Source organism: Flavobacterium sp. H4147, from assembly GCF_029360735.1.
Taxonomy (GTDB): domain Bacteria; phylum Bacteroidota; class Bacteroidia; order Flavobacteriales; family Flavobacteriaceae; genus Flavobacterium; species Flavobacterium endoglycinae.
The window spans coordinates 692056-749726 of sequence record NZ_JARKNB010000002.1 but is presented as its reverse complement, the minus strand read 5'-3'; the positions used below and the strand labels follow the sequence as shown (position 1 = coordinate 749726).

At 34.1% G+C, this 57671-nt stretch carries 48 protein-coding genes (2 of these 48 only partly in view); 29 read left to right on the top strand and 19 right to left on the bottom strand.

The window, feature by feature from the left end; translation table 11 throughout:
* The 4 genes from P2W75_RS11015 to prmA form a co-directional block, all read right to left on the bottom strand.
* Positions 1 to 190: the beginning of a lysoplasmalogenase gene (locus P2W75_RS11015; protein WP_276380522.1), read on the bottom strand. Its footprint begins 488 nt before the window's first position; only the first 190 of its 678 coding nucleotides appear in the window; the start codon lies at positions 188 to 190; its stop codon lies off the left edge, out of view.
* Entirely contained in the window at positions 168 to 1454 is a 1287-nt protein-coding gene (locus P2W75_RS11010) for a sterol desaturase family protein (RefSeq protein ID WP_276380521.1), read from the bottom strand. Before P2W75_RS11010 ends, P2W75_RS11015 begins: the two co-directional genes overlap by 23 nt.
* A gap of 67 nt (positions 1455 to 1521) precedes the next feature.
* On the bottom strand, positions 1522 to 1797 hold the full coding sequence (locus tag P2W75_RS11005) for an ATP-dependent Clp protease adaptor ClpS (protein ID WP_207296734.1): 276 nt from the start codon (positions 1795 to 1797) through the stop codon (positions 1522 to 1524).
* A 42-nt stretch (positions 1798 to 1839) separates the two neighbouring features.
* Positions 1840 to 2673, bottom strand: a complete 834-nt coding sequence (prmA, locus tag P2W75_RS11000; protein WP_276380520.1) for a 50S ribosomal protein L11 methyltransferase — start codon at positions 2671 to 2673, stop codon at positions 1840 to 1842.
* Positions 2674 to 2786: 113 nt separating this feature from the next.
* Here prmA and P2W75_RS10995 point away from each other — a divergent pair, with 113 nt between their 5' ends.
* A complete protein-coding gene (locus P2W75_RS10995; protein ID WP_276380519.1) occupies positions 2787 to 3923 on the top strand; it encodes a hypothetical protein in 1137 nt (378 codons plus the stop codon).
* Positions 3883 to 6210, top strand: a complete 2328-nt coding sequence (locus P2W75_RS10990; protein ID WP_276380518.1) for a hypothetical protein — start codon at positions 3883 to 3885, stop codon at positions 6208 to 6210. The genes P2W75_RS10995 and P2W75_RS10990 overlap by 41 nt, the downstream gene beginning before the upstream one ends.
* Positions 6211 to 6407: 197 nt before the next feature.
* Here the strand turns inward: P2W75_RS10990 and tpiA are convergent, their stop codons facing one another.
* From tpiA to P2W75_RS10965, 5 genes are all read right to left on the bottom strand, one after another.
* Complete coding sequence (tpiA, locus tag P2W75_RS10985; protein ID WP_276380517.1) at positions 6408 to 7160, bottom strand: triose-phosphate isomerase; 753 nt, start codon at positions 7158 to 7160, stop codon at positions 6408 to 6410.
* A gap of 89 nt (positions 7161 to 7249) precedes the next feature.
* The gene (locus tag P2W75_RS10980; RefSeq protein ID WP_207296729.1) at positions 7250 to 7747 is read right to left on the bottom strand and encodes a TlpA disulfide reductase family protein; all 498 of its coding nucleotides are present in this window, start codon (positions 7745 to 7747) and stop codon (positions 7250 to 7252) included.
* 363 nt (positions 7748 to 8110) lie between these two features.
* Positions 8111 to 8770 carry a YqiA/YcfP family alpha/beta fold hydrolase gene (locus tag P2W75_RS10975; RefSeq protein WP_276380516.1) on the bottom strand — a complete coding sequence of 220 codons (660 nt, stop codon included), beginning with the start codon at positions 8768 to 8770 and terminating at the stop codon, positions 8111 to 8113.
* A 260-nt stretch (positions 8771 to 9030) separates the two neighbouring features.
* The gene (locus P2W75_RS10970; RefSeq protein WP_276380515.1) at positions 9031 to 10152 is read right to left on the bottom strand and encodes a BT_3928 family protein; all 1122 of its coding nucleotides are present in this window, start codon (positions 10150 to 10152) and stop codon (positions 9031 to 9033) included.
* Between the two features lie 87 nt (positions 10153 to 10239).
* Positions 10240 to 10782 carry a DUF1599 domain-containing protein gene (locus P2W75_RS10965; RefSeq protein ID WP_207296726.1) on the bottom strand — a complete coding sequence of 181 codons (543 nt, stop codon included), beginning with the start codon at positions 10780 to 10782 and terminating at the stop codon, positions 10240 to 10242.
* A 146-nt stretch (positions 10783 to 10928) separates the two neighbouring features.
* Here P2W75_RS10965 and folP point away from each other — a divergent pair, with 146 nt between their 5' ends.
* Positions 10929 to 11759, top strand: a complete 831-nt coding sequence (gene folP, locus P2W75_RS10960) for a dihydropteroate synthase (protein ID WP_276380514.1) — start codon at positions 10929 to 10931, stop codon at positions 11757 to 11759.
* Between the two features lie 161 nt (positions 11760 to 11920).
* Positions 11921 to 12553, top strand: coding sequence for a hypothetical protein (locus P2W75_RS10955; RefSeq protein WP_276380513.1), 633 nt, complete (start codon positions 11921 to 11923; stop codon positions 12551 to 12553).
* Positions 12554 to 12590: 37 nt separating this feature from the next.
* On the opposite strand, the gene rlmH is transcribed toward P2W75_RS10955, so the two are convergent.
* From rlmH to P2W75_RS10920, 7 genes are all read right to left on the bottom strand, one after another.
* Positions 12591 to 13064 carry a 23S rRNA (pseudouridine(1915)-N(3))-methyltransferase RlmH gene (gene rlmH, locus P2W75_RS10950; RefSeq protein ID WP_207296723.1) on the bottom strand — a complete coding sequence of 158 codons (474 nt, stop codon included), beginning with the start codon at positions 13062 to 13064 and terminating at the stop codon, positions 12591 to 12593.
* 193 nt (positions 13065 to 13257) lie between these two features.
* Positions 13258 to 13563 (bottom strand): antibiotic biosynthesis monooxygenase, encoded by a 306-nt coding sequence (locus P2W75_RS10945; RefSeq protein ID WP_207296722.1) that lies wholly within the window; start codon positions 13561 to 13563, stop codon positions 13258 to 13260.
* 134 nt (positions 13564 to 13697) lie between these two features.
* Complete coding sequence (locus P2W75_RS10940) at positions 13698 to 15116, bottom strand: adenosine deaminase (protein WP_276380512.1); 1419 nt, start codon at positions 15114 to 15116, stop codon at positions 13698 to 13700.
* Between the two features lie 644 nt (positions 15117 to 15760).
* Positions 15761 to 16045, bottom strand: coding sequence for a GNAT family N-acetyltransferase (locus tag P2W75_RS10935; RefSeq protein ID WP_207296720.1), 285 nt, complete (start codon positions 16043 to 16045; stop codon positions 15761 to 15763).
* 5 nt (positions 16046 to 16050) lie between these two features.
* On the bottom strand, positions 16051 to 16446 hold the full coding sequence (locus P2W75_RS10930; protein ID WP_276380511.1) for an OsmC family protein: 396 nt from the start codon (positions 16444 to 16446) through the stop codon (positions 16051 to 16053).
* A gap of 2 nt (positions 16447 to 16448) precedes the next feature.
* Positions 16449 to 17330, bottom strand: a complete 882-nt coding sequence (locus P2W75_RS10925) for a pirin family protein (RefSeq protein ID WP_276380510.1) — start codon at positions 17328 to 17330, stop codon at positions 16449 to 16451.
* A 260-nt stretch (positions 17331 to 17590) separates the two neighbouring features.
* A complete protein-coding gene (locus P2W75_RS10920) occupies positions 17591 to 18691 on the bottom strand; it encodes a DNA alkylation repair protein (protein ID WP_276380509.1) in 1101 nt (366 codons plus the stop codon).
* Positions 18692 to 18985: 294 nt separating this feature from the next.
* Between P2W75_RS10920 and nadC the strand changes: the two genes are divergently transcribed.
* The 5 genes from nadC (at position 18986) to priA (ending at position 24525) form a co-directional block, all read left to right on the top strand.
* A complete protein-coding gene (gene nadC / locus P2W75_RS10915) occupies positions 18986 to 19843 on the top strand; it encodes a carboxylating nicotinate-nucleotide diphosphorylase (protein WP_276380508.1) in 858 nt (285 codons plus the stop codon).
* Between the two features lie 77 nt (positions 19844 to 19920).
* On the top strand, positions 19921 to 20844 hold the full coding sequence (locus P2W75_RS10910) for a YihY/virulence factor BrkB family protein (RefSeq protein ID WP_276380507.1): 924 nt from the start codon (positions 19921 to 19923) through the stop codon (positions 20842 to 20844).
* A gap of 1 nt (position 20845) precedes the next feature.
* Positions 20846 to 21274, top strand: a complete 429-nt coding sequence (locus tag P2W75_RS10905) for a DUF2147 domain-containing protein (protein ID WP_207296714.1) — start codon at positions 20846 to 20848, stop codon at positions 21272 to 21274.
* 14 nt (positions 21275 to 21288) lie between these two features.
* On the top strand, positions 21289 to 22044 hold the full coding sequence (gene bla-B1-FLAV, locus P2W75_RS10900; RefSeq protein ID WP_276380506.1) for a subclass B1 metallo-beta-lactamase: 756 nt from the start codon (positions 21289 to 21291) through the stop codon (positions 22042 to 22044).
* A gap of 30 nt (positions 22045 to 22074) precedes the next feature.
* Positions 22075 to 24525: a primosomal protein N' gene (gene priA / locus P2W75_RS10895; protein WP_276380505.1), complete on the top strand. Its 2451-nt coding sequence runs from the start codon at positions 22075 to 22077 to the stop codon at positions 24523 to 24525.
* Here the strand turns inward: priA and P2W75_RS10890 are convergent, their stop codons facing one another.
* Positions 24526 to 25224, bottom strand: a complete 699-nt coding sequence (locus tag P2W75_RS10890; protein ID WP_026729423.1) for a LytTR family DNA-binding domain-containing protein — start codon at positions 25222 to 25224, stop codon at positions 24526 to 24528.
* 176 nt (positions 25225 to 25400) lie between these two features.
* Here P2W75_RS10890 and rpsF point away from each other — a divergent pair, with 176 nt between their 5' ends.
* The 9 genes from rpsF to P2W75_RS10845 all read left to right on the top strand — a co-directional run bounded on the left by rpsF (position 25401) and on the right by P2W75_RS10845 (position 46054).
* A complete protein-coding gene (rpsF, locus tag P2W75_RS10885; protein ID WP_026729424.1) occupies positions 25401 to 25742 on the top strand; it encodes a 30S ribosomal protein S6 in 342 nt (113 codons plus the stop codon).
* A 5-nt stretch (positions 25743 to 25747) separates the two neighbouring features.
* On the top strand, positions 25748 to 26044 hold the full coding sequence (rpsR, locus tag P2W75_RS10880; protein WP_002987043.1) for a 30S ribosomal protein S18: 297 nt from the start codon (positions 25748 to 25750) through the stop codon (positions 26042 to 26044).
* A 65-nt stretch (positions 26045 to 26109) separates the two neighbouring features.
* Positions 26110 to 26550, top strand: a complete 441-nt coding sequence (gene rplI, locus P2W75_RS10875; protein WP_135220367.1) for a 50S ribosomal protein L9 — start codon at positions 26110 to 26112, stop codon at positions 26548 to 26550.
* A gap of 127 nt (positions 26551 to 26677) precedes the next feature.
* Positions 26678 to 27151 carry a DUF6495 family protein gene (locus P2W75_RS10870; RefSeq protein WP_207296711.1) on the top strand — a complete coding sequence of 158 codons (474 nt, stop codon included), beginning with the start codon at positions 26678 to 26680 and terminating at the stop codon, positions 27149 to 27151.
* Positions 27152 to 28313: 1162 nt separating this feature from the next.
* A complete protein-coding gene (locus P2W75_RS10865) occupies positions 28314 to 40193 on the top strand; it encodes a gliding motility-associated C-terminal domain-containing protein (protein ID WP_276380471.1) in 11880 nt (3959 codons plus the stop codon).
* Positions 40194 to 40238: 45 nt separating this feature from the next.
* The gene (locus P2W75_RS10860; protein WP_207296709.1) at positions 40239 to 41171 is read left to right on the top strand and encodes a type IX secretion system membrane protein PorP/SprF; all 933 of its coding nucleotides are present in this window, start codon (positions 40239 to 40241) and stop codon (positions 41169 to 41171) included.
* An 11-nt stretch (positions 41172 to 41182) separates the two neighbouring features.
* On the top strand, positions 41183 to 43120 hold the full coding sequence (locus tag P2W75_RS10855) for an OmpA family protein (RefSeq protein ID WP_276380470.1): 1938 nt from the start codon (positions 41183 to 41185) through the stop codon (positions 43118 to 43120).
* A 245-nt stretch (positions 43121 to 43365) separates the two neighbouring features.
* Positions 43366 to 45372 (top strand): NAD-dependent DNA ligase LigA, encoded by a 2007-nt coding sequence (gene ligA / locus P2W75_RS10850; RefSeq protein WP_207296707.1) that lies wholly within the window; start codon positions 43366 to 43368, stop codon positions 45370 to 45372.
* The gene (locus P2W75_RS10845; protein WP_207296706.1) at positions 45359 to 46054 is read left to right on the top strand and encodes a lysoplasmalogenase family protein; all 696 of its coding nucleotides are present in this window, start codon (positions 45359 to 45361) and stop codon (positions 46052 to 46054) included. Before ligA ends, P2W75_RS10845 begins: the two co-directional genes overlap by 14 nt.
* Here the strand turns inward: P2W75_RS10845 and P2W75_RS10840 are convergent.
* Both P2W75_RS10840 and P2W75_RS10835 read right to left on the bottom strand, forming a co-directional pair.
* The gene (locus P2W75_RS10840; protein ID WP_207296705.1) at positions 46044 to 46961 is read right to left on the bottom strand and encodes a bifunctional UDP-sugar hydrolase/5'-nucleotidase; all 918 of its coding nucleotides are present in this window, start codon (positions 46959 to 46961) and stop codon (positions 46044 to 46046) included. The two genes, P2W75_RS10845 and P2W75_RS10840, sit on opposite strands and share 11 nt — an antisense overlap.
* 44 nt (positions 46962 to 47005) lie before the next feature.
* Positions 47006 to 47785 (bottom strand): 5'-nucleotidase C-terminal domain-containing protein, encoded by a 780-nt coding sequence (locus P2W75_RS10835; RefSeq protein WP_276380469.1) that lies wholly within the window; start codon positions 47783 to 47785, stop codon positions 47006 to 47008.
* A gap of 46 nt (positions 47786 to 47831) precedes the next feature.
* On the opposite strand from P2W75_RS10835, the gene P2W75_RS10830 reads away from it, so the two are divergent.
* The 11 genes from P2W75_RS10830 to coaE all read left to right on the top strand — a co-directional run.
* Positions 47832 to 48344, top strand: coding sequence for a hypothetical protein (locus P2W75_RS10830; RefSeq protein WP_207296703.1), 513 nt, complete (start codon positions 47832 to 47834; stop codon positions 48342 to 48344).
* Between the two features lie 15 nt (positions 48345 to 48359).
* Entirely contained in the window at positions 48360 to 49241 is an 882-nt protein-coding gene (dapA, locus tag P2W75_RS10825) for a 4-hydroxy-tetrahydrodipicolinate synthase (RefSeq protein ID WP_276380467.1), read from the top strand.
* Between the two features lie 133 nt (positions 49242 to 49374).
* Positions 49375 to 50169, top strand: a complete 795-nt coding sequence (locus P2W75_RS10820; RefSeq protein WP_207296701.1) for an outer membrane protein assembly factor BamD — start codon at positions 49375 to 49377, stop codon at positions 50167 to 50169.
* Between the two features lie 9 nt (positions 50170 to 50178).
* A complete protein-coding gene (locus tag P2W75_RS10815; protein WP_012025451.1) occupies positions 50179 to 50496 on the top strand; it encodes a DNA-directed RNA polymerase subunit omega in 318 nt (105 codons plus the stop codon).
* Positions 50497 to 50508: 12 nt separating this feature from the next.
* Positions 50509 to 51720: a bifunctional phosphopantothenoylcysteine decarboxylase/phosphopantothenate--cysteine ligase CoaBC gene (gene coaBC / locus P2W75_RS10810; RefSeq protein WP_276380460.1), complete on the top strand. Its 1212-nt coding sequence runs from the start codon at positions 50509 to 50511 to the stop codon at positions 51718 to 51720.
* Positions 51721 to 51774: 54 nt separating this feature from the next.
* Entirely contained in the window at positions 51775 to 52659 is an 885-nt protein-coding gene (locus P2W75_RS10805) for a DUF4835 family protein (RefSeq protein ID WP_276380458.1), read from the top strand.
* A 50-nt stretch (positions 52660 to 52709) separates the two neighbouring features.
* Entirely contained in the window at positions 52710 to 54362 is a 1653-nt protein-coding gene (recN, locus tag P2W75_RS10800) for a DNA repair protein RecN (RefSeq protein WP_276380457.1), read from the top strand.
* A gap of 8 nt (positions 54363 to 54370) precedes the next feature.
* A complete protein-coding gene (locus P2W75_RS10795; RefSeq protein WP_276380456.1) occupies positions 54371 to 54892 on the top strand; it encodes a hypothetical protein in 522 nt (173 codons plus the stop codon).
* A 16-nt stretch (positions 54893 to 54908) separates the two neighbouring features.
* Positions 54909 to 56099, top strand: coding sequence for an enoyl-ACP reductase FabV (fabV, locus tag P2W75_RS10790; RefSeq protein WP_207296696.1), 1191 nt, complete (start codon positions 54909 to 54911; stop codon positions 56097 to 56099).
* A gap of 123 nt (positions 56100 to 56222) precedes the next feature.
* Positions 56223 to 57221, top strand: a complete 999-nt coding sequence (locus P2W75_RS10785; protein WP_276380454.1) for a glycosyltransferase family 2 protein — start codon at positions 56223 to 56225, stop codon at positions 57219 to 57221.
* A 1-nt stretch (position 57222) separates the two neighbouring features.
* Positions 57223 to 57671, top strand: the 5' portion of a protein-coding gene (gene coaE, locus P2W75_RS10780) for a dephospho-CoA kinase (protein ID WP_207296694.1). It continues 148 nt past the right edge of the window; the window shows 449 of its 597 coding nt (coding positions 1-449); it begins with the start codon at positions 57223 to 57225; its stop codon lies off the right edge, out of view.

The window sequence follows — 57671 nt, the reverse complement described above, 5'->3', positions numbered from 1 at the left end:
AAGAGAAAAATAGGGCGGCTAAAAGAATTTTTCGAGTTGCAAATTTTTTATTAAAATAAACACCAATTGTCAGTAAAGGAATTAATATGGGTTTTAAATAATAATCAAAATTTTCGTGTCCTAAGAATAAAAGAAGCAGATAGAGAAAACTAAAGACTGTAAAGATTTTAAAGAAAAGATTTTTTTTCATTGTGGGTTTGGTTTTGATTGGTTTTGAAATCAATTGTTACAAAGTAAATGCTTATCAAAAACGACAAGACTAAATAGCTTAAAACGATATAATTACTTAAATGAAAAATTGAGTTTAAACCAAACCAGTCACCATAATAGGTGATAATACCAATTGCAGATACTAATCGAAAACCTTCCCAAAATATGGCATATCGGCTTTTATCCATAAGTTCAGAATTGCTGTAGATGGTTACCAAAATAAAAAATCCATAGATGAATATATTTGGGAGACCAATTTTGGCAATATTATCAAACAGATAACTCACAAATAAAAGCGTTATCAAAATCTGAATAACCGACCAGTAAATAAGTTTTTTAGAATTATTGGTACCATATTTTTCAAAATCAAATACGTTTTCGATTTTGTATACTGGATATTTTTCATCGAAATCTGCTGGACGCCATCCTGTTGGTTTAAACCAGATTGTCAGTTTGTCTTTCAAGTTTTCGGCGCGCCAGGCATCTTTAATCAATAAAGTCAAATGCTGAAAATTAATTTTTACAGGATTCCATGTATGAGCAGGTCTGGTGATTCCAAACACAGGAGGAACATCATCTAATTCTTCTTGAAAAGTACCAAACCATTTATCCCAAAAAATAAATATTTGTGAATGGTTCTTATCTAAATATTCGGGATTTATAGCATGATGAACCCTATGATGAGAAGGCGTAACAATAATGTGTTCTAGAAATCCCAATTTTTTGATATGTTTTGTATGATACCAAAATTGTAAAAACAAATGCAGTGGAAGAGTGATAGCAATAACAGAAGCAGGAACGCCTAGAAGAGCAGCCGGAATCAGTAAAAAAGTAAATAAATTGGCTAAACTAGCAATAGGCTGGCGGAGTGCGCAGGCCAGATTAAATTCTTCGCTGCTATGATGTATCGCGTGTTTGTTCCAGAAAAAGTTAATTTGATGAGCAAATCTATGGCTCCAGTAACCGTAAAAATCAATTACAAAAAAAGCAATGATGTAAGATATAACGCTAGGCTCTTGATGAAAAATGGCAATTTTGGAAACCATCCATTCATAGGAAAGAAAAGTAACGCTTAAACCTAAAACGTCTTTAACAGAATTGGTTATTCCAGAACTAATGCTCGATACACTGTCGATTAAAGGAGCAGTGTCGTTTTTTTTATAAATGCCGTATATTTTTTCAATAATAATGAGGGCTAAAAAAACCGGCATTGCGATAATTAATATCTTTCCGTATTCTTCCATAAAAAAAGCATTCTATTTATGTCAAATATAGAATAAAATAGAATGCTTTTTACAATATTTTCAAAAACTAAACAATCTCGGCACTAAGCCCAGCTTCTAAAAGAAGTGTACATTGGGGTTTTAATTTGTCGATAGGACCTGTTTTTACAGTGCATTTTCCGTTGTAATGTACAATTAAGGAACATTGTTCTGCTTGTTCAGGAGTGTGGTCACAAACACGCATAAGTGTGTCAATAACGTGATCAAAAGTATTTACATCGTCGTTGTAAAGAACAATTTCGTTATTGAAGACTGTAGCCTGCTTTTCGCGAACTCTTTCTTTTACTTTTTCTTTAGTACTCATTTTTTATAAGTTTTTGTACTTGTTTGTTGTAATTCCTTTATACTAATTTACGTATTTTAATGAAACCCAGTTGTTTCGCTGAAGCTTTTTAACATACGTTAAGCCTTTTTCAGTACATGAAGCATCGATAAAAGGAATGTCTTCTTCATAAAAACCGCTGAATAAAATAATTCCTTTTGGGTTTAAACTATCTACATATGCCTGCATATCGTTTAACAAAATGTTTCTGTTGATGTTGGCAATAATCAAATCGTATTTTTTTCCTGCCAATAATGCTGCATCGCCTTCATAAACGCTGATATGTTTACAATTATTGCGTTCTGCATTTTCGATAGAGTTGAGGTAACACCAATTGTCAATATCGATAGCATCAATAGGTTCTGCGCCTTTCATTTCGGCTAAAATGGCTAAAATGGCAGTTCCGCATCCCATATCAAGAGTTTTTAAACCTTTAACGTCTATCTCCAATAAATGCTGGATCATCATATGAGTGGTTTCGTGATGACCAGTTCCAAAACTCATTTTAGGTTCGATTACAATATCAAATTCAGCATCTGTTTTTTCGTGAAAAGGAGCGCGAACATGGCATTTTCCATCTACATCAATAGGTTCAAAGTTTTTTTCCCATTCTTCATTCCAGTTCACCTGATCGATTTCTTCAATTGTATATTCAATTTTAAACTCTTCAGACTGCAAAATATAAATATCATCCAGAATATTTTCGTCCCATAAATCCTTCTTCACAAAAGCCGAAATTCCGTTTTCAGTCTCTGTAAAACTTTCAAACGCTTTTTCGCCCAATTCAGCAACTAAAATTTCTGATCCAAGTTCTTTTGGCTCTATCGTAAAGTGATATCCTAAATATATATTTGACATAAAAAAAATTTTTGCAAAGGTATGAATCAAATGCAAAAGTTGTTCATAAATAAATCAGAAACTGGAAATTATTAATGCTAACTTTGATCTTCTTTTATAGGAATTTTCACGTTATGAAGAATATGCTTATTATTTTACTCTTTCTTATCTTAAACGGAATGGGTTGTGTAAAAGAACATGATATTGTTCGGTCTTTTTGTTACTGGAAAACAGATTTGTACTTTCAGCAGGAAGATGATTCTTTGATTCATAAAATGGGTGTAAAACATTTATATCTCCGTTTTTTTGATGTAAACTGGAATCCATATTCCAAAGAAGCACTTCCAGTGGCCACAATCAGAAATATAGAACTAAACGAAAGCAATCCGGAAGTTACACCTAGTATTTTTATCGCAAATGATGTTGTTTTGAATACCAATAAAAAACAACTGGATAGTCTTGCTATTAGAATTGCGAAACGCGTGCAGGATATTGGTAAAAAAATGCTCGAGAGTAAGGCTCAAAGAAAAGCATCAAATATTGTTTATACAAGAAGTGATTATAATCAGGAAAACTATAAATCATTAAATTATGATTCAGTACGATCTGCTGAACTGGCTAAATTAAAAGTAGATTTTAAAGAAATTCTGATTGACTGCGACTGGACAGAAAAATCAAAGAAGAACTATTTTTATTTATTGGATAAAGTCAAAAATCAGTTTCCTAATGCTAAAATTGCGTCAACGATTCGTTTATGGCAGTATAAATATGCCACAAAAGCTGGAATTCCGCCAGTTGATAAAGGATTGCTGATGTGCTATAATATCACAAAACCAGATGATTTTCAGACTAAAAATTCAATAGGAACGAGTACAGAATTAGAACAATATTTAACCCATAGTGATTATAAACTAAAGCTTGATGTTGCTTTGCCATTATACAGCTGGGCAGTTGTTTTTAGGGGGAATGAGTTTAAAGGAATTTTGTCTGATTATGAAGATGTAATCAACAATAGGAATAAGTTTAAGAAGATTGAAAATGATAAATACCTTTTACAAGATGATATTTTGGTTGGCGGAACCTATTTGCGAAACGGAGACGAAATCAGAATAGAGAAAATATCTGACACAGAACTCGAAAAAATGATTTCGATTATAAAAAATAAAATTTCAATTGACGATCAGACTAAAATAACGTTTTTCTCTTTTGATAAAAAATACATTAAAGATTATGGAACCGAAAATATATCTAAATACTATGAAAGTTTTTAGCAGTTTGTTTTTGTTATTGGTTTTTCAGCTTTCGTCTGCATGCGGATGGAGTGTAGAACCCGAAACTTCTCGTCTAGCATTGTTTAAAGCAGAAAGAGAAGGTTTTTTTAAACTCACGCCCTTTTATTATTCGGCAGACTTGTATTATTCTACCAATACTATTTCTACAGTCGATTGGGATGTAAATTGTAAAGAATGGCAGAAAAAATTAGGAGAAACCGTTAAACCTGAAGATGTTTATACCATTTTATACGAAACAAATTCTGAGCTGATTGAAAGTGCTTTTGAAAATAAAACATTACAAACAGCATTTCCTAAAAATACTTTTATACAGGCATTATTAAAGTCAAAAAACAAAGCTTATCTCAATTATATTGTATTTGCCAAGAAAATAGAATACAGCAGCAGCCAAGAAGTACAATGGGAATCATGGGGAAATATTGGATATGGAAATCAAAACCATGCATTAGCTGATTTAGGAAGTTTTGATAAAAAAATAAATTCTGCCAAAGATGATTTTTTGAAACAGCGATATGCGTTTTTATATTTAAGATATAGTTTTTATGCCGGAGATAAAAACCAGGTAATCAAATTGTATGATACTTATTTTACTAAAGAATCAAACACCATTTTGAAACCTTGGGCATTGTATTACAAAGCTTTATGTATTACTGATTTTCCAATGCAGAACTATCTTTTAAGCAAAGTATTCGTTTCATGCGAAGAAAAATCATTTGCTGTTTTACAGCATTATAACTGGAAACTAAAAAATGAAACTTTAACGTTGGCTCAAAACGATGCAGAACGAAGCGCTATTCTAACGATCGAAAGTCTTAGAAATCCAGCACCAGATTTAGAAACACTAAAAAAAATACACGAACTCAATCCAAATAGTTTGTATTTGAGTTTTTTGATTGGTAGAGAAATTAATAAGTTAGAAGACTGGCTTTTAACACCGCAATATACAAATAATGGAACGCCTTCTGTTGTATTTGATAGTATGAGTTGGTATGATAATTATGCCAAAGCTAAAGCTGAAAATTACACCAAAGACATTTTTTATTTAAGACAAGTAAGGGATTTTCTAATTAGTATTCATGATAAAACTTCTGGCGAGCAGAGAGATTATTTGAGTGCAGGAATCGCACAAATTTTATTTTTGAATGATGAAATAGATTTAGGAAAGAAATATACTGCTATGATTTCTTCAAATGCTAATCAATCAATACAAATGCAGAAGAACATGTTATTGGCTTTAGTTTCTTTAAAACAAGATGATTTGAAGAATGAAAAAGTACAAAATCAGCTTTATGCGTATTTCAATTCAATTGAAAATTTGGCAGAAAAAGATAATGGATTGTTTAAAAACTTATACAGTTTATATCGAATTGCAAGTGACGAATTCTACAAAAAAGGGGATACTGTTTTAGCAGGTCTCTTAAACATGAAATCTGATATTAAAAATGAAGGTGGATATTCTGTTTACGACAGTCCTTATTTTTATAGTTATATTGGTTATTTTGATCGTCATGCTACTACAGAAGATATAGATCGTTTAATTGCTTTGCAGAAGAAAGATGATAAAACGCCTTTTGAAAAATATCTTTGTACGGGAACCATTGCTTCTGATATCAATTATTATAAAGATTTAAAAGGAACCATTGCTTTCAGAAATAATAATCTGGAATTGGCTTACGAAACATTTGCCAGCATGCCGAAGGATTTTTGGGATAAGAATTATGAGTATAAAAATTATTTGAATGAAAATCCTTTTATACCAAAGATTCTTCAAAAGCAGGAAGAGCGAAAATTCGATTATCACTTCAATAAAACAGATTTTATTGCCAAATTGATTCAGCTGAAAAAACAAAATACAGCATCTAGTAACCTGCAATTAGCGCATGCTTACTTTAATGTTTCGTATTTAGGAAACTCTTGGATGATGAGCGCATACGACTGGACTTCCGGAAATTCTTATGTAGATTACATTTACGGTGACAACTCTGCCAATGAAAAGAAATACCAAAACGGTAATTATTACCATTTGAAAATGGCGAAATTGTATTATGAAAAAGCCTTAAAAATATCCAAAAACAACAACGAAAAGGCAATGGCAAGTTTAATGATTTTCGAATGTAATTATTATGGATATTACGCCGATTTTATCGATGACAACAGACCTGCATTTAAAGCCGGAAAAGAACTTCGTGATTTTTATTCAGTTTATAGTAAAACGTCAATTTTCAAAAAATACGATTGTCCGTTATTGTCGTCGTTTATTAATTAATTTTTTTAATTAAAAATTAAAAATTAAAAATTAAAAATTAAAACTGAGTTGTAGTATCAATAAAAAAAGCGTTCGCTGTGCGAACGCTTTTTTTATATAGCGATTTCAAAATCTAAAATCTAAAATCTAAAATCTAAAATCTAAAATCTAAAATCTAAAATCTAAAATCTAAAATCTAAAATCTAAAATCTAAAATCTTAGATAGCGGTAACAATAGCCAAGAAATCATCTGCTTTTAAAGCAGCACCTCCAATTAAACCACCATCTACGTCTGGTTTAGAGAAGATTTCTTTAGCATTTTCTGGTTTTACAGAACCACCGTATAAAATAGAAACTTCATCAGCGATTTCAGCTCCAAAAGCTTTACGGATAGTTTCTCTAATGAATTCGTGCATTTCTTGAGCTTGTTCTGGTGAAGCAGTTTCTCCTGTTCCAATAGCCCAAACTGGCTCGTATGCTAAAACAATTTTAGACCAAGATTCTTTTGCAATGTGGAATACACCGTCACGTAATTGGTTTTCAACAATGTTGAAGTGATTTCCAGATTGACGATCTTTTAATTCTTCTCCAAAACAGAAAATAACTGTCATGTCGTGTTTCAAAGCAGTATCTACTTTACTTGCGATTAAAGCATCTGTTTCGTGGAAAATAGCTCTACGCTCAGAGTGACCTAAAATTACGGTGTTAACACCAATGCTTGTTAACATATCTGCAGAGATTTCTCCTGTAAAAGCGCCACCTTCAGCTTGGTGAACATTTTGAGCAGAAACTCCAATAGTTGTGTTTTTTAATTTTGCAGCTGCCACTTGTAAGTTTACAAAAGTTGGCGCTACAATTACTTGTGCATTAGTTTTTGCTGGAACTTTAGCAATTAACTCGTTTAATAATTCTTCAGTTTGAGCTGCATTTTTATGCATTTTCCAGTTTCCTGCAACAATCGATTTTCTCATTTTGGTAGTTTTTGTTATTCTTTTAATTTTTTTGTTTGAATGAAGTAAATCAAAATAACGGCATTTTAAGAACTGCCATTAAATTGATTTTATTTTAAGCTTTTAAGCGTTTCATTTATTTTATCGAAATCAGTTTCGATAGCGCGGTATAAAACAATTTTTCCAGTTTTGTCGATAACAATGTATCTTGGAATCCAGTCTAAGTCAATTGCTTTTCCAAAAAGACCTTTCATCCCGTCGTTCATCATATAATGATCGCCTTTGTTTAATTCGTGTTTTTCAATTCCTGCTTTCCATTTATCAGCCGTTTTATCAGCCGAAATAAACAGGTAAGAAACATCAGGATTATTAGCTTGTAATTCTTTTAATTTCGGCATTGCTTTTACACAGTCGCCGCACCAAGAAGCCCAAACTTCGATTACTAATGTTTTTCCTTTGTATTTTTTTAAAATGTTTTTAAAAGTAGTCTGACTATCATCAGTTCCTAATAATTTTTCAGATAAAGCTTCTTTTGAAAAACTGGTTTTCTGAGCTTGAGAGCATGAAAAAGTAATAAATGCTATTACAGCTAAAGCAATTTGTTTCATAGTTATGTCAAAAATTATTTATAGCGGAATTTGAAATTCCACGTTTTGAATTGTGTTTTGCGAGCATTAAAAAATGGCTGCGAACAAAGTTAAACAAACAAATTGAAAGCCAAATGTAGATTAACAAAATTTGAAGAGACGTTTATTTTATAACAAAACAATCGGTTTTGGTTGAAAAAAGAGGAATGAAATCGTAATAGTTGGTTTTAAATTCGGCTTATTTTTGAAATGATTTTTTTGAAAGACGAAAATAAGGTTAAAAAAATAGCATTTTAAATAATTTTAAAGAGAAAAAAACGTCAGATTTGGAATAAAAAAGCCTTCAATAAAAATAATTATTGAAGACTTTTTTTGAGATTTTGATTAATTCAAATCATAATTTCCCGATGCCCATTTTTTGCATGGCACAATCCAGCCGTCTAATGCTTTGAACAAAAATCCATGTTTTAAACCAGTGTTTAGTTCAACTTCTTTAAAATGATTGATTTTCAGTTTTGAAGTTTCTTTTCTTCTTATTGCCGAAACACCATAAATATCTGATTTTTCATAAATTGTCAAAATATTTCCGCAGAAATTAATATCTGGAATTTCCTCAATATCAACATCTCTAAAGCAGCCAATAAAAACAAAATTTACATTTGGATTGGCTAAATACGTTGAAACATATTGTGCAATATAACCGCCTTTAGATGTTCCAATAACCGTTATTTTGTTAGGTGCAACACCTTTTTTTAATAATTCCTGAATCTGCTTTACAATCTTTTGGGCATAGTTTGGAACATTAGTATTTTTGCTTCGAATTTCACTTAAAACAATAAAATTATCTTTTCTAAAAGAATTTAAAATTTCATTGTATTCGGCTTTTCCATATTCTGGGTGAGATTCGTTCAAATTATGTTCTTCAACAAATTTATTATGAAGAAAAAATATATAAGATTGGTCGTTATTTTTTTTCTGCCCAAAACTTATAATACTAAATAGAATTGTAAATGATAGAATAATTAGATGGCAGTGTTTTTTCATTGTGAATATGTATTTAAATTTGAGTAATCAAGTTTAAAGATGGCATTTTAATTTCTAAGTTTTCTATTGTGTATACGAACATTTAGCAATGGCTCATTACAAATTTATTGTCTGAATAAAATTTATTCTGCCATTATTCAAATCTAGGAATATTATTTGCAAAATGAAATTTAGCTTTTTTGGCTGAAAAATAGTTTACAAAAGAAAAGCGCCGAAAAGCTAAATTGTTTTTCGGCGCCTATTTCATATCTATAATTCGATTAAAGACTATATGCTGTATCAGATAATTTTAAATCATCAATATCGTTGTAATGAAGTTTTTGAACTACAGTTCCTTTATGTAAAACCACAATGCTTGGATTGGCTCTTTCAACTGTTTTTAGAGTAGTTGCGTCGCAGAAGTAAAAATCTACATTTAAATTGTAATCTTTTTTAGCTTTTGCGATTTCATCAGCTCCAGATGCGGTCATGGCAATAACTTTATATCCTTTTGCTTTGGCATCTTCTGTAACTTTAGCTAGTTTTTTCATGCCTTCTGGTTTCGATTTGCTTAAATCATAGGTTACAAAAATCACTAATTTTGGTTCTTGCAGCAATTCATCTTTGTGATCAGCATCATCTTTTGTCATCGTAAAATCATGAATTGGCGGAACATAACCTTCTGTAATAACTTTATCTTTACGATCGACGAAAGTAGCGCCTTCTGGAATATTCATTAAATCTTTCTCAGTAAACTCTTTATCAACTCCGTTTACTTTGTAAATGAAAATCATTTCCACCACAGATTTTGGAGCGTCTTCTGGAATTTCCATTCCTTTCTGAATGTTGTTTCCAACTTTATACGGACGAAAATCTTTAATTGGATTATGATTTAAAACCCAATACGCCATAAAAGCCGATAGAACAACGCTTAAATAAACGACAAGATTAGTTTTTGAATTTGAAAATAAAGGTTTTATTAATTTTTGATTGATGAATAAAATCAAAATAAAGAATAATAAAATAACGTCTTTACCAAATGACTGCCAAGGCGTTAAGTGTAAAGCGTCTCCAAAACAACCGCAATCTTTTACTACATCAAAATAAGCAGAGTAGAAGGTAAGGAACGTGAAGAAAACGATTAAAAGTAATAATGCCCAAATAGTTTGTGTGGCTTTATAACCTACTAATAACATAACACCCAGAACGACTTCTAGAATTACTAAAAAAATCGCTAATCCTAAAGCCAGCGGCTCTAAAAAAGGCATATTGAAAACCGGCTCACTAAAATATTCGGCCAGTTTATATGAAAATCCAACAGGATCATTCAATTTTATTAATCCAGAAATAATAAATAATACACCGACAAATAATCGGGAAAATTGAGTAATGATGTTTTTCATGACAAATATTTAGGGTTTTAATTCCAAATTTTTTAAATCCCAAAACCAATTTTAAAGTTGGAATTTGGGATTTTATTTTTTGAAATTTTATTTCGTAATAGGATTAAGGATTAATGCAAAAACAGAATAATTAATCATATCCTGATAATTAGCATCAATTCCTTCAGAAACTAATGTTTTACCTTTGTTATCCTCGATTTGCTTAACGCGAAGGAGTTTCTGCAGAATTAAATCAGTTAAAGAACTTACTCGCATATCACGCCAGGCCTCACCGTAATCGTGGTTTTTGGCTTCCATTAAATCTTTAGTAAGCTGCACTTTAGCATCATACAATTCAGTTGCTTTTTCCACATCAAGATCAGGCTGGTCAACAACACCTAATTCTAACTGAATCAAAGCCATAATAGAATAATTGATGATTCCGATAAATTCTCCTTTCTCGTCTTCATCAACTTTACGGATTTCATTTTCCTGTAAACTTCTAATTCTTTGTGCTTTTATGAAAATCTGATCTGTCAATGATGGAAGTCTTAAAATTCTCCATGCACTGCCATAATCTTTCATTTTATTGATAAACAAAGTTCGGCAGACTGCGATTACATTATCAAACTCTTGGGAAGTATTCTTCATTTATATGCTGTATATTTGCTAAAATTTCTTCAAAAATAAGGAAAAATTAAAGAGTTTCAAGTTTCAGGTTTCAAGTTTTTCTAAACAAATTGTTAACGGGATAAACGTTAAACCTGAAACTTGAAACAAATAAAACAAACAAAACAATGACAATTAACTGTAAAGGAGAACTTATAGATTTGTCGATTCCTAAAGTTATGGGAATCCTTAATGTTACTCCAAATTCTTTCTTTGACGGCGGGAAATATAAAAATGAAAACGAAATTCTTTCGCAGGTTGATAAAATGCTTTCTGAAGGCGCAGCTTTCATCGATATTGGAGCATATTCGAGTAAACCCAGCGCAGAGTTTGTAACGGAACAAGAAGAAATAGACAGAATTGTTCCGGCAATCGAATTGATTTTAAAGCATTTTCCGGAAACTTTGTTGTCAATTGATACTTTTAGAGCAGAAGTTGCCAAAGCGAGTATAGAAAGCGGCGCGGCGATTATAAATGATATTGCGGCAGGAGAGTTAGACGAAAAAATGTTTGACGTAATTGCGCATTACAACGTTCCGTATATAATGATGCACATGCGTGGAAATCCGCAGACAATGCAGAGTTTGACGCAATATGATGATATTAGTAAAGAAATGCTTTTTTATTTTTCTGAAAAAGTAAAAAAAGCGAGAAGTTTAGGAATCAACGATCTCATTTTAGATCCAGGTTTCGGCTTTGCTAAAACAACCGATCAGAATTATGAAGTAATGCAAAAAATGGAACTTTTTAATGTTTTAGATTTACCAGTTTTAGCAGGAATTTCAAGAAAATCAATGATTTATAAAACACTTGATATTACGCCTCAAGAAGCTCTAAACGGAACCACTTTCTTAAATACGATTGCTTTGACAAAAGGCGCAAAAATTCTTCGCGTTCATGATGTGAAAGAAGCTGCGGAATGTGTTACTTTGTTTGGAAAGTTAACTACGGATTTTTAATGTCTATTATTTTAACACATAGAAACATAGATTTTATTGTGTTAAAAGGATTGAAAGAAACAAGTTTCCACACATAGCTCTGTTTGTTAATGTCAGTGAAACGCCTTCTGTAAGTTTCCAAAATCTATGATTCTATGTGTTTAAAATTAAATTGCTTTTTTATGAAATACCTTTCTCTACTTATAATTTGCCTTCTATTTTCCTGCGGAAAAAAAGAAGACGTATTGTTACCAAAATCAAACATTTCAATTGTAAAAGATGTACAAGATCATTCCCCAATTTACCTCTTTTTTAAAGTGGATGGAAAAGATACAATCGCAGATTTAAACCGGAAAAGCGCTATTATTTCAACGAACTGGATTTTCAACATAGACAAACGTTTGCCTTTGAAACTCGTAATTCCTGAAGTAATTAAAATGCAGGAAAAAAAGCGAAATGAAAAAATGCATCAAAATGAGGAATCTGAAAACTATTATTCATATGCAGATTCTGTTGGGAAGAATTTGGCATTTCTGCCTTTTACGAAAGTGTTTTATAAAATGGATAGACCCGAAAGAGGAAATTTTGTTGTGTACTTTAAAAAAGGGAAACAACAGGTTTTTATGGGGAATCAGGAAATAAAAATTTCAGAAATATTAAAACAATTTTATAGTATAAAGTTTGACAGAGTCCCAAATTTGGTCTTTTTATTCGATAAGAATATGAGTTATGAAGAATACATTCAATATAAAATTCTACTTCAAAAAGATGTGACTTATAATCTGGATAAACTTCCAGTAGAATTCATTTTTTAAAATACTGAATACTAAAAACTGAGACTGTATATTTATATTACTGATGATGATAAGGTTCGTTTCGTAAAATCGTAAATCCGCGGTACAATTGTTCGATGAAAAATAAACGTACCATTTGATGCGAAAAAGTCATTAGCGAAAGCGAAACTTTTCCCTGTGCTTTTTTATAAACAGTTTCAGAAAAGCCATAAGGGCCGCCAATTACAAAAACCAAAGTTTTGACACCAGAATTCATTTTCTTTTGTAATTCTTCAGAGAACCCAACGCTTGAAAAAGTCTTTCCATTTTCATCTAATAAAATCAATTGATCTGTGGCAGAAAGTTTTGAAAGAATGAGTTCGCCTTCTTTTTCTTTTTGCTGGCTTTCAGATAAGTTTTTTACGTTTTTGATGTCTGGAATAACTTCCAAATCAAATTTGATGTAAAATGACAAACGTTTAGTATAATCGTCAATCAAAGTTTGAAGCGATTTATTATCTGTTTTGCCTATTGCGAGAAGTTTGATGTTCATTATTTAAGTTTTTTTTGCCACGAATTTAATTTAAACACATAGAAATATAGTTTACTTTATCTGCAAAAGGCGCTTCACTAATTTAAATGCACATAGCTATGTGTTAAAGCTTGCTTTTTATGTAAACTTAAATAGAAACAATAAAAAATCTATGTTTCTATGTGTTTCAATTTTTATGAAAAGCTAATTTTAATTATTGTTTTTTATTTTCAAAAACAGATTCAAAGTGTTCTACAATTGGAAATGGCTCGTAATAATGATGCAAAATCTTTTTCCATTCCAAATACGCTTTAGAAGTTCGAAAACCAATTGTATGATCTTCTAATGTGTTCCAATCCACTAATAAAAGGTATTTGTTTTCAACTTCCAGACATTTTTCCAAACGATGTCCTAAATATCCATCAATTGAAGAAATATATTGACTTGCTTTCGCAAAATCAGCTTCAAATTGAGAGGCTAATTCTGGTTTTACATAAAGAAATGCTCCTTCTAAAATCATAATTTATATATTTTTTTTCACGCAGATTTTACAGATTTAGGCAGATTTTTTGATATTTTAATATAAAAGAAATCTGCGATCATCAGCTTAAATCTGTAAAATCTGCGTGCAATCTTCGCACAGATTAACAAATGTTAGTTTTTAGAAAACTTGGCTTCAAAAGCTTTAAAACGACTATCTAAATCTTTTAGTAATTGTTTTTTAACCGAAGCATCTTGAATAAAACTGTAATTGATGCTGTTATAAACGTATTTTTTTATCGTTTCGTAATTCACATCAGGGTATCTTTTTGCGAGTAAAACATATTGTTCAGTCATATTGCTTCTTAAAATACCCGCGTCGTCAGTGCTGATTACAATTGGCACATTAAATTCTTTGTAAAGTGTAAACGGATGTCTGTTTTCTTTTACTTTCAAAATGAATTCATTACTCACCAAATTAATTTCAATCGGAATATTCTTTTCAGACATATATTTCAGCAAATCATATGAATTGGCTTCGTAAGCAATATCAACTCCGTGACCAATTCGGTTTGCACCAGCAATATAAATTGCATCATTAATATGCCAAGTTAATTCTTCTGGCTGAACCAATCCTAATGTCAATTCGCCCGCATGAAGCGTATATTTTACATCTGGAAATTTTGAGTGGCAATATTTAAACATAACCATGTGAAGCCAGTAATCCTTCATGGAAGTTTTTCCATGTTCTGGAGAAACAATATTTACACCAGCGGTTAGTTTGCTTTCGCTTGACGAAATAAAAGCAATGACCAGATTTTTAAATAAATCTACAGGTTCCATAAAACGAAGCACAAAGTTTTGATAACGCATGGTGAATTTTTCATCATCGATTTTTAAATCTTTATGCAGTTTTGCTAAGAAATTGGTATTGAAATTATCAGCATATTTTTTAGCGTCTTTTTTCTGAAGCGATTTGTATAATTCATCTAAAAGCTTAAGAACAGCTTTTTCGTCTTTTTGATCTGCTGCCTGACGTAATTTCGAGTTGAAATCGGTCAAATCAGAAACATTCATATCACACGGAATTGTACTTAACTGCGTTTCTATATAAAGTACATTTTCAGCGATAGCACGTTTTTTTAATTCCAGCATTCCTTCTGCAAAATGACCGCTGATGGTAGGTTCGAATTTTTGAAAAGAATCAAAAAACAAATCATCAGAAGGTACAGAAACGCCGTTATAATCTTTAGCCGACCAAGTTTGTATGACTTGCTGCTCGTAATAATCTAATTTTCCTTTGGCAGCAAGAGATGAAAAATTTTCCCAGTTTCCTTTTTCGGGTTTGGTTTTAGAAACCGCCATAGTTTCAAGATTCAAATAAAAGTCTTCTGCAATTGCTCTTTCTAAAAGCGGTTCTGCATAAACAGATCCTGAAAAGTGATGGTGTAAATCGCCTCCTTTAGGCATTTGTTGAAAGAAAGCGGTTAAGAGAGCTTCATTATTTCTGATTTTTTCTAAATAACTCTCAGCTGATTGAGAAAAGCCAATTTGTGCTATAAAAATGCAGAAAAGTGTAATTATTCTTGTCATACTCTAAGATTAAATTACGCGCAAATATACGATTTTTATTTGAGGTTCAAAGTTGCAAAGTAACAAAGGGGCAAAGTTTAGAATAAATGAGTAATAGCAAATTAAATAAAAAAGGCGCACTGCAGTGCGTCTAACGTATGGTAGACATTAGTTGTGTAAACGCATTGCAGCGGTGATTTTTTAACGCAAAGTTCGCAAGGTTTTGTTACCAGGTAGACTTGGTATAAACGCAAAGTTCGCAGAGCTTTGTATAAAAAACTTTGCGAACTTTGCGTAATCCTTTTGCACTCTTTGCGGTTAAAAAAGAAAGACGCATTGTTGTGCGTATCTACAATAACCTATGTCCCTTTGTAACTTTGTCACTTTACGAAAAAAGTTTCAATATTGCGCAATGCAGTGTGTCTAACGTATTGTAGACATTCGTTGTGTAAACGTATTGTAGCGGTGATTTTTTAATGCAAAGAACGCAAGGTTTTGTTACAAGGTAGACTTGGTATAAACGCAAAGTTCGCAGAGCTTTGTATAAAAAACTTTGCGAACTTTGCGTAATCCCTTTGCGCTCTTTGCGGTTAAAAAAGAAAGACACGCAGCAGTGCGTCTCTACAATAAACCTTTGTCGCTTTGAACCTTTGTGACTTTGTCCCTTAAGAGAAAAGTACATCACGAATTTCTTCGACCTTATCAAAAACGCTTTTCGCGAAAGGACAAAGCGGAATAATTTTCACATTATTGGCTCTAGCATAATCTACTGCTGCTAAAACCAGTTTTTTACCCACACCTTTTCCATTAAATTCCGGACTCACTTCTGTATGGTCAATGATGAATTTTGAATCTCCTGCCCAAGTGTATGTCATTTTTCCAGCTTCTTTTCCGTCTTCAATAGCGTCAAAAGAACCTCTTCTTGTATCGTTTGTTTGTTGAATTTCCATGATAATTATATTAATGTGGTTTTAATTTCGATTGAATGTGTCAATGTTTTGTGAATTGGACAACTGTTTGCAATCGTCTCTAATCTACGTCTTTGCTCGTCGTCAACTTCGCCTATTACTTCAATTCTTCGGGTAAATGAGGTGCAATTTCGTTCTGAATCTCTTTCAAAATCAATCTTGACATTGATTTCTTCGACGTTCCATTGTTTGCGATTAATATACATTCGCAACGTAATCAAGGTACAAGAAGCCAATGAAGAAGCCAAAAGTTCGGTTGGATTTAAACCTAAATTTTTTCCGCCTAATTGCTGAGGTTCATCTGAAATTAAAACATTTCCACTTGCAGAAGTAATTTCTGTGCGATACAAACGTGTATCTATTTTTGCCGAAACAGTATCCATAATTATTTGATTCTTGGTTCTGGTAATGGTACAAATTCAGTTTCGCCTGGAACTTTTGGGAAAGTCTGAGCTGTCCAATCTTGTTTTGCTTTTTCGATGAGGTTTTTATCCGAAGAAACAAAGTTCCAAAAGATAAAATGTTCTTCAGGAAACGGCTGTCCTCCAAAAATATAAACTGTAGAATTTTCGGAAATTTCAAATTCACAAAGTGTGCTGTCGGTTGTAATTAATATCTGTTTTGGATCGTAAACATGTTCACCGCTTTTGATGCTTCCTTCTAAAATATACAATCCGCTTTCGCCGAATAAATCTTTTCCAATATTAATTTTTTGCGCTTCTTTGCTTTTAATTTCAATAAAATACAACGGACTATAAACTGGAACTGGTGATTTTTTCCCAAAAGCTTCACCAGCAATCAATTTGAAAGAAACTCCGTTTTCTTCCCAAGCTGGAATATCTTGTGCTTCAACATGCGTGAAATTCGGATCCATTTGTTCCAATTCTTTTGGAAGTGCCACCCAAATCTGCAATCCGTGAAGCATTTTATCTGAATGTCTTAAATATTCAGGAGTTCTTTCAGAGTGAACGATTCCTTTTCCAGCCGTCATCCAGTTAACTGCGCCTGGTTTTATTTCTAACTCTGTTCCTAAACTATCGCGGTGCATTATACTTCCTTCAAATAAAAAAGTAAGTGTAGAAAGTCCAATATGCGGATGCGGAGGAACATCCATATTTTCATGGTCACTTAAATGAGCAGGTCCCATATGATCGATAAATACAAATGGTCCAACGGCTCTTTTTTCACGGAAAGGCAATAATCTACCAACCATAAAATTGCCAATATTGGCAGCACGTTCTTCGATAATTAAACTGATGTTTGACATGTGATATTATTTTGATTTGAAAACAAAATTACAATAGCAATACTTGTTTGTAACTTAATTTAGATTAAGAAAAGTTATTTTTGGTATTATCTATAAAAGTAAGGAAAATGTCTAATTTGTTCAAATTGTTGATTTTGAAATATTTGTGTTCTTTTGTCAGGCTGAGCGAAGTGAAGTCCCGCAAAGTGATTCAGCAAATGTGACTTCGACTTCGCTCAGTCTGACAACACTGATTAGATGTCTTTTTTAGAATTTAAATTTTAATCCGTCAATTCAAACTCCAAAACGTCACTTTCAGTCCCGTTAATAATAATTGATAATTGATGGATTCCGGTATGAAAAACACGTGTTGTAATTAATTTAAAAGATTGATTTCTTTCAATCTTTGTTAACTGATTGGGATGATAGATTTTTTCACTGATTTTGAAGACTTTCTTTGCCAAATGTCCTTTTGCTTTTTTATAATGAACGGCATATTCCAAGCGAACTGTTTTGGGTTCTGTGTTTTTATTGTTTAAGTGAAAATGAAACTGCAGATAATCTCCAATTTTTACTTTTGGTGTTTTGATTTCAAAAGACGAAAGTTCGATATTCGTGCTTTCTAAACCATAATGACCTAAAATTTCAGGATGTCCTTGTTTTAATAAAGTGCGGCAGCCATGCTTGATAATTCCATCGGTTTCTTTGCTATGACCTTTCCATCTTGAAGCGATTTCAAGTACGATTTGGGGATTATCTTTGGCAATATCATTTAAATTATTGGCAACGCTTCTGCGAACATATTCTGATGGATCATTTTTTAGATTTTCTAGAATAGGAAGGATAGATGTAGGATCTTTTTTAAGAAACGGAATCGCCATTGCCCAAGGCAATCTTGGTCGTGAACCTTCGCTTGCCAATCTTCGTACGTGATGATTTTCGTGCAAAGACCATTTTATCATCTCGTTGATCATTCTTTCTTTGTATTTTAAAATGAAAGGACGAACCGCAAACTCGCAGCTTATAAATTGTGTAATAGAAACAAATGCTTTTACCGAAGTTTCAAAATCGTCTAAACCGTACATTTCGATATAATCGGCAAAGAAAATGAAAGCAAGATTCCCATCAGTAAAGCTATTTCTCTTTAAGTTTTCGATAATTTTATTAAGTAAAGAAGCGGCTTCAGCAAAATTTTGAGGCATGAATTGATGAAGCACCACGGTTGTATGTTTCATTCGTTCTTTCCATTCTTTCTGCACAAAATCACCTTCGTAAATGGCTTCAATAAATTTCTGTTTATTGAATGAAGGATGCACTTCGGCAACAGCCTGACCAAATTTTTCGTAAAAAGAAACAGAATAAATATCTTTAATTAATCCCATAAATTTTGCATGATTGAGTCTCAAAGATATTTAATGTTTTTCTATTTTTTCACCATTAAGGCATTAAGTTTATTACGGTTTGAGCTTAATTTTTCTTAATCAATAGATTGCTTAAAAGAAATTTTTAAAGCTGATCGTTTAATTAAAGTAGCATTAAGAAGTTTGAACTTAATTTTCTTAATGTCTTAATGGTTAAAAAAGAAAATTTTAATGTTTTAAAATACTTTTCGCAGAAAGGAAACTTTTAAATCCATAAAATAAGTCCTAATTTAGCATATTATTAAAAATAGAAAAATGATAAGCGAAGCTCAATTTCAAGCAGAATTACAACTTTTGATAAGCAATGCCATAAGAGAAGATGTTGGTACAGGCGATTATAGTTCGCTGGCCTGTATTCCTGATACCGCTCACGGTCAGGCAAAATTATTAGTAAAAGACCAAGGAATAATTGCTGGTGTTGAACTTGCTAAAATGATATTTGAACATGTAGATCCAAAATTGAAAGTAAAAACTTTTATTGAAGATGGAACGAATGTAGAATATGGCGAAGTTGTTTTTGAAGTTTCTGGAAGTTCACAATCTATTTTAAAAGCTGAAAGAGTGGTTTTGAATACTATGCAGAGAATGTCTGCGATTGCGACTAAAACCAATCAATATGTAGCGCTTTTGGAAGGAACTGGAGCCAAAATATTGGATACTCGTAAAACCACTCCAAATTTCAGAGTTGCAGAAAAATGGGCTGTAAAAATTGGTGGAGGAGAGAATCACCGTTTTGCGCTTTACGATATGGTAATGTTAAAAGACAATCATATTGACTTTGCAGGTGGAATTACACGTGCCATTGCTAAAACAAAAGAATATCTAAAAGAAAACAATCTGGATTTAAAAATTATTGTTGAAGCTCGAAATTTAGACGAAATCAGAGAGATTTTGCAAAGCGAAGGCGTTCACAGAATCCTGATTGATAATTTTAATTATGAAGATACTAAAACTGCTGTAGAATTGATTGGCAATAAATGCCAGACGGAATCTTCAGGAAATATCAACGAAAAAACCATCCGCGAATATGCTTTATGCGGAGTAAATTATATTTCATCAGGAGCTTTAACGCATTCTGTTTACAACATGGATTTGAGTTTAAAGGCTTTTTAATGGAGCTATAAATTTTGAGTTATACATTTATGAGTTGATTTATATAATCCAAACTCAACAATCTAAAATCAAAAAATATGTCGCAAGAGATAGAAGATCGGATTGAGAAAATACCTGTGGTTCGTTCTATAGCCCGACTTTTTAAAAGAATAAAACTACCTTGGCTGGAAGGCTTTTCGCTGTATGATTTACTCGAAATGTATACTTTAGGAATTCTTGAAGGTGCATTTTCATATCATGCCAGCGCGGTTTCTTTTAGCTTTTTTATGGCTTTATTTCCTTTTGCGTTGTTTATTTTAAACTTAATTCCGTACATTCCGATAGAGAATTTTCAAGATGACTTCCTGCAATTTGTGCAGCAGAATGTACCGCCAAATACTTTTGATGCCATCAGTAAAATCATCAGCGATATTTTAAATAATAGTCATTCGGGCTTATTATCATCGGGATTTTTGCTTTCGATTTTTTTAATGGCGAACGGAATTAACGGAATCCTGAGCGGTTTCGAATCTTCTAAACACGTTTTTGATAAACGCGGTTTCTTTAGGCAATATCTAGTTGCACTGGCAATTTCCTTAATAATGACTTTTATATTGTTTGTAACAGTAGCAATAATTGTTGTTTTTGAAGTATTTATTCAAAAAACAATTATTCAGGATGTTCTAAGTGATCGCATTCCGCTGATTATTTTGGGACGATATTTGTTTGTGGTTTTAATGATTTTGATAACATCTTCAATATTATTGCGTTATGGTACAAAACAATATAATAAAGTGCCTTTTATAAGCATTGGATCTGTTTTTACCACAGTCTTATTTGTTATATCTTCGTTCTTTTTTGGGATTTGGGTTATAAAATTTTCAAAATATAATGAACTTTATGGTTCTATTGGGACATTATTAATTCTAATGTTTTATATTTGGATAAACTGTATGATTCTGCTTTTAGGGTTCGAATTGAACGCTTCTATCAGAAAATTAAAACAAAAAAAAGAAAAATAATATGAAAAATTTGATGCTAACTATCGGAGTGTTCTTCTTTGCCTTGACCATGCAAAGCCAAAGTGTAATTGGAAAATGGAAAACAATCGATGATGAAACAGGAGAAGCAAAGTCTGTAGTAGAGATCTATGAAAAGTCAGGAAAAATTTATGGTAAAGTGGTAGAAATTACACGTGAAAGCCATAAAAAAGACGTTTGTGTAAAATGCGAAGGAGCAGAAAAAAATAAGCCAATTTTAGGAATGGTTATCATTAACGGTCTTAAAAAAGACGGATCAGAATACAACGGAGGAACTATTTTGGATCCTACAAATGGCAAAAAATACAAATGCTATATTTCATTAGAGTCTGCTGATAAACTAAAACTTCGTGGATATATCGGAATTTCTTTAATGGGAAGAACCCAATACTGGACAAGAGTAAAAAATTAAATTCATAACAACTAATGCGAAAATTAGCATCGATAATTTTATTTCTGGTCATTGCTTCAAATAGCTTTGCACAGTCTAAGAATTCGCCATTACAAATAAGTCATCTTACGGGTGACTTTTATGTTTATAAAACCTTTAATGATTATAATGGAGTGAAAATTTCTGCCAATGCCCTGTATCTGGTTACAGATAAAGGGGTTGTGCTTTTTGATGCTCCATGGGATAAAACACAGTTTGAACCTTTAATCGACAGTATAAAAACAAAACACAATAAAGATATTGTTATGGTTTTTGCGACGCATTCGCATGACGATCGTGCTGGCGGATTGGATTTTTATAGAAAAAAAGGAATCAAAACCTATTCAGGAAATTTAACGGACAAAATCCTCAAAGAAAAAAAAGAACCAAGAGCTGAATTTGTATTTCCAAACGATACCACATTTACAGTTGGAAATCATAAATTTGAAGTGTATTATCCAGGAAAAGGACACGCGCCAGATAATATTGTGGTTTGGTTTAACAAAGAGAAAATATTGTACGGAGCTTGTTTTATAAAAAGTGCCGAAGCCGAAGATTTGGGGTATTTGGGTGATTCTGATGTGAAAGAATGGGAAAAATCAATTAAAAAAGTTCAGTCTAAATTCAAGAATCCGAAATATGTTATTCCGGGACATGAAGGCGGAACAACCAGTAAGTCTATAAATCATACCTTAAAATTGGTTCAGGATTATAATCTTTCAAAAAAGGGTTCCCCAAAAACTGGAAAGTAATATTTTTGCCTGTTCATATACCACCATTTGATGCATTTTATTGAAGTCATTTTACCGCTTTCGTTAGCTAAAACATTTACATACCGTGTTTCTGAAGCTGAATTTCATTTCATAAAGAAAGGAATGCGCGTTGTAGTGCCTTTTGGTAAAAGTAAAATGTATACAGCATTGGTATTGGACATTCATCAAAATGCGCCTACATTATATGATGCTAAAGAAATTCATCAGATTATTGATGAAAAACCAATAGCAACTGCAGAGCAAATTAAACATTGGCTTTGGATCGCCAATTATTATATGTGCAGTATTGGTGATGTCTATCGTGGTGCTTTTCCAACAGGTTTATTGCTGGAAAGCGAAACTATTGTCACAACAAAACCCGATACTCTTGTAAATGATTCTGAACTTTCCGATGATGAATTTTTAATTTATGAAGCCCTGCAGCATCAGAGTTCTTTGAGAGTTCAGGATATTGTTTCGATTCTGAATAAAAAGAATATCTTTCCAATTCTTCAAAAAATGATATCTAAAGATATTATTGTTTTGGAAGAAGAAATAAAAGAGACATACAAGCCTAAATTAGTGCGTTACGTGAAATTGCATGCTAAGTATGAATCTGATACTGGTTTACAGGAACTGCTTGAGGTTTTAAAAAGTGCTAATAAGCAAAAGGAAATTGTTCTAACGTATTTTCAGCTTAGCGCTTCTGAAAAGAAACCAATTACTGTAAAGAATCTAACTGAAGCTTCAAATGCGACTCCGGCAACTATAAAAGCTTTAATTGAAAAAGAAATTTTCGAAGAGTATTTTTTACAGCACGACAGGGTTACTTTTAATGGAGAAAAATCAGAAAAAGAACTCCAATTAAGCGATGCTCAAGAAAATGCGTTTAAGGCGATAAAAAACAGTTTTACCGAAAAAGAAGTTTGCCTGCTTCATGGTGTAACTTCGAGTGGAAAAACCGAAATCTATATAAAATTAATTGAAGAATATCTGCAGACAGGAAGACAGGTTTTGTATCTGCTTCCTGAAATTGCACTTACTACACAATTGGTTTCACGTCTGCGTCTTCATTTTGGTGATAAAGTAGCCGTTTTTCATTCGAAATACAGTAATAACGAAAGAGTTGAGGTTTGGAAACAGACACTCGAAAATTCTGAAAAAGCTCAAATTGTAATAGGAGCGAGGTCGGCTTTATTTCTGCCGTTTAAAGATCTGGGATTGTTAATTGTAGATGAAGAACATGAGCAGACTTTTAAACAAACCGATCCAGCGCCAAGATACCATGCAAGAGATGCAGCGATAGTTTTGGCAAATTACCATAATGCCAAAGTTTTATTAGGTTCTGCAACACCAAGTATCGAAACTTATTTTAATACCCAGACTGATAAATACGGTTTGGTAACACTTTCAGAACGTTATAAAAATGTTCGTATGCCTGAAATTGTTTTGGTTGATTTAAAAGATAAACACTTCAGAAAAAGAATGACAGGGCATTTTAGTGATCTATTAATAGAAGAAATTGCCGAAGCATTGTCATTAGGTGAGCAGGTGATACTGTTTCAAAACAGGAGAGGATATTCTCCTATTATAGAATGTCTTACTTGCGGGCACGTCCCTCATTGCCAGCAATGTGATGTGAGTTTGACATATCATAAATTTAAAAACCAGCTTCGTTGTCATTATTGTGGATATTCTATTGCAAAACCAACAAATTGTCATAGTTGTTCCAGTATCGATTTAACGACAAAAGGTTTTGGTACAGAGCAGATAGAGCAGGAGCTTGCTGTGCTTTTTCCTAAGGCGAAAACTGCTCGTATGGATCAAGATACAACGCGAGGTAAATTTGGTTTTGAAAAGATTATCGATACTTTTAAAAACAGAGAAATTGATATTTTGGTCGGCACACAAATGCTGGCAAAAGGTCTTGATTTTGATAATGTAAGTCTGGTCGGAATTATGAATGCAGATAATATGCTGCATCACCCTGATTTTAGAGCTTTTGAACGCAGTTTTCAGATGATGACACAAGTGGCGGGAAGAGCTGGAAGATCAGAAAAACAAGGGAAAGTAGTTATTCAAACCTACAATCCAAACCACAACACAATCCAGCAGGTTACAAACCATAATTATATAGGTATGTACAAGGAACAGTTGTATGATAGACAGATTTATAGATATCCACCTTATTTTAGGATTATAAAACTGACCTTAAAACATCGTGATTATGAGAAATTAAAAGAAGGATCGATGTGGCTGTATCAGGTTTTAAGCCAGAACTTAGGAATGCCGGTTTTAGGACCTGAAGAACCTGCAATAAGCAGAATACGAAATGAATATATAAGGACTATCTTAATTAAGATTCCGCAGAACCTGCATTTAGGTAATACTAAAAAAACTATTCAGAAAATGCTGAATAGTTTTGAGGCTGTAGCTCAATACAGAGCTGTAAAAGTGGTTGTAAACGTCGATTTTTATTAATTAAGACGACGTTGACAATGCTTTTACTAAATCTTCTTTTTTGTTTCGGCTAAGCGGAATTTTGGTAATTCCGATTTCGGCAAATTTGCTGTTAAAGCGTTCTACTTTATCGATATTAATAATATAGGATTTATGAACACGAATGAATTTGTCTTTCGATAAATCATTTTCAAATGATTTCATGGTCGAAAGCACCAAATTACTATCATCTTCTGTAACCACTCTTACGTAATCCCCAAAAGCTTCGATCCATTTGATTTTTGCTGTAAAGATTTTCAGTTTTTTAAGGTTACTTTTAATGAAAATATGTTCGCCTTCTTCTTCTTTTACTTCTTTTTTAAGAAGGTGCATATCAATAGCTCTTTTTACGGAAGCATTAAAACGATCGACCGCAATTGGTTTTTGCAGGTAATCAGTGGCATCATAGTCGAAAGCTTTTAAAGCATATTCGGCTTTAGAAGTAATGAATATAATTTGCGGTTTTGATTTTAAACCATCAAGGAAGTCAAAACCGTTAATAACAGGCATTTCTATATCAAGAAATATTAAATCGATATTATTTAATGAGATACAACTTTTTGCTTCTATTGCATTAGAAAAGTCCCCGATTAAGTGCAAACCTGGGTGATTATTAACTAATTTTGCAATAATTGTCCTCTGTATAGAACTATCATCTACAACAACACAGTTTAGTTTCATAACATTTAAAATTATATAAATTCAGGATAGCAGTAGTAAATGTATTGTTTTTTTATAGAAAAAACTAAAATCGACGGCGATTTTTTGTTTTTAAACGAATAAAAGGAGAAATGTGTTGGATATATAAATTAAATGATTACTTTTGCACCCAATTTTAACAAATAAATTTTTTATTTATGAATCATTATGAAACTGTTTTCATTTTAAATCCCGTTTTATCTGAGGTTCAGGTGAAGGAAACAGTAACGAAATTTGAAGAATTTCTTACTAGTAGAGGAGCTGAAATGGTATCGAAAGAGGATTGGGGTCTTAAAAAAATGGCTTACGAAATCCAAAACAAAAAAAGTGGTTTTTACCATTTATTCGAATTCAAAGTAGCTGGAGAAGTTCTTGTAGCTTTTGAAACTGAATTCAGACGTGATGAAAGAGTTATGCGTTTCTTAACTGTAAGTTTAGATAAACATGCTATTTCATGGGCTGAGAGAAGAAGAGCAAAATTAAAATCTACTAAAGCGTAATTATTATGTCTACAATCGAACAATCTGCAAAAGGGAAAAAAGACGGAGATATCAGATATTTAACGCCTTTAAACATTGAAACTAACAAAACTAAAAAGTATTGCCGTTTCAAAAAATCAGGAATCAAATACATCGATTATAAAGATGCTGATTTCTTATTGAAATTCGTTAATGAGCAAGGAAAAATTCTTCCTCGTCGTTTAACTGGAACTTCATTAAAATACCAAAGAAAAGTTTCTGTAGCTGTAAAAAGAGCTCGTCACTTAGCTTTAATGCCATACGTGGCCGATTTATTAAAATAATTAAAAACTCTAGTCGCTGGTTTCTGTTATGCAGAACCTAACTTCTAAAATTTAAGGACAACAACATGGAACTTATTTTAAAACAAGACGTACAAAACTTAGGATTTAAAGATGATGTAGTATCTGTAAAACCAGGTTACGGACGTAACTTTTTAATTCCTCAAGGATTCGCTACTTTAGCAACTCCTTCTGCTAAAAAAGTTTTAGCTGAAAACCTAAAACAAAGAGCACACAAAGAAGCTAAAATTGTTGCTGATGCTAAAGCATTAGCTGAAACTTTAAAAGCTCTTGAAATTAAACTTACTGCAAAAGCTGGTGGAGAGAAACTTTTTGGTTCTATCACTAACATCGATATCGCTGAAGCTTTAGAGAAATCTGGAAATGCTATCGATAGAAAATTCATCACTAGCGGTGTTGTAAAACGTATTGGAAAATACAATGCTACAGTTCGTTTACACAGAGATGTAATCGTTGAATTACCATACGAAATTGTTGCTGAAAAGTAATAGTTTTAAAATCTATATTAAAATCCCGATGCAAATCGGGATTTTTTTTTGATGTCATTGCACAAAGCAATCTAGTCTTTTAAATTTTAATAAATAGGAACAAGATAAATTCGGTCCTCACAATGATATGAAGTACGCAAGATTAACAAAAGAACAGTTTGATGAACTGCATAATGAATTTGCTAGTTTTTTAGCAACACAGGCAATTGATAAAGCAGAATGGGATTTGCTAAAAGTAAATAAACCGGAAGTTGCAGAGCAGGAATTAGATATTTTTTCTGATTTAATATGGGAAGGTGTTTTAGGAAGAGCTGAGTTTTTGGAGCATTTTTCAAAAAATCATATTTTTTTATTTCAATGTTTTGATACTTATGTCCAATCTATAGTGCTAAAGTCATTAGTTCCTGAAACCGACTTTTTAACGAAAGAAGGTTTGCAGTGGCTGAGCGATAATATGTTTACAGAAAATATCGAAATGAAAGTGGGTAAAAAGGTATTTACTGAAGAAAGAAATGTTTCTATTTTTGAACTTATTAAGCAAGGCGCTTTTTTAAGTGACGGACAATTATTCACTCAAATAAATACAATTTTAGAATCTTAAGTATAAAATTGTAGCTTAAGTAATACAGTAAAAAGATAAACGACTGGTGTTAAGTTGTTTATCTTTTTTTGTGTTTTTAACTTTTGTTTATAGTTATTTCTTTTTTAAAGCCCGTATTTCTACTCGTTTTTTTATTTTTATTCAAAATTTTAAGATTTTGGTTTAAAATGAATTCTATTTTCATTTTATTCTTACAAAACTGTTAAAAATCAATCGTTATAGCTCTTTTTATTGTAGTATTTTACTTTCAAAAATTAATTTTAACATAAAAAAACTAAAATTTTAGTAATTTTTTTACGTTTTATTTTCCTGCTTAAAATTACTGTTTTTTCTTATATTTACTGGGGTTCTGGATTGTTTGAGATTTTTATAAATGAAAAAATATAGGAAAATTACACTTGTTTTATTTTTTTGTTTTTTTTAATTTTAGAATAGAAAAGTTAAACAAAGTTTTCCGCCCAATAAACAGATTTGTTTTTAACTATTACTAAAAATAAAATATACGCATTCATTATAATTAAATCGGATTTTAAATAATAACTTAAAAACGCCTGCTTATGGAACTGAAAGTTACTTTTTTTATCAAGTTTGCAATAGTTCTTCATATTATTCTAGCTTTATTTTTTATTATTTTGAAGAAAGCGAGATTTCTTCTTCCTTTTGATTTTCCTTCAATAATGATTAGCTTTTTTGAAAAGTTATCCATTTTTAAATTTCAGCCTCAAAAGTCTTATATACGATACTGTTGATGTTGCTGAATTATCAGGTTTACATTCTGCCTGACAAAAATTCAAGTAATATTTAATTCATGATGTTTTTTATAACAGATGAAATTTTAGAAGAGTAATCAACTTTTAAAATGGGTAAGCCTTAAATATTATTTTCGACATATAAACCCTCCAGACTTTAAATTTTCTTTTATGAAAATTAACCCAAATCATTCCTCTAGGAAAATTGATGTAGATCAGTATTCCTAAAACTGAATTGTTTTTCATTTAATCAGGATGAAAGCAGTTCGTCAATATGCGCGGCATATTGGACAACTTTATATAGTTGTTTTTAAAGTGTAACTAAATTGTTTTTTAATGTTTTTTTTAATTGTGTAAGCATATATGCTTATTGCAAGAGGTATTTTATTGTCCATTTTCTAATCTTCCAAATTATGAAAAAAAATTTTACTTTTTGTAGTCTCAGCTTTCAGAAGAGATTATTAGGACTATTATTTTTATTTCTGCTATGCAACAATGCATTTTCACAAACACTCTGCCGACCAGTGTCGCAGACTAATAGTGAAGGTGGATTATTGTGTGTGGGATTAAATGTTGATAGTCCAGCCAACGCTTATGATAGTGCTGGCTTGACGACCTTTGCAACTCTAACAAACGCTGTTGGAGTAGGTTGTTTCGTAGAAGAAACAATGACCTTAAATCAAACAGCAAGGGCAGGAGATCAAATTGCCATTTATTTTGGTACCGGAAACGGTTTGCTTGATCTTGGATTATTATCCAATGTATCATTGCAGGGCAAATTTTCGGGTACAAATGTAGGTTCAAGTGTGCCTTTAAATAGTCCGCTGCTGAATCTTAACCTATTAAATGGAAATACAATTGCGGTGGCAAAATTTCCTGTAACAGGCGACACGAATCAAATTCAGATTCAAGTTGGAGGACTTGTAAGTCTTTTAGTAAGCTTAAGAGTTTACGATGTTCGTTTAGAGTTTGCACAGCCAACAGTAACAAATGGTTTAACTCAAACGGTCTGTTCAGGAAATACAATAAGCCTGACTGCAACACCAGCTGCAGGAACTACTCTTGCATGGTATAGCTCAGCAACGTCTACTACAGCGTTAGCAACTGGAAATAATTTTACAACTCCAGCGTTAACTGCTTCTACTACTTATTATATTGGAATTACCAGACAAGCAGGTTGTGAAGGAAATGTCAGAGTACCTGTTGTTTTAAATGTTTCAAATCCTATTGCACCGGCCATTAATACTACAGGAACCAATATATGTTCTACAGGTGCGACACAATCGACTACGTTGTCTGTTTTAAATCCTGTTCAAGGAACTACTTATTCATGGTATGCTGGACCCACAGGAGGAACAGCTTTGGCTTCAGGAAATACATATTCACCAACGGTTTCTTTAGGAACTACTAGTTTTTATGTTGAAGCTTCAATAGGAAGTTGTATCAGTCCTACGCGTACACAGGTGAATGTTGTTTCTACTGCTGTACCTGCTGCACCAACTGTTTTAACACAAAGTGTTACTATTCAATCTGGTCAGAATGCAACCTTAAGTGCTGCAACTTCTGAAGCAGGAGTGCAGCTTAATTGGTATGATGTAGCTACAGGAGGTACAGCATTGGCTGTCAATACGACAACCTATACAACACCTATATTAACCGCTACAAAAACCTATTATGTTGAAGCGCAAAGTTCTAATGGAAATTGTGTTAGTGCAGCGAGAGTTCCAGTAACGGTAACTGTTCAGCCTGCATTTGCTGGAAGTTGTTTAGAAGCAAGCAGTCAGCAGACTGCTCAAAACGGATTGTGTGTATTGTGTAGTTCTACTAATCCTAATAATTCAGTAGATGCTAATGCAGCTACAGCAGCGAGATTAACAGTTCCAGTTGGATTAATCAACGGATGGATTCAACAGACATTACAATTTATCAATCCGGGAAAAGCCGGAGACATTGTTGATGTTGATCTTGAATTACCAGGCGGATTAGCGGATTTATCTTTGTTAGGAGCTGTAAGTTTAGCAACTTACAATGGAGCAACTTACAACAATGATCGTGTTTCTATTAATAATCCGTTAGTAACATTGCAGTTATTGTCGGGAAACCGTTTTAAAGCAAGTGTTGTGGCAGGAGCAAATTTTGATCGTGTGGAAATACGATTGGGAGGATTAGCGACCGTATTAACAACTGTAGATATTTATCAAGCAACTTATAGATTTAAAGCACCAGCAATTACAGGTGATACTACTATTTGCAGTGGACAATCTACTACTTTAACCGCAGCTCTTGCAGTTGGAGAAACCGTTAATTGGTATAGTGCAGCTACGGGAGGAAGTTCATTAGCTTCTACTGCTTCATTTACTACGCCAGCATTAACAGTTCCGACAACGTATTACGTTGAAGTTACAAGAAATGGCTGTGTTAATAGTGAAAGAAATCCAGTGCAAATCTTGATAGATAATCCTATAGCGCCAACCGTTACTACATCGCCAACAACAATTTGCAGCGGCCAGACGGCAACTTTAACCGTTCAGGCCCCGATTGCAGGAACTACTTATAATTGGTATGATGCTGCAACAGGAGGAACTTTGTTATTTACAGGAACTTCATTTACTACTCCAGCTTTAATTGCCAATACAAATTATTATGTTGAAGCTGTCATAGGAACTTGTGCCGCACCAACTCGTACTACAGTTAGTTTAACGGTTAATCCATTACCAGCGGTACCAACTTTTGCATCTTCAAATGTAATTATTCAGTCTGGGCAAAGTGCTACATTGGCAGTTTCAAATCCAGTTGCTGGAGTTACATACAATTGGTATAGTGCAGCTACTGGTGGTACACTTTTAGCCTCAAATACAACAACGTACACTACACCAATATTAACCAGTAATCAAACGTATTATGTAGAAGCAGTGACTACTGCGACTGGTTGTACAAATTTAACAAGAGGAGCTGTAACGGTAACAGTAATCGCGAGTGCAAGCACTTGTTTACAAGCTAGTTCACAAATAACATCGACAGATGGATTATTATGTGCTCTTTGTACAGATACTGATCCAAATAATTCTGTTGATGGTGATATCAATACATATGCACAACTTACTGTGCCAATTGGTGTAGGAGGATATATTCAACAGCAATTAATTTTTACCAACCCAGGTCAGACAGGAGATATTATTGATGTTGAGTTGGAGGTTCCAGGTGGGCTTCTTGATATTAGTGCTTTATCTAATATTTCGCTTGCAACTTACAACGGAGTAACTTATAATAATGACAGAACAGCAATAAATAATAATTTATTGAATATTCAATTATTATCAGGAAATAAATTTAAAGCCAGTTTTACTGCTACAGCACCATTTGACCGTGTAGAAGTAAGATTGGGAGGTGTCGCTACTCTATTAAGTAATTTATATATTTATCAGGCAGCCTATAGATTCCCAAATGCTGTAATAACAGGAGCTGCAGCGCCAATTTGTGCAGGACAAACAGCTTCGTTAACAGCAGCTGCTTCAGGAACAGAAACGTTTACTTGGTACGATGAGCCAGTAGGAGGAAGTATTGTAGCTGTAAATCCAACAGCGCCATTAACTGCTTCTACAACTTATTATTTACAAGGAACTCGTGCTGGATGTGAGAATAGTTTACGTCAAGCAGTTACGGTTACTGTATTGCCAATTCCAACAGACTCTGATATTTTAATTTCAACTCCAGTCGAAGCTACTTGTGCGGGTACAGCAGTATTAGCACCCTCATCTAGCATTGCAGGAGTTACATTTAAATATTATACAGATCAGGCTAAAACACAGGAAATTATTACAGGAACGGTAGTTGCAGGTCAGCCGGGAGTAACATTTAACAAAGATGTTACAACTGGAGCGCTAACTATAAATGGTTTAAGTTCTACAGGAACACCTTATAATTATTATATTTCGGCTTTAAATGGTGGAACTTGCGAAAATGTAAACGGTACTTTAAAACAAGTAACAGTTAATTTTCCATCTACAACTGTTTTAACCGTAAATTCAACTTTAGCAGGTTGTGGAAGTGCTAATCTAGTAAATGCAATCACTAATTATGACGCCAATACAACTTATACATTTTTTGATGCTTCAAACAATGTAATAACCGCTGATGCTGCTGCTAATATCACAACTAGTGGAGTTTATTCGATTCAGGCACAAAGCAATACTGCAACTTGTCCTTCTGTTCAGCAGTCGGTTACAGTTACGATTAATGCACTGCCAAATTTAGTGGTAACGAATCCTACAGAATCTGTAAGTGTAGGTTCTAATGTTACTTTATCTGCAGTTTCAACAGCAGCGATTTCATGGTTCGATCCGCAGGGTAATCCTATTGCTGGACCTCCATTTACAACAGGGGTTTTAAATACACCTGGAGTTTATACGTATACTGTGGTAGCAAATGACGGAATCTGTTCTACTACGACCACTAAAGTAATCAATGTAATTGATCCTAACAGCTGTCAATCTTTAACAGAAAGAGTATATGCAAACGCACAAACATCTGGTTCGATTGTTACTGGAACTGTTACAGATGGTGCAAATGCAGTTGATGGTGATCCACAAACGTATTCCACTATTACAACTGGTGTTGGACTTTTAGGAGTTGGTACTACTTGGCAGAATTTAACTTGGCCATCAACTATTGCAAAAGGAACTCCTGTAACCATTAAATTAGGTTCAGAATACAGTTTATTAGCTGTTGGGCAAAATTTATCAGTAATTGGAACAATAGGCGGAGTTGATATTGGAACCTTACAGTCGGTTTCAGGTTCATTATTGAATTTAGTTTCAGGAGACAATACGTATGAATTTACTTTTGTTCCTTCTAATGCCTCAGGACCGCAAGATTATGATGGAATCCGAATTCAATCTGCTTCAATTGCAAGTGTTGCTCAAAACACAAAAGTATTTGATGCTCATTATAACAGATCAGTTCCAACTGTAACTTGTACTCCGGGTGATATTCAGGATATTTTTTATGGAGCTACAGATTTAGGACTTCCTGTTGGAGCAGTTACTGCTGCAGTAGGAGTTAGCGATGCTTGGAATATCGCAGATAATGATATTACTACATTTGCCACAATGTATAGTGGCGCTGGAGTTTTAGCAGCTTCTGATTTAACAGTTCAATTTAAAACGCCATCTGTAGTAACAGATACTTTAAGAATTGTAATTTCTAAACCAGCAACACTTTTAGATGTAAATTTACTAACAGGATTCAGCATTCAACGTTATTTAGGTAATGTAGCTGTTGGGGCGCCTATTCAAAATACCAGTACCTTATTAAGTTTAAGATTATTGCCGGGTAATACAATGGCAATGGTTCTTGTTTCTTCTCCTTCAGAATCATACGACAGAGTAAGAATTCGTTTTGGAGGAGTAGCAGGCGTATTAGAATATTTAAGAGTTCATACTGTAGAAAGAGTTGCTAATACAGCCATTATAGGCGGTGATCCTAACAATAAAATTACGGTTTGTCCGGGAACAGATGTCACCTTACAGATACCAGAAGAAGCTTGTTCAACCTACCTCTGGTACGATGCACCAACTGGCGGTAATGTTGTTGCTACGGGAATTACATATACAGTTCCAGCAACTTTAACAACCGGAGTCTATAAATATTATATTCAGCCGGTACGTTACGGTTGTGAAACTTATGCAAGAGGAGAAGTAACAATAGAAGTAAAAGCTTCAGCTCCTCAAAATGCCTTAAATAATATTACTTTAAACGGAGGAACAAATACATCAATTTGTTCGCCTTCTGGAACTGTAACATTAGCTACAGGTTTAAGCGGAACTCCAGTTTTGACCAATCCAGTTTACCAATGGTATAACTTTAACGGAACAACAAGCCAATTAATTCCAGGAGAAACAACATCTCAATTAGTCGTAAACGGATTACTTCCGGGAACTTATACTTATTATGTGGGAGTAACCTCAGATGAATTTTGTACCACTGCAGAAGCAGATCGAAAACAAATTACATTTACCATCCTGCCACCTTCAACCGTAAATGATATTTTAGTTGATGATTTAACAGTTTGTCACAGTGTTCCAGCTTCGCTAACACCAACAGCGCCAACATTGACGAATCCTGTTTTTACATGGTATTTAGATGCTAATAGAACACAACCAATAACAAACGGTTCAGTAATAAGTGGTGTAACTTATACAATAGATGCAGCTGGAGTTTTAACTGCAGTGGGATTAACAAAAGCAGTAAGTCCAATAACCTATTATGTAGCTGTTTCTAGTTTAAATACCTGCGAAAATCTTGCAGGAACTTTGCAAGATGCAGTAATTATAATAAGCGATCCAAATACACCAACGACTACAGATGCTACACAGGACTTTTGTTTGATCAATGCTCCAACAGTGGCGAGTATTCAAGTAAATGAATCAAATATAGTTTGGTATAATGCACCAACAGCAGGAACTGCTTATGCATCAACAGATGTTTTAACAAGCGGCATCTATTATGCAGCAGCAGTAGATGGCGTTACTGGTTGTGAAAGCAGTGTTCGTTTAGCAGTGACAGTTACTGTGAGTGATCCAGGGACACCAAACACTACCGATACAACACAAGATTTCTGTTTGGTAAATGCGCCAACTGTGGCTAATATCCAAGTAAATGCTCCTGCTACGGGTTCAATTGTTTGGTATAGTGCAGCTACTGGAGGAACAGCATTAGCTTCCACTACTGCATTAGCAACAGGAAATTACTACGCTTCTATTTTAGATCCAGCTACAAACTGCGAGAGTGCAGTAAGATTGCTGGTTGCCGTAACAGTAAATGATCCAGGCACACCAACCACTACAGATACAACACAGGAATTCTGTTTAGAAGATGCGCCAACAGTTGCGAGTATTCAGGTTAATGCACCAGCAACAGGTTCAATTGTTTGGTATAGCGCAGCAACAGGAGGAACTCCGATCGCTTCAACCACAGCATTAGCATCAGGAAATTACTACGCTTCTATTTTAGATCCAGCTACAAACTGCGAGAGTGCAGTAAGATTACTGGTTGCCGTAACAGTAAATGATCCAGGCACACCAACAACAGCAGATGCTTCACAGGAATTCTGTTTAGCCAATGCGCCAACAGTTGCCGATATTCAGGTAAATATTCCTGCTACAGGTTCAATTGTTTGGTATAGTGCAGCTACAGGAGGAACAGCATTAGCTTCCACTACTGCATTAGCTACAGGAAATTATTATGCTTCTATTTTAGATCCAGCTACAAACTGTGAAAGTGCAGCAAGATTACTGGTTGCCGTAACAGTAAATGATCCGGGTACACCGACACTAGTAACAGCAGGTACGCAGAATTTCTGTTTAGTAAATGCGCCGACTTTTGCCAGTGTCCAGTTTAACGAATCAAATATTGTCTGGTATACAGCCTTGACAGGCGGAACCGCAATTGCTCCAGCAACAGCTTTAACAAGCGGAACATACTTTGCAGCGATCAGCGATCCAGCAACAGGATGTGAAAGCGCCGTGAGATTATCAGTAACGATCAGCGTAAACGATCCGGGCACACCGACATTAGTAACCGCAGGCACACAAAACTTCTGTTTAGCGAATGCGCCGACTTTTGCGAGCGTGCAGTTTAATGAATCAAATATTGTCTGGTACACAGCCCTAACAGGGGGAACAGCAATCGCTTCATCTACAGCTCTTACAAGCGGAACATACTTTGCAGCGATCAGCGATCCGGCAACAGGATGCGAAAGCGCCGTGAGATTATCAGTAACGATCAACGTAAATGATCCGGGCACACCAACATTAGTAACCGCAGGCACACAGAATTTCTGTTTAGCGAATGCACCGACTTTTGCCAGTGTCCAGTTTAACGAAACAAATATTGTCTGGTACACAGCCTTAACAGGCGGAACAGCAATAGCTCCGACCACAGCTTTGACAAGCGGAACATACTTTGCAGCGATCAGCGATCCGGCAACAGGATGTGAAAGCGCCGTGAGATTATCGGTAACGATCAATGTAAACGATCCGGGCACACCGACATTAGTAACTGCAGGAACTCAGAACTTCTGTTTAGCGAATGCACCGACTTTTGCGAGCGTCCAGTTTAATGAAACAAATATTGTCTGGTATACCGCTTTAACAGGCGGAACCGCAATCGCTCCAGCAACACCTTTGACAAGCGGAACATACTTTGCAGCGATCAGCGATCCGGCAACAGGATGTGAAAGCGCTGTGAGATTATCGGTAACGATCAACGTAAGCGATCCGGGCACACCAACCACTACAGATACAACACAGGAATTCTGTTTAGAAGATGCTCCAACAATTGCGAGTATTCAGGTAAACACTCCTGCTTCAGGTTCAATTGTTTGGTATAGCGCAGCAACAGGAGGAACTCCAATTGCTTCAACCACAGCATTAGCAACAGGAAATTACTACGCTTCTATTTTAGATCCAGCAACAAACTGCGAGAGTGCAGTAAGATTACTGGTATCAGTAGCAGTAAATGATCCAGGCACACCAACAACAGCAGATGCTTCACAGGAATTTTGTTTAGCCAATGCGCCAACAGTTGCGAGTATTCAAGTTAATGCACCAGCAACAGGTTCAATTGTTTGGTATAGCGCAGCAACAGGAGGAACAGCATTAGCTTCCACTACTGCATTAGCAACAGGAAACTACTATGCTTCTATTTTAGATCCAGCAACAAACTGTGAAAGTTCAGTAAGATTACTGGTTGCCGTAACAGTAAATGATCCAGGCACACCGACATTAGTAAACTCAGGCACACAGAATTTCTGTTTAGTGAATGCACCGACTTTTGCGAGTGTCCAGTTTAACGAATCAAATATTGTCTGGTACACAGCCTTGACAGGAGGAACTGCAATCGCTTCAACTACAGCTCTTACAAGCGGAACATACTTTGCAGCGATCAGCGATCCGGCAACAGGATGCGAAAGCGCCGTGAGATTATCAGTAACGATCAATGTAAGTGATCCGGGCACACCGACATTAGTAACCGCAGGCACACAGAATTTCTGTTTAGCGAATGCACCGACTTTTGCAAGCGTCCAGTTTAACGAATCAAATATTGTCTGGTACACAGCCCTAACAGGCGGAACAGCAATCGCTTCAACTACTGCGCTTACAAGCGGAACGTATTTCGCAGCGATCAGCGATCCGGCAACAGGATGCGAAAGCGCCGTGAGATTATCAGTAACAATCAACGTAAGCGATCCGGGCACACCGACATTAGTAACCGCAGGCACACAGAATTTCTGTTTAGCGAATGCACCGACTTTTGCGAGCGTGCAGTTTAATGAATCAAATATTGTCTGGTATACCGCTTTAACAGGCGGAACCGCAATCGCTTCAACTACTGCGCTTACAAGCGGAACATACTTTGCAGCGATCAGCGATCCGGCAACAGGATGTGAAAGCGCCGTGAGATTATCAGTAACGATCAGCGTAAGCGATCCGGGCACACCGACATTAGTAACCGCAGGTACACAGAATTTCTGTTTAGCGAATGCACCGACTTTTGCGAGCGTGCAGTTTAACGAATCAAATATTGTCTGGTACACAGCCTTAACAGGAGGAACCGCAATTGCTCCAGCAACAGCTTTAACAAGCGGAACATACTTTGCGGCGATCAGCGATCCGGCAACAGGATGTGAAAGCGCTGTGAGATTATCGGTAACGATAAATGTAAGCGATCCGGGCACACCGACATTAGTAACCGCAGGCACACAAAACTTCTGTTTAGCAAATGCGCCGACTTTTGCGAGCGTCCAGTTTAATGAAACAAATATTGTCTGGTACACAGCTTTAACAGGCGGAACCGCAATCGCTCCAGCAACAGCTTTGACAAGCGGAACATACTTTGCAGCGATCAGCGATCCGGCAACAGGATGTGAAAGCGCCGTGAGATTATCAGTAACGATCAATGTAAGCGATCCGGGCACACCGACATTAGTAACCGCAGGCACACAAAACTTCTGTTTAGTGAATGCGCCGACTTTTGCGAGCGTCCAGTTTAATGAAGCAAATATTGTCTGGTACACAGCTTTAACAGGCGGAACCGCAATTGCTCCAGCAACAGCTTTGATAAGCGGAACATACTTTGCGGCGATCAGCGATCCGGCAACAGGATGTGAAAGCGCTGTGAGATTATCGGTAACAATTAACGTAAGTGATCCGGGCACACCGACATTAGTAACCGCAGGCACACAGAATTTCTGTTTAGTGAATGCACCGACTTTTGCCAGTGTCCAGTTTAATGAAACAAATATTGTCTGGTACACAGCCTTAACAGGCGGAACAGCAATCGCTTCATCTACAGCTCTTACAAGCGGAACGTATTTCGCAGCGATCAGCGATCCGGCAACAGGATGTGAAAGTGCTGCAAGATTATCAGTAACAGTGAATGTTAGCAATCCTGCAACGCCAACAACAAATGCTGCAGCACAAACGTTTTGTTCAGGAACAGCGCCTACAGTTGCCAGCATCCAAGTGAATGAAGCAAATGTAGTGTGGTACACTGCTCCAACTGGTGGAACAGCATTGGCATCTACAACAGCATTAGCAACTGGAAATTATTACGGAGCTATAAAAGATCCTGTAACAGGATGTGAAAGTAATGTAAGATTACTTATAGCAGTTACCGTTGGAAATACAATTAATCCAACAACTAACAATGCATCTCAAACTTTCTGTTCAACAACAAATCCAACAATAGCAAGTATTCAAGTAAATGAAAGCAACATAACTTGGTTTAGCACTCCAACAGGCGGAACAGCAATTGCGCCAACAACGGCCTTAACTAGTGGAACTTATTATGGAAGCATTATAGATCCTGTTTCAGGCTGCGAAAGCACAACTCGTTTACAAGTTGTTGTTACAGTAACAGATCCAAGTGCGACACCAACAACAACAGATACCACTCAGGATTTTTGTTCTACAGCTAATCCAACAATTGCAAATATTCAGGTAAATGAAGCTAATGTAATCTGGTACAGCACTCCAACAGGAGGAACAGCAATTCCAGCTTCAACAGCATTAACAACAGGAACCTATTATGGTGCTGTGGCAAGCAATACAAATTGTGAGAATCCAGTACGATTAGCAGTTGCAGTAAGCGTAAATACTCCGGGAGTAATTACAACACCAAATGCAAATCAGACATTCTGTCTATCAGTATTGCCAACTCTTGCTAATATTCTTGTAAATGAACCAAATGTAGTATGGTATGCAGCTGCAACCGGTGGAACTCCACTTGCAGCCAATACACCACTTACAGCAACTACTTACTATGCGGCAGCGCTTAGTAATACTACAAATGGTTGCGAAAGTGCAGCAAGACTTGCCATTACCATTACATTCGAAAACGATGCTTTAGTACAGCTTACCACAACAGACGATACACCATGTGTATTCCAAGGGGTAACTTATTCTATAGCTAATGGTAAATCAAATTATGTTTGGTCTGTTACAAACGGAACCATTACTTCAGGAGGCGGAAGCAACGACGGATCTGCAACAATTTCATGGTCAGATGTTGGTCCGGGTAGAGTTGAGGTAACTTACACAAATAATTGTGATGAGACTACTACTAAATTCCTGAATGTTACAGTGGCTACTTGTTCTGATTTGACTATCACAAATGTAGTTGATAATCCAACTCCAAACTTTGGCGACCGTGTTACCTTTACAGTTACGGTAAACAATGTTGGAGAAGGAGGTTTCATAAACACAATTGTGAGTGATTTACTGCCAAGCGGTTATAACCTAATAAGTGCAAGTACATCAATAGGAACTTACGATCAATCAACTCAGCTTTGGACAATCCCAACATTAAATGCAGGACAAAGTGTAACACTTACAATAGTTGCAGAAGTACTGCCAAGCGGAAATTATCAAAATGTTGCTACTATCGAAATCTCAACACCTTTAGATCTAGATACAACAAATAACTCTGCTATGGCTTCTGTAGAACCAATTTGTTTGACAGTTTACAATGAGTTTACGCCAAATAATGATGGAGCCAACGATTTATTCAGAATAGATTGTATCGAATCATATCCTAATAATGAATTGAAAGTTTTTAATAGATATGGTGCACTGGTGTACAGCAAAGTACATTATGAAAACGATTGGGACGGAACTGCAAATGTATCCGGAGTAGTTAATAGAGGAGACATGCTGCCAACAGGTACTTATTTTTATGTGATTACCATTGGAGATGGAACGGTTAAAAAAGGATGGTTATCTATCATGAGATAAACATTCTGTTAATCATCTAATTAATTAAATTAAATAAGTATCGTTATGAAACTATATATAAAACCATTAGAAACGTATTTCATTCTAATATGTTCTTTTATCACAATTTGTGTCAGTGCACAACAAGATCCTCAATATACACAGTATATGTATAACACAATGGCGGTAAATCCGGCTTATGCCGGGTCTACCGGCACATTGGAAGCGACTCTTTTACATCGTTCACAATGGGTAGGAATCTCAGGAGCGCCTGAAACACAATCATTTTCAATTCACGGGCCTCTTACCAATGAAAAAATTGGTTTAGGATTAAGTGTTGTAAATGATAAAATAGGTCCGTCAAACGAACTATATCTTGATGGAAATTTCTCGTACTCACTACCACTGGGATATGAAAAACGATTAGCATTTGGTTTGAAAGCTGGAATGCGTATGTTAAACATAGACTGGTCTAAAGGGAGATATTACAACAGTAATGATGTTTTACTGAATCAGAATATCGACAATCAGATGAAAATGGCAATTGGAGCGGGTGTTTATTACTATACCGAAAAATGGTATTTAGGTTTCTCAATTCCAAGTTTTATCCGAAATGATTATTATGATGATGTTCAGGAATCAATAGACTTTGATCGTCTGCATTATTATTTAATGGGAGGTTATGTTTTTGATTTGAACCCAAATTTGAAGTTCAAACCAGCATTTTTAGTAAAAGCAGTAAGTGGTGCACCGCTCACTGCTGATGTATCGGCGAATTTTATGATTGCTGAAAAATTTGTTATTGGAGGATCATACAGAACAGATGATTCGATAAGTATCTTAGCAGGTTTTCAAATATCGCAAAGTTTTTATCTAGGTTATGCTTTCGATTATACAGTTAGCCAATTAAATAAGTACAATGACGGTACTCACGAATTCATTTTACGTTATTCGTTAAACAAAGGCGCTAACAAAATCAAATCTCCTCGATTCTTCTAAAAATTGTAAGTATGAAAAAAATATATATCCTGAGTTTAGTCTTGAGCATTACGTTTAGTTTTGCTCAAAAGACTAATTTAAAGCAAGCCGATGCGTTGTTTAGAAACTATTCCTACACTGATGCTTCAAAAGCCTACGAGGAATGTTTACAGCATATCAAAAATCCATCGGCTCAAACATTAAAAAATGCGGCAGACTCGTATTATTTTATTTCCGATGCACGAAATGCACTTAAATGGTATAGAAAATTATACGAAGTACAAGGAAATAACTTGACAGACATTTACTATCTGCGTTACATTCAAACCATGAAAGCAGTAATGGATTATGATGAAGCTGATAGAGTGACCAAGGAATATCTCAATAAAAAAGGAGATCAAAAAGAGATCAACCGTTATGTAGCTCAGAAAAAGCAATTGGATAGTCTTGAGAAAGCCAGACCTTTGTATCAGATTAAAAATCTGGATATAAACACCAGCAAATCTGATTTTGGAACCACTTTTTATAAAGAACAGATTGTATTTACTTCTGCAAGAGATACGACGAAATTCAGTGAGAAATTGTACACTTGGAACAATCAGCCTTTCTTGAATTTGTATTTGTCTGAAAGAAATCCGGCTGATGGTAGTTTATTTAATGAAAGTTTGTTTCTGCCAAATGTAATGAGCAAATATCATGAAGCAACGGCTACTTTTGACCCTAGCGGAAAAACCATGTACTACACCACTAATATTGTCAAGAAAAACAAATTGGTTGTAGATGGAAACAAAATAAATAACTTCCAGATTATAAAAGGATCAATCGTTGATAACAAACTTGAAAATCCACAAGGTGTTTTCTTTAATAGTGAAGACTATTCAGTAGGACATCCATGTTTGAGCGATGATGGACAATGGCTTTTCTTCGCATCAGATATGCCGGGCGGTTATGGGGAAACCGACTTGTATGTTGTTAAAATTGCTGATGATGGTACAATGAGTTCGCCTTTAAATCTGGGAGCTACTATTAATACAATTGGGAATGATCTTTTTCCATTTTTTAAAAATGGAATGCTCTATTTCTCTTCAGATGGACATTACGGACTTGGAGATTTAGATGTGTATGAAAGTAAATTTCTGCCTGACGGAACTTTTTCTACACCTCGTAATTTAGGTGCTCCAATAAATAGTAACAAAGATGATTTTGCATACATAGTAGATAAATCAGATAGTTATGGTTATGTTTCATCTAACCGAGCAGGAGGAAAGGGCGATGATGATATTTATTCCTTTGTAAAAGGGAAACCTGTTTGTAACCAAAATATATCTGGTATAGCCGTTGACAGAAAAACAAAACTTCCGTTGGCTGATGTAACCGTTATGGCGTACAATTCTTTTAAAGAAGTATTGGGCGAAACTAAAACTAATTATGAAGGAAAATATGCCATTACAGTTCCGTGTAATAAAATGGTAAACATGATCGCTGCCAAACCCAATTACAGCAGCGACGAAAAATCAGTGCAAACGACAAAAGAAAATGAAGGTGAAATTCCAAACATTAATTTCGAACTCAGCAACTATGATGACTTAGTGGTCAAAAAAAGAGGTGTAGAAATGGTAGATGTCCAGCCTATTTATTTTGATTATGACAAATATGATATTACACCAAAAGCTGTAGAAGAATTGACCAAAGTGGTCTTCATTATGCAGAAATTTCCAAACATCAGAATTAAGATAGAATCGCACACCGATTCTCGTGGAAAAGATGCTTACAATTTAAAACTTTCAGATAACAGAGCTAAATCAACCAGAGATTATATTCTTTCTCAAGGAATTGATGCCTCAAGAATTGAAAGTGCAATTGGTTATGGCGAAACCCGCCTGATCAACAAATGCAAAAATGGAGTGAAATGTACCGAAGAAGAACATTTATTAAACAGACGCTCTGACTTTATCATTATTCAAAAATAGTACTATATTTGCATGCTAATAATTTGATTATCAACATGAAAATATAGAACGTAGAAACCATTTGGAAGTTGGTTTTTTTAAATTCTTTTTTAAGAATAATGGACAAGGAGAAAATCAGGCAGCATGCATTTGCTGTCTGATTTTTGATTTTTACAAAACTTTGGGTTATTAATATTTTTTCAATAAAAATACCCTAATTTTGAGATTCATTATTTTAACAGCAATATCTATTATTTTAATATTTTATGAATATTCAAGAAACCATTCAGGCATTACGAGACGAACTTAACCAGCATAATTACAACTACTATGTTTTAGACAATGCCACCATTTCTGATTACGATTTTGATATTAAACTGAAAGAACTTCAGGATTTAGAAAACAAACATCCAGAATTTTTTGATGAAGATTCGCCAACGCAACGTGTAGGTGGAGCTGTTACCAAGAATTTTAAAACTATTGCACATCAGTACAGAATGTACTCTCTTGATAATTCCTATTCAAAAGAAGATTTACTCGAATGGGAAAACAGAATTCAGCGTGTTTTAGGAAATGTTAATCTACAATATACCTGCGAGTTAAAATACGACGGCGCTTCAATCAGTATTTCATATGAAAATGGAAAACTGGTTCAGGCAGTAACGCGTGGTGACGGATTTCAAGGAGATGAGGTAACCAATAATATCAAAACCATTAAATCAGTTCCGTTGCGATTAAAAGGAGATTATCCTGAAAAATTCGATATTCGCGGCGAAATTATTCTGCCTTATGCCGGATTCGAAAAAATGAATCAGGAATTGATCGAAATTGGCGAAACACCTTATTCAAATCCAAGGAATACAGCATCTGGAAGTCTTAAATTACAAGACAGTGCTGAAGTTGCCAAACGTCCGTTAGAATGTTTATTGTACACCGTAGCAGGAAACAATCTATCATTTGCCACACAATTTGAAGGTTTAGAAGCAGCGCGCAGATGGGGGTTTAAAGTACCTGCCGAAGCAAAACTGGCTAATAATATGCAGGAAGTTTTCGATTTTATTGATTACTGGGATGTTCATCGCCATAAATTACCTTATGAAACCGATGGTGTTGTGATAAAAGTTAATAACATTCATTCACAGCAAGAATTAGGATATACTGCAAAATCACCTCGATGGGCAATTGCTTATAAATTCAAATCAGAACAAGTTTCAACTGTTTTAAAATCAATTTCATATCAAGTTGGACGTACAGGAGCAATCACACCTGTTGCCAATTTAGAACCTGTTCAGCTTGCGGGAACTATTGTAAAAAGAGCTTCGCTTCACAACGCAGATCAAATTCAAAAATTAGACATCCGATTAAACGATACCGTTTTTGTTGAAAAAGGAGGAGAAATCATTCCGAAAATTATTGCTGTAGATTTAGAAAAACGTCCTGAGAATTCCGAAGTAACGCAATACATCACTCATTGTCCAGAATGTCAGACTGAATTAGTTCGAAACGCTGGAGAAGCCAATCACTATTGTCCTAACTTTTACGGTTGTCCTCCGCAGATTATTGGAAGAATCCAGCATTATATTTCAAGAAAAGCAATGGATATTGAAGGACTTGGAGGCGAAACCGTAGCGCTTCTTTTTAAAAACAATTTAGTCCACAATTATGCTGATTTATACGAACTGAAAGTTTCAGATATTCTCCATTTGGAAAGAATGGCACAAAAATCAGCTGAAAATCTGGTAAACGGTGTTGAAAAATCTAAAGAAATTCCGTTTGAAAGCGTATTATTTGCTTTAGGAATCCGTTATGTAGGAGAAACTGTTGCTAAAAAATTAGCTAAACATTATAAAAATATCGACGCCTTAAGCCAGGCCTCTTTAATGGATTTAATTCTTGTTGATGAAATTGGAGAAAGAATCGCGAGAAGCGTTATCGAGTTTTTTGAAAATGAAGAAAATAAAATCATCATCGAAAGGCTTAAAAACTATGGAGTTCAATTTGAAATCGTAGAAAAAGTAAATCCAAATGCAACCGAAAAATTTGTGGGTAAAACCTTTGTGGTTTCTGGTGTTTTTGCACAATTTTCGAGAGACGAACTCAAAAAAGCTATTGAAGACAACGGAGGTAAAGTAGGAAGTTCAATTTCTGCCAAAACTGATTTTGTCGTGGCTGGAGATAATATGGGACCTGCAAAACTTGAAAAAGCAACTAAACTAAATATTCCTATTCTGTCTGAAGAAGAATTTATAACTAAACTAAATGAAAGCGAATAAACCGTCGTTGATTTTATTTTTTTTAGCGCTGGTGTTGACAATTATTTTTGATTGGACAGAACAAGATTTTCTTGCTACCTATTCTAAAGCAATTGTCCTGCCATCGATATTTATTTATTTTTTAATCAGCAGGCAATTTAAAATAAGAAAAATTGAAGGTCTAATTTTTTTATTTTGTTTTATAGGGAATGTTTTTGATTTAATGGATGTCGAAATTTCAGAAATTGGCGGTGTCATCTGTTTTCTGATCGTGTATTTGTTACTATTCAGACTTTTTATTACAGAACATCAAAAAATAAAACTCAAAAAGAAAGATATTCTTCCCGTATCAATTGTCATAATATTTATTGTATATCTGTTGATTTCAGTTTTGGCAATGAAACTTGATAATCTAGATAACTATAATTTTATATATGTCATTTACGGAATAGTTTTAAGCGTAATAAGCTACTTTTCGTTTGTAAGTTACATAACGAAAGGAACGTTTATTACGCTTTTAATGTCTCTTATGATGATGAGTTACATCTTGTCTGATATATTCTATATCTTCAACCAATACTTTTCCTATTCCGTTGTGTTAGTATTAATACAAGACATTACACAAATCTTAGCTTATTATTTCATGGTAGAATATTTCCTTGAAAAAGCAAAGAGAAAAAAGAAAAGAATAGTTATACAATAATAGATCTAGCCTGATTAGTGTGAGCTTTATTGCTGTCAAAATAAAAATCAATTCGTCCTAAATTTATTCCATAACAGCCAACTTGGTTTACCAGTACATTTTCTCCGGCTTTGTTTTTTACAATTGTAGGTTTGTCCAGAAAGGTATGCGTATGCCCGCCAATAATCAAATCAATATCTTGGGTCAGTTCGGCAAACTTTAAATCAGAAATTTTAGAAGCATCGTCTTTGTATTTATAACCTAAATGAGAAAGACAAATTACCAAATCACATTTTTCCTCTTTCTTTAATAAACGAGTCATGTCTTGTGCGATTTCGACAGGATTATTATAAACCGTTTCTTTGTATAATTGTTTGTCTACCAATCCCTGAAGTTCGATTCCTACACCAAAAACTCCAACCTTAATACCGTTTTTATTGAAAATTTTATAAGGCTTTACAAGACCATTCATAACCGTGTTTTTGAAATCATAATTAGAACAAATGAATTCAAAAGTCGCATGCGGCATTTGAGCATATAAACCGTCAAGTCCGTTGTCAAAATCATGATTTCCTATAGTTGAAGCATCATATTTCATCATGCTCATCAATTTAAATTCAAGTTCACCTCCGTAATAATTAAAATAAGGAGTACCTTGAAAAATATCTCCGGCATCTAATAAAAGTACGTTTGGATTTTCCTGACGGATAGTTTCAATAAGAGCTGCTCTTCGAGAAACACCTCCCATATTTGGGTTACGAGGATCATCAGCAGGAAACGGATCGATATGACTGTGAACATCGTTTGTGTGAAGAATCGTTAAATGTTTAATTTCGTTATCGTTACTTTCAAAACTGCTCAATGATAAACCTAAGCTTAATAAAGCGGTACTTGCAGCAGTTTTTTCGATAAATTCTCTTCTTTTCATTTGGTATGTTTTTGGCGTAAAACGCTTGTATTTTTAAGTGTAAATTATTCTTCAGTAATTCTGATGTCTCTCGGCACCGGAATAGTATCAACTTCTTTAAAGTAATCAATTAATACATTTCGCAGTTTATAATTCATATCATACTTCTGTATGTTTTTTGCGAAAAAATACATACTGTCACCGCCATTAGCTAAATAATCATTTGTAGCAACATAATACGTCTTGTTAACATCAAAAGGTTTTCCTTGTATTAAAATGTTTTTGGCAGTATTATCTTTTGCAATTGTAAAAGTCATGCCAGATAAAGGATGAGGTTTTTTCTCCTTAATAATATAAGCAGTCATTTCTAGAATCTGTTCTCTTTTTAAAGCCAGCACAACCATGTTGTTTTCAAAAGGCATAATTTCAAACGCAGATCTTGTTGTTACATTTCCTTTTGGTAAAATCGCTCTAATTCCGCCATGATTTAAAAAGCATAAATCAATCTCCTTTTTTTCTCTGATTTTAAAAACCTTATTACCTTGTTTTAAAGTAACGTCGGCCATTAGATTTCCAATCGTAGTCTGCCATTTTCCTGTACTTTTATCTAGCGTTTCAGGACAATAAGCAAGAACACTGTCTAAATCTTTATTGATATGATCGCGATATGGTTTAATAAACTTTTCAATTTCAGGAGTTTCGGCACTGTTTTGTGTTACCGGAAGTTGTTTTCCTTCTACCTTAGTTACATTGTAAGTCTTATGACTGCAGGAAAATATTGAAAATACTGTTAAGAATATAACAAAAAGTTTTAAAAATCGGTTATACTTTTTTAGTTTTACCATTTTAAATGCGGCTTAAATAATTAATTTTGTAATTCGTAAAAGTACTATGTTTTTAGATTATATAAAGGAATTTTTTGTAAAAAAATCATTAAAAAATAACCTGAATAATGTCAAGAATGAAGTTTTTACAAGTAATATACAAACGATTGGTTTAGTGGTCGATGAAAGTAAATTTCGAGATTCAAAAGCGTTAATAAAAGAACTGGTATCATACGGAATTGCACCCGAAAAGATAAAAATTATTGCGTACAGACGTAAATTCAAAAAAAAGAAAACCTATTCAAAACCTACATTTGGTAAAAAAAATATCAATTGGAAAGGAGAACTGACAGAACCTTTTTTAAAAGAATTTATCGAAACCGAATTTGACCTTTTGATAAGTTATTATGATGTAGAAAACATTGCTTTAATGATGGTAACAAGCAAATCAAAAGCCAGATTTAAAGTTGGTTTTTCATCTGTGAACACTAGATTAAACCGATGGATGTTTAACACGGCAATGGAAGAATACAAACTATTTGTTTCTGAATTGTTCAAGTATTTAAAAAGTATAAAGTAAATTATAAAGAAAGATATGCAATCATTAATAGGAACAGGTGTTGCGCTTGTAACTCCATTTAAAAAAGACTTTTCAGTAGATATCGAAGCGTTGCAGCGAATCGTTAATTTTTCGATCGATGGAGGAGTTGAATATCTTGTGGTTATGGGAACAACAGCAGAAAATGCAACCCTGACGCAAGACGAAAAAGAATTAGTTATAAATACCGTTATAGAAGTAAATAAAGGAAGATTACCATTAGTTCTTGGAGTAGGCGGCAATAATACCATGCAGGTGGTTGATGAATTAAAAACCAGAGACTTTTCTCCTTTTGAAGCCATACTTTCTGTTTCTCCTTATTATAATAAACCAACACAAGAAGGAATTTATCAGCATTTTAAAGCAATTGCAGAAGCTTCTCCTGTACCAGTAATTTTATACAACGTTCCAGGAAGAACGTCAAGTAATATGCTTCCTTCAACAGTAATTCGTCTGGCAAATGATTTTAAAAATGTAGTAGCGATTAAAGAAGCTGCAGGTGATGTGGTACAAGCATTTAAAATTATTAAAGACGCACCAAAAGATTTTCTAGTTATTTCAGGAGATGATATGATTGCACTTCCTATTGTTTTAGCGGGTGGAGCAGGAGTAATCTCGGTTATTGGTCAAGGTTTTCCAAAAGAATTTTCAGAAATGATTCGTTTGGGACTCAATAAAAAAGCCGCTGATGCGTTTAAAACACAATACTTTTTATCAGATTGTATCGATATGATTTTTGAACAAGGAAATCCAGCCGGAATAAAACAAGTTTTCCAAGCTCTGGGAATAGCTGATAATACAGTACGTCTGCCTTTGGTTCCTGTAGACGAATCTTTGGCAGAACGATTAAATGAGTTCGTCAAAAACAGCATAAAATAAGTAAAAGACTCTGTATTTTTGTACACGAAAAAAATATTTTGCAGTCGCTAAATTAATAACTAAATTTGCCACCGAAACTTCGGTGTGATTTTCTTTGGTGTAAAGTCTTAGAAGTCATAATAAAAGTAAGAAAATGAAAAAAGTAGTATCTCTATTAATTGTTGTTGTCCTTTTTTGCTCTTGCAGTGATTACCAAAAGGCATTAAAAAATGAAGACGTAGCAGCAAAGTTTGAAGTGGCGACAAAGATGTATGAGGCTGGAAAGTACAATAAAGCAATACGTCTTTTTGAACAATTAGCACCTTCTTATAGAGGTAAGCCTCAGGCGGAAAAACTTTTTTACATGTTTTCACAGTCTTATTATAAGACAGAACAGTATTATTTAGCCGGTTATCAATTTGAAAGCTTTGTTTCGGGATATCCACGAAGCGAAAAAGTACAAGAAGCAGCTTTCTTGGGAGCTTACAGCTATTCAAAATTGTCTCCTGTTTACAGTTTAGATCAGGCAGATACAGTAAAAGCGCTAGAGAAATTACAGGCTTTTATAGATAATTATCCAAATTCAGAATATCTGGCTAAAGCAAATGAAACAGTTCAGGTGCTAAATGGAAAACTAGAAAAGAAAGCATACGAAAATGCGAAAGGATATAATACTATCTCAGATTATAAATCTGCTTTAGTAGCTTTTGATAATTTTATTGCTGATTTTCCAGGAACACCTTATAAAGAAGATGCATTGTTTTATAAATACGATTCAGCATACAAGTTAGCAATAAACAGTGTGCCATCAAAAATGGAAGAGCGTTTACACGTTGCACAAACAGCTTACGCTAATCTGTTGAAATTTAAAAGCGATACAAAATATAAAAAAGAGGCAGACGAAATGAATGCCAGAGTTGAAACAGATTTACAAAAATTTACTAAATAAAATAAAGTCATGGATTTAAAAAAGACGAATGCTCCTGTTAATACAATAACTTACAATAAAACAGTTATTGAAGAACCAACAGGAAATGTGTATGAAGCAATTACCATTATGGCTAAAAGAGCAAACCAGATTAATTCTGAAATTAAAAAAGAATTAACTGAGAAATTAGAAGAGTTTGCGACTTACAATGACAGTCTTGAAGAAGTTTTTGAAAATAAAGAACAAATTGAAGTTTCTAAATTTTACGAAAAATTACCAAAACCACATGCTTTAGCAGTTCAAGAATGGTTAGACGGTAAAACTTACCACAGAAATTCAAACAAATAATAGTATAGTATAATGTCAGTTTTAAACGGGAAAAAAATTTTACTGGGGGTTTCCGGTGGAATTGCAGCGTATAAAACAGCCTCATTAGTACGACTTTTTATCAAAGCAGGTGCACATGTCCAAGTGATAATGACACCTGCTTCTAAGGATTTTGTAACCCCGCTCACGTTATCTACTTTATCAAAAAATCCTGTACATTCCAGTTTCTTTAATCAGGATGATGAAGATGCCGTATGGAACAACCACGTTGAACTCGCTCTTTGGGCAGATTTAATGCTGATTGCTCCTGCAACTGCCAATACCTTATCTAAAATGGCAACCGGCAACTGTGATAATCTTTTAATTGCAACCTATTTATCGGCTAAATGTCCAGTTTATTTTGCTCCTGCAATGGACTTGGATATGTATAAGCATCCTTCTACTATTTCTAGTTTTACAGCTTTAAAACAATTTGGAAATAGTATGATTCCAGCTGAAAAAGGAGAATTGGCAAGCGGTTTATCTGGCGAAGGCCGAATGGCTGAACCTGAGAATATTGTCGCTTTTCTTGAAGCAGATTTAGAAAGTAAACTTCCACTTAAGGGAAAAAAAATACTAATTACAGCTGGTCCAACATACGAAGCTATAGATCCAGTACGTTTTATAGGAAATCATTCTTCAGGAAAAATGGGATTTGATATTGCTAATGAAGCGGCAAATCTGGGAGCTGATGTAATTTTAGTTTCGGGACCCACGCATTTAAAAGTTAAAAATCCTTCTATCGAAGTTATAAATGTAGTTTCAGCGCAAGAAATGTATGATGCTTGTCATTTACATTTTGGCAATGCTGATGCAGCAATTGCGGCAGCCGCAGTAGCAGACTACAAACCTAAGGAAGTTGCTTTACAGAAGATTAAGAAAAATTCAAGTGAATTTTCAATTGAATTAGAGAAGACAAAAGATATTTTATCTTCATTAGGAAGTATCAAAGAAAAGCAGTTTTTAATAGGATTTGCTTTGGAAACTGAAAATGAAATTGAAAATGCTAAGTTGAAAATTCAGAAAAAAAACTTAGATTTGATTGTTTTAAATTCCTTACAAGATAAAGGTGCCGGATTTAAAAAAGAAACCAATAAAGTGACCTTTATTGATAAAGATTTTAAAATCGAACCAATGGAATTAAAAACAAAAGAATTAGTTGCAGTCGATATTTTAAGCAGACTGATTTTGCATTTTTCGAAATAGCAGTATTTATAAATTCTCAGTAGAATTAAGCTTCACTCATAAAACATAGTTGATATGAATAAGATAGTTACATTTTTAGTATTCTTTATTTTTGGCTTTACTCAGGCGCAACAGCTAAATTGTACAGTAACTATTAACACTGAAAGATTGCCAAATGCCAATCAGCAGATTTTTAAAACACTTCAGACTTCGCTGTCAGAATTTGTTAATAAAACAGATTGGACGGGTTCTTCCTTAAAACAAAACGAACGAATCAATTGTTCAATGTATATCACATTGTCTTCTTATAGTTCAGACCAGTTTACAGGAACTATTCAAGTGCAGTCTTCAAGATTGATTTTTAATTCGACCTATTCGTCACCGGTTTTAAATTTTAATGATAAAGATTTTAACTTCCGTTATACAGAATATGAACCTTTATTATTCAACCCAACTGTTTTTGAATCCAATTTAATATCAGTTGTATCATTTTACAGCTATATAATTTTAGGGATGGATGCGGATACGTTTCAAATGGGAGGAGGAGACCAATATTTTCAAACAGCTCAGAATATTGCAAACGTAGCCCAGCAAGGCGGTTTTAAAGGATGGACACAAACAGATGGACTTCAAAACCGTTATTATTTAATAAACGATATGCTTTCGCCGATGTACAGTGATATTCGTCAGACTATGTTTGCTTATCATACCGCTTTAGATGGAATGACTGCTGACTTAAAATCATCAAAAGAAAAAGTAAAAAATGCAATAATACTGGTTGCAAAAGTAAATTCAGTAAGACCAAATGCATTTTTAACCCGCGTTTTTTTTGATGCAAAATCAGATGAAATCGTTTCTATATTTTCAGGAGGACCAAGTATTCCTGTTACTGACCTTACAGATGTTTTAAATAAAGTTTCGCCTTTAAATTCAGCTAAATGGTCACAAATTAAGTTCTAAATACTTGATTTTTAATTTTCTTTATAACCCTTTTATCTTATTTATCCTTTATGATCACTTCACTGTCAATTAAAAATTATGCACTTATTGAAAAACTTTCTATAGATTTTTCAAAAGGTTTTTCGATAATTACAGGTGAAACGGGTGCAGGTAAATCTATTATTTTAGGAGCAATCGGACTTGTTTTAGGAAAAAGAGCTGATTTAACTTCTTTAAAGAATAAAGAAGAGAAATGCGTTATAGAAGCTCAATTTGATATTTCTAAATATAATTTAAAAGAGTTTTTTCAAGCCAATGATCTTGATTATGAAGATGAAACTATTATTAGACGCGAAATTCTTCCTTCTGGAAAATCGCGTGCTTTTATAAATGATAGTCCGGTAAATCTTCAGGAATTACAGGATTTAAGCTTCTTTTTAATTGATATCCACTCCCAGCAGCAAACACAAGAACTTTCAGATGAAAGTGTTCAGTTTAAAATAATCGATGCAATTTCTAATAATGCCGAAACCATTTCGGATTATCAGAAATCATTAAAAATTTACAAATCAGAGAAGTCGAAATTAAATGCACTTCTTAAAAAACAAAGTGATTCTGGAAAAGAACAAGAGTACAACACTTTTTTACTGAATGAATTAGTTTCGTCAAAACTAAAATCAGGCGAACAAGCAGAACTTGAAGCTGATTATGAAAAGCTGAACAATGTCGAAATCATTAAAGAATCAATTGATAAATCGCTTGCGATTGCAAATGAAGAACAGTTTGGTGTATTTCATAACTTAAATGAAATCAAAACCGCACTGCAGAAAATTGCTCCTTTTTCAACAGAATACCAAAGTTTGTTTGAAAGAATAACGAGTCTTTCTATTGAATTTGATGATATTTCTAAAGAACTTCAAAACTCTTCAGAAAAATTATTAAACGATCCAGAACAACTTGAATTGGTAAGTCAGAAACTGCAGTTGATTTTTAATTTGCAGAAAAAACATCATGTAGATTCAGTTGATGAATTACTTCAAATTCAAGCCGATTTAGGAAATACACTTTTGGAATTGGATAATATTGAAGAAGAAATCGAAATATTATCTAAATCAATTGAACAAAAAGAAAATGAATTAAATGAATTGGCAGGTGTCATTCATGAAAGCAGAATACAAGCAATTCCGGTTTTATCAGATAAATTAATAGCGATATTAGAAACTTTAGGAATGCCAAATGCTCGTTTTAAAATCGAACTTACTACCGTCAATACATATTTCCAAAACGGTAAAGACGAATTACAGTTTCTATTCTCGGCCAACAAAGGAAGTGATTTTGGATTGTTGAAAAAAGTAGCTTCAGGAGGAGAGATGTCTCGTATTATGCTGGCAGTAAAAGCAATACTGGCTCAATATTCAAAACTTCCAACATTAATTTTTGATGAAATTGATACAGGAGTTTCGGGTGAAATTGCAATTAGAATGGGCGAAATCATGAAAGAAATGAGTAAAACAATGCAGATTTTTGCCATTACACACCTTCCGCAGATTGCTGCTAAAGGAGATTCACATTTTAAAGTATCTAAATCAACAATTGATAACGATACTCAATCAGAATTAAAACTTTTATCGCAAGACGACCGAATTATTGAAATTGCACAAATGTTATCGGGTGCAAATATTTCTGATTCGGCATTAAATCATGCGAAAGAGTTGTTAAACTAAAAATAATTATGGAAAGTTTAAGTTTCTATGAAAATCAGTTTATAAAAGCCGATGGATTAATTTCTGAAGGCGATACCGCAGGAGCAAAAGAAGTTTTAGAAGAAATTTTGGCGCAGTATCCTGATTTTGGAAAAGCACACAACCATTTAGGATGGATTCATTATAATAAACTCAGTAATTATGATAAAGCAATTTATCATTATAAATTAGCAATGAAATTTGATCCTAAATATCCTGCCTCATATTTAAATTACACATATTTGCTGGTTGATATTGGAAGATATTCAGAAGCCAAAGAACATATTGCTCATACATTTGAAACACTGGAAAATGCCGATTACTGTTCGTATAACAGTGAGTTAGCCCGAATTGCGGAATATGAAGAGGATTATATCCTGTCGTACAGATTGTATAAAGCCGCTCAAAGAAATGCTTTAAACCCAAATTTTATTGATAATATGGCTGCCAACATGAAAAGAGTTTATCATAAAATGTCTATTTTTGAAAAATTAAAACTAAAATTCAAATAATACAAAAAATTACAAGATGATTATAGAACCTAGAATGAGAGGATTCATTTGTTTGACTGCCCACCCAGAGGGAGCTGAACAAAATGTTAAGAATCAAATTGAATATGTAAAATCAAAAGGTGCAATTGCCGGAGCAAAAAAAGTATTAGTTATTGGTGCTTCAACAGGTTTCGGATTAGCTTCAAGAATTACAAGCGCTTTTGGATCTGATGCTGCTACAATTGGTGTATTTTTTGAAAAACCACCTGTAGAAGGGAAAACGGCTTCTCCAGGATGGTACAATTCTGCTGCATTCGAAAAAGAAGCTCACAAAGCTGGTTTATATGCGAAAAGTATCAACGGAGATGCTTTTTCTAATGAAATTAAAAGAGAAACTCTTGATTTAATAAAAGCTGATTTAGGGCAAGTTGACCTTGTAATTTATAGTTTAGCTTCACCAGTACGTACCAATCCAAATACTGGAGTAACGCACCGTTCAGTTTTAAAACCAATTGGACAAACTTTTAGTAATAAAACGGTTGATTTTCATACAGGAAAAGTTTCTGAAGTTTCTATCGCTCCTGCTAACGAAGAAGATATCGAAAATACAGTTGCGGTAATGGGAGGTGAAGACTGGGCAATGTGGATTGAAGCTTTAAAAAATGAAAACTTATTAGCTGATGGTGCTATTACAGTTGCTTATTCTTATATTGGACCTGCATTAACTGAAGCAGTTTACCGTAAAGGAACTATTGGTCGCGCAAAAGATCATTTAGAAGCGACTGCATTTACAATTGCTGATTCTCTAAAATCTATTGGTGGAAATGCTTATGTTTCGGTAAACAAAGCGTTAGTAACTCAAGCAAGTTCTGCGATTCCTGTAATTCCGTTATATATTTCTCTTTTATATAAAATCATGAAAGAAGAAGGGATTCACGAAGGTTGTATCGAGCAGATACAGCGTTTATTCCAAGACAGATTATACAATGGTTCTGAAGTTCCAGTTGATGAAAAAGGAAGAATCAGAATTGATGATTGGGAAATGCGTGAAGATGTTCAAGAAAAAGTAGCGAAACTATGGTTAGAAGCTACAACAGAAACATTGCCAGCTATTGGAGATTTAGCAGGGTACAGAAGCGACTTCCTTAATTTATTCGGATTTGAATTTGCTGGAGTAGATTATCAAGCCGATACAAACGAAGTAGTAAATATCGAAAGTATCAAATAAAAATAAATTTTACAGACAAAGAACCATCAACCCAAAAGTTGATGGTTTTTTTGTGGAATATACTATATCTTTGTTAAAATTTTTTCACATTAAAAATATACCATTAAATACAGTATTCCCGTTATGATTTTTTCTTTAATTATTCCCGTGTATAATCGTCCGGATGAAGTTGATGAACTTTTAGAGAGCCTTACAAAATCAGATTATGATGAACCTTTTGAAATTGTTCTTGTAGAAGACGGTTCGACAATTCCTTGTAAAGATGTTGTAATGAATTATCAGGGAAAATTGAATATCTCCTATTATGTAAAACCAAATTCAGGACCGGGAGATTCAAGAAATTTCGGAATGCAGAAAGCAAGAGGTGATTATTATATCATTTTTGATTCAGACTGTATTATTCCGCCAAACTATTTAAGTGAAGTACGAAAAGCGTTAAATGAAAGATACGTTGACTGTTTTGGAGGTCCCGACAGAGCGCTTAAAAGTTTTTCAAGCATTCAAAAAGCGATTAATTTCGCGATGACCTCGTTTTTAACAACAGGAGGAATCCGTGGAGGATCTGAAAAAATCAATAAATTCCAGCCAAGAAGCTTTAATATGGGGATTTCAAAAAAAGCTTTTGAAGTTTCTAAAGGTTTTGGAAACATACATCCAGGTGAAGATCCTGACTTATCTATTCGTTTATGGAATCTGGGATTTGAAACACGTCTTTTTTCTGAGGCTTATGTGTATCACAAACGTAGGATTGACTGGGAAAAATTCTCTATCCAAGTCAAGAAATTTGGCATCGCAAGGCCTATTTTAAACAACTGGTATCCAGAACATAATAAACTTACTTTCTTCTTTCCAACTGTATTTATATTGGGGTTATTATTAGCTTTTTTACTATTAATTTTCAATATTGATATTTTATTACAATTATATTTTGTATATTTCGTTATAATTTTTCTTACAGCAAGTATTCAAAATAAAAGCATCAAAATCGGTTATTTGTCTGTCATTGCTGTCTGGAAACAATTTTATGGTTACGGAACTGGTTTTCTGGAATCTTATGTAAAAATTATTTTACTAAAGAAGAAACCACAAGAAGCATTTCCGCGTATGTTTTTTAAAATATAGTATGACAAAAGTTATTGGCTTAACCGGCGGAATAGGAAGTGGTAAAACTACTATTGCAGGTTTTTTTAACGAAATGGGAATTCCCGTTTATATTGCTGATGATGGAGCAAAAAGGGTAATGCAGTCTGCAGAGATTATTGAAGCCGTTAAAACAACTTTTGGAGAGTCGCTCTTTGATAATAATGTTTTAAACAGATCAAAACTGGCTGAAATAGTATTTAAAGATGCCGATAAGCTCGCTAGATTAAATTCGATAGTACATCCGGCTGTTAAAAAAGATTTTGAATCATGGCTTTTAGAACATCAAAGCTATGAATATGTGATCTATGAAGCCGCAATACTTTTTGAAAGCGGAAGATATAAAGAATGTGATTATATAATAACGGTTACAGCACCGGAAGAAATAAGAATAGAAAGAGTTTTAAAACGAGACAATACCACAAGAGAAAA

Excerpts from the sequence above, each read along its gene's own strand:
- P2W75_RS10945 (WP_207296722.1), bottom strand. The coding sequence starts at position 13,563 with ATGATTTTAGAAGGAGCATTTCTTTATGTAAAACCAGAATTAGCCTCT.
- folP (WP_276380514.1), top strand. The coding sequence starts at position 10,929 with ATGACAATTAACTGTAAAGGAGAACTTATAGATTTGTCGATTCCTAAA.
- P2W75_RS10860 (WP_207296709.1), top strand. The coding sequence starts at position 40,239 with ATGAAACTATATATAAAACCATTAGAAACGTATTTCATTCTAATATGT.
- P2W75_RS10995 (WP_276380519.1), top strand. The coding sequence starts at position 2,787 with ATGAAGAATATGCTTATTATTTTACTCTTTCTTATCTTAAACGGAATG.
- P2W75_RS10815 (WP_012025451.1), top strand. The coding sequence starts at position 50,179 with ATGGATTTAAAAAAGACGAATGCTCCTGTTAATACAATAACTTACAAT.
- P2W75_RS10970 (WP_276380515.1), bottom strand. The coding sequence starts at position 10,152 with ATGAAAAACATCATTACTCAATTTTCCCGATTATTTGTCGGTGTATTA.
- P2W75_RS10855 (WP_276380470.1), top strand. The coding sequence starts at position 41,183 with ATGAAAAAAATATATATCCTGAGTTTAGTCTTGAGCATTACGTTTAGT.
- P2W75_RS10940 (WP_276380512.1), bottom strand. The coding sequence starts at position 15,116 with ATGACAAGAATAATTACACTTTTCTGCATTTTTATAGCACAAATTGGC.
- P2W75_RS10870 (WP_207296711.1), top strand. The coding sequence starts at position 26,678 with ATGAAGTACGCAAGATTAACAAAAGAACAGTTTGATGAACTGCATAAT.
- rpsR (WP_002987043.1), top strand. The coding sequence starts at position 25,748 with ATGTCTACAATCGAACAATCTGCAAAAGGGAAAAAAGACGGAGATATC.
- dapA (WP_276380467.1), top strand. The coding sequence starts at position 48,360 with ATGCAATCATTAATAGGAACAGGTGTTGCGCTTGTAACTCCATTTAAA.
- P2W75_RS10935 (WP_207296720.1), bottom strand. The coding sequence starts at position 16,045 with ATGGAAATTCAACAAACAAACGATACAAGAAGAGGTTCTTTTGACGCT.
- rpsF (WP_026729424.1), top strand. The coding sequence starts at position 25,401 with ATGAATCATTATGAAACTGTTTTCATTTTAAATCCCGTTTTATCTGAG.
- prmA (WP_276380520.1), bottom strand. The coding sequence starts at position 2,673 with ATGTCAAATATATATTTAGGATATCACTTTACGATAGAGCCAAAAGAA.
- P2W75_RS10925 (WP_276380510.1), bottom strand. The coding sequence starts at position 17,330 with ATGTCAAACATCAGTTTAATTATCGAAGAACGTGCTGCCAATATTGGC.
- rlmH (WP_207296723.1), bottom strand. The coding sequence starts at position 13,064 with ATGAACATCAAACTTCTCGCAATAGGCAAAACAGATAATAAATCGCTT.
- P2W75_RS10980 (WP_207296729.1), bottom strand. The coding sequence starts at position 7,747 with ATGAAACAAATTGCTTTAGCTGTAATAGCATTTATTACTTTTTCATGC.
- tpiA (WP_276380517.1), bottom strand. The coding sequence starts at position 7,160 with ATGAGAAAATCGATTGTTGCAGGAAACTGGAAAATGCATAAAAATGCA.
- P2W75_RS10785 (WP_276380454.1), top strand. The coding sequence starts at position 56,223 with ATGATTTTTTCTTTAATTATTCCCGTGTATAATCGTCCGGATGAAGTT.
- bla-B1-FLAV (WP_276380506.1), top strand. The coding sequence starts at position 21,289 with ATGCGAAAATTAGCATCGATAATTTTATTTCTGGTCATTGCTTCAAAT.
- P2W75_RS11010 (WP_276380521.1), bottom strand. The coding sequence starts at position 1,454 with ATGGAAGAATACGGAAAGATATTAATTATCGCAATGCCGGTTTTTTTA.
- P2W75_RS10840 (WP_207296705.1), bottom strand. The coding sequence starts at position 46,961 with ATGAAAAGAAGAGAATTTATCGAAAAAACTGCTGCAAGTACCGCTTTA.
- nadC (WP_276380508.1), top strand. The coding sequence starts at position 18,986 with ATGATAAGCGAAGCTCAATTTCAAGCAGAATTACAACTTTTGATAAGC.
- ligA (WP_207296707.1), top strand. The coding sequence starts at position 43,366 with ATGAATATTCAAGAAACCATTCAGGCATTACGAGACGAACTTAACCAG.
- P2W75_RS10890 (WP_026729423.1), bottom strand. The coding sequence starts at position 25,224 with ATGAAACTAAACTGTGTTGTTGTAGATGATAGTTCTATACAGAGGACA.
- P2W75_RS10930 (WP_276380511.1), bottom strand. The coding sequence starts at position 16,446 with ATGGATACTGTTTCGGCAAAAATAGATACACGTTTGTATCGCACAGAA.
- P2W75_RS10965 (WP_207296726.1), bottom strand. The coding sequence starts at position 10,782 with ATGAAGAATACTTCCCAAGAGTTTGATAATGTAATCGCAGTCTGCCGA.
- P2W75_RS10820 (WP_207296701.1), top strand. The coding sequence starts at position 49,375 with ATGAAAAAAGTAGTATCTCTATTAATTGTTGTTGTCCTTTTTTGCTCT.
- P2W75_RS10835 (WP_276380469.1), bottom strand. The coding sequence starts at position 47,785 with ATGGTAAAACTAAAAAAGTATAACCGATTTTTAAAACTTTTTGTTATA.
- P2W75_RS10905 (WP_207296714.1), top strand. The coding sequence starts at position 20,846 with ATGAAAAATTTGATGCTAACTATCGGAGTGTTCTTCTTTGCCTTGACC.
- P2W75_RS10845 (WP_207296706.1), top strand. The coding sequence starts at position 45,359 with ATGAAAGCGAATAAACCGTCGTTGATTTTATTTTTTTTAGCGCTGGTG.
- P2W75_RS10805 (WP_276380458.1), top strand. The coding sequence starts at position 51,775 with ATGAATAAGATAGTTACATTTTTAGTATTCTTTATTTTTGGCTTTACT.
- coaBC (WP_276380460.1), top strand. The coding sequence starts at position 50,509 with ATGTCAGTTTTAAACGGGAAAAAAATTTTACTGGGGGTTTCCGGTGGA.
- P2W75_RS10910 (WP_276380507.1), top strand. The coding sequence starts at position 19,921 with ATGTCGCAAGAGATAGAAGATCGGATTGAGAAAATACCTGTGGTTCGT.
- P2W75_RS10955 (WP_276380513.1), top strand. The coding sequence starts at position 11,921 with ATGAAATACCTTTCTCTACTTATAATTTGCCTTCTATTTTCCTGCGGA.
- rplI (WP_135220367.1), top strand. The coding sequence starts at position 26,110 with ATGGAACTTATTTTAAAACAAGACGTACAAAACTTAGGATTTAAAGAT.
- P2W75_RS10865 (WP_276380471.1), top strand. The coding sequence starts at position 28,314 with ATGAAAAAAAATTTTACTTTTTGTAGTCTCAGCTTTCAGAAGAGATTA.
- P2W75_RS11005 (WP_207296734.1), bottom strand. The coding sequence starts at position 1,797 with ATGAGTACTAAAGAAAAAGTAAAAGAAAGAGTTCGCGAAAAGCAGGCT.
- P2W75_RS10975 (WP_276380516.1), bottom strand. The coding sequence starts at position 8,770 with ATGAAAAAACACTGCCATCTAATTATTCTATCATTTACAATTCTATTT.
- P2W75_RS10990 (WP_276380518.1), top strand. The coding sequence starts at position 3,883 with ATGGAACCGAAAATATATCTAAATACTATGAAAGTTTTTAGCAGTTTG.
- P2W75_RS10920 (WP_276380509.1), bottom strand. The coding sequence starts at position 18,691 with ATGGGATTAATTAAAGATATTTATTCTGTTTCTTTTTACGAAAAATTT.
- fabV (WP_207296696.1), top strand. The coding sequence starts at position 54,909 with ATGATTATAGAACCTAGAATGAGAGGATTCATTTGTTTGACTGCCCAC.
- P2W75_RS10795 (WP_276380456.1), top strand. The coding sequence starts at position 54,371 with ATGGAAAGTTTAAGTTTCTATGAAAATCAGTTTATAAAAGCCGATGGA.
- P2W75_RS10830 (WP_207296703.1), top strand. The coding sequence starts at position 47,832 with ATGTTTTTAGATTATATAAAGGAATTTTTTGTAAAAAAATCATTAAAA.
- recN (WP_276380457.1), top strand. The coding sequence starts at position 52,710 with ATGATCACTTCACTGTCAATTAAAAATTATGCACTTATTGAAAAACTT.
- priA (WP_276380505.1), top strand. The coding sequence starts at position 22,075 with ATGCATTTTATTGAAGTCATTTTACCGCTTTCGTTAGCTAAAACATTT.